62 protein-coding genes (1 of these 62 cut by a window edge) are annotated in these 55,786 nt (G+C 32.9%); 26 read left to right on the top strand and 36 right to left on the bottom strand.

Features of this window, described 5'->3' with window-relative positions; translation table 11 throughout:
- Positions 1 to 1,060: the 5' portion of a 23S rRNA (uracil(1939)-C(5))-methyltransferase RlmD gene (gene rlmD / locus AC3E9W_RS08980; protein ID WP_306159785.1), read on the bottom strand. It extends 353 nt beyond the left edge of the window; only the first 1,060 of its 1,413 coding nucleotides appear in the window; the start codon lies at positions 1,058 to 1,060; the stop codon falls past the left edge of the window.
- A gap of 157 nt (positions 1,061 to 1,217) precedes the next feature.
- On the opposite strand from rlmD, the gene AC3E9W_RS08975 reads away from it, so the two are divergent.
- Complete coding sequence (locus AC3E9W_RS08975; protein WP_488768107.1) at positions 1,218 to 2,267, top strand: sensor histidine kinase; 1,050 nt, start codon at positions 1,218 to 1,220, stop codon at positions 2,265 to 2,267.
- A 47-nt stretch (positions 2,268 to 2,314) separates the two neighbouring features.
- Here AC3E9W_RS08975 and AC3E9W_RS08970 read toward each other — a convergent pair whose 3' ends face one another.
- The 4 genes from AC3E9W_RS08970 to AC3E9W_RS08955 all read right to left on the bottom strand — a co-directional run bounded on the left by AC3E9W_RS08970 (position 2,315) and on the right by AC3E9W_RS08955 (position 5,669).
- Positions 2,315 to 2,731 (bottom strand): hypothetical protein, encoded by a 417-nt coding sequence (locus tag AC3E9W_RS08970; protein ID WP_306159788.1) that lies wholly within the window; start codon positions 2,729 to 2,731, stop codon positions 2,315 to 2,317.
- Between the two features lie 178 nt (positions 2,732 to 2,909).
- Positions 2,910 to 3,896: an aldo/keto reductase gene (locus AC3E9W_RS08965; protein ID WP_456897402.1), complete on the bottom strand. Its 987-nt coding sequence runs from the start codon at positions 3,894 to 3,896 to the stop codon at positions 2,910 to 2,912.
- Between the two features lie 92 nt (positions 3,897 to 3,988).
- Positions 3,989 to 4,876, bottom strand: coding sequence for a cysteine synthase CysM (gene cysM, locus AC3E9W_RS08960; protein WP_250835519.1), 888 nt, complete (start codon positions 4,874 to 4,876; stop codon positions 3,989 to 3,991).
- 1 nt (position 4,877) lies between these two features.
- Entirely contained in the window at positions 4,878 to 5,669 is a 792-nt protein-coding gene (locus tag AC3E9W_RS08955; protein ID WP_456897495.1) for a serine O-acetyltransferase, read from the bottom strand.
- 190 nt (positions 5,670 to 5,859) lie between these two features.
- Here AC3E9W_RS08955 and AC3E9W_RS08950 point away from each other — a divergent pair, with 190 nt between their 5' ends.
- Positions 5,860 to 6,561 (top strand): DUF1003 domain-containing protein, encoded by a 702-nt coding sequence (locus AC3E9W_RS08950; RefSeq protein WP_488768106.1) that lies wholly within the window; start codon positions 5,860 to 5,862, stop codon positions 6,559 to 6,561.
- Positions 6,562 to 6,776: 215 nt separating this feature from the next.
- Here the strand turns inward: AC3E9W_RS08950 and AC3E9W_RS08945 are convergent, their stop codons facing one another.
- Complete coding sequence (locus AC3E9W_RS08945; RefSeq protein ID WP_488768413.1) at positions 6,777 to 7,043, bottom strand: DUF2752 domain-containing protein; 267 nt, start codon at positions 7,041 to 7,043, stop codon at positions 6,777 to 6,779.
- A gap of 125 nt (positions 7,044 to 7,168) precedes the next feature.
- Here AC3E9W_RS08945 and AC3E9W_RS08940 point away from each other — a divergent pair, with 125 nt between their 5' ends.
- Together AC3E9W_RS08940 and AC3E9W_RS08935 are read left to right on the top strand one after the other, a co-directional pair.
- A complete protein-coding gene (locus AC3E9W_RS08940) occupies positions 7,169 to 7,342 on the top strand; it encodes a hypothetical protein (RefSeq protein ID WP_488768105.1) in 174 nt (57 codons plus the stop codon).
- 1 nt (position 7,343) lies between these two features.
- Positions 7,344 to 7,895 (top strand): DUF8465 domain-containing protein, encoded by a 552-nt coding sequence (locus tag AC3E9W_RS08935; RefSeq protein ID WP_488768104.1) that lies wholly within the window; start codon positions 7,344 to 7,346, stop codon positions 7,893 to 7,895.
- A gap of 147 nt (positions 7,896 to 8,042) precedes the next feature.
- Here the strand turns inward: AC3E9W_RS08935 and AC3E9W_RS08930 are convergent, their stop codons facing one another.
- Entirely contained in the window at positions 8,043 to 9,038 is a 996-nt protein-coding gene (locus tag AC3E9W_RS08930; RefSeq protein ID WP_488768103.1) for a hypothetical protein, read from the bottom strand.
- A gap of 87 nt (positions 9,039 to 9,125) precedes the next feature.
- Between AC3E9W_RS08930 and AC3E9W_RS08925 the strand changes: the two genes are divergently transcribed.
- Positions 9,126 to 10,250 carry a cysteine desulfurase family protein gene (locus tag AC3E9W_RS08925; protein ID WP_488768102.1) on the top strand — a complete coding sequence of 375 codons (1,125 nt, stop codon included), beginning with the start codon at positions 9,126 to 9,128 and terminating at the stop codon, positions 10,248 to 10,250.
- 93 nt (positions 10,251 to 10,343) lie between these two features.
- Here AC3E9W_RS08925 and AC3E9W_RS08920 read toward each other — a convergent pair whose 3' ends face one another.
- The 3 genes from AC3E9W_RS08920 to AC3E9W_RS08910 form a co-directional block, all read right to left on the bottom strand.
- Positions 10,344 to 10,913: an L-threonylcarbamoyladenylate synthase gene (locus tag AC3E9W_RS08920; protein WP_488768101.1), complete on the bottom strand. Its 570-nt coding sequence runs from the start codon at positions 10,911 to 10,913 to the stop codon at positions 10,344 to 10,346.
- Positions 10,914 to 11,014: 101 nt separating this feature from the next.
- The gene (locus AC3E9W_RS08915; protein WP_488768100.1) at positions 11,015 to 11,986 is read right to left on the bottom strand and encodes a WaaS/CpsH family glycosyltransferase; all 972 of its coding nucleotides are present in this window, start codon (positions 11,984 to 11,986) and stop codon (positions 11,015 to 11,017) included.
- Positions 11,987 to 12,043: 57 nt separating this feature from the next.
- Positions 12,044 to 13,120, bottom strand: a complete 1,077-nt coding sequence (locus AC3E9W_RS08910) for a glycosyltransferase family 4 protein (protein WP_488768099.1) — start codon at positions 13,118 to 13,120, stop codon at positions 12,044 to 12,046.
- Positions 13,121 to 13,203: 83 nt separating this feature from the next.
- Between AC3E9W_RS08910 and AC3E9W_RS08905 the strand changes: the two genes are divergently transcribed.
- Entirely contained in the window at positions 13,204 to 13,977 is a 774-nt protein-coding gene (locus AC3E9W_RS08905; RefSeq protein ID WP_488768098.1) for a Kdo domain containing protein, read from the top strand.
- Here the strand turns inward: AC3E9W_RS08905 and AC3E9W_RS08900 are convergent.
- From AC3E9W_RS08900 to AC3E9W_RS08890, 3 genes are all read right to left on the bottom strand, one after another.
- Complete coding sequence (locus AC3E9W_RS08900) at positions 13,974 to 14,738, bottom strand: glycosyltransferase family 2 protein (protein ID WP_488768097.1); 765 nt, start codon at positions 14,736 to 14,738, stop codon at positions 13,974 to 13,976. The two genes, AC3E9W_RS08905 and AC3E9W_RS08900, sit on opposite strands and share 4 nt — an antisense overlap.
- Positions 14,739 to 14,743: 5 nt before the next feature.
- Entirely contained in the window at positions 14,744 to 15,811 is a 1,068-nt protein-coding gene (locus AC3E9W_RS08895; protein ID WP_488768096.1) for a glycosyltransferase family 9 protein, read from the bottom strand.
- A 112-nt stretch (positions 15,812 to 15,923) separates the two neighbouring features.
- Positions 15,924 to 16,739: a 2,3,4,5-tetrahydropyridine-2,6-dicarboxylate N-succinyltransferase gene (locus AC3E9W_RS08890; protein ID WP_456897430.1), complete on the bottom strand. Its 816-nt coding sequence runs from the start codon at positions 16,737 to 16,739 to the stop codon at positions 15,924 to 15,926.
- 261 nt (positions 16,740 to 17,000) lie between these two features.
- Here AC3E9W_RS08890 and AC3E9W_RS08885 point away from each other — a divergent pair, with 261 nt between their 5' ends.
- The 3 genes from AC3E9W_RS08885 to AC3E9W_RS08875 all read left to right on the top strand — a co-directional run bounded on the left by AC3E9W_RS08885 (position 17,001) and on the right by AC3E9W_RS08875 (position 19,808).
- Positions 17,001 to 17,630 (top strand): PAS domain-containing protein, encoded by a 630-nt coding sequence (locus AC3E9W_RS08885; RefSeq protein ID WP_306159817.1) that lies wholly within the window; start codon positions 17,001 to 17,003, stop codon positions 17,628 to 17,630.
- Between the two features lie 144 nt (positions 17,631 to 17,774).
- Complete coding sequence (ruvX, locus tag AC3E9W_RS08880) at positions 17,775 to 18,188, top strand: Holliday junction resolvase RuvX (protein ID WP_488768095.1); 414 nt, start codon at positions 17,775 to 17,777, stop codon at positions 18,186 to 18,188.
- Between the two features lie 126 nt (positions 18,189 to 18,314).
- Positions 18,315 to 19,808, top strand: a complete 1,494-nt coding sequence (locus AC3E9W_RS08875; RefSeq protein ID WP_488768094.1) for a malate:quinone oxidoreductase — start codon at positions 18,315 to 18,317, stop codon at positions 19,806 to 19,808.
- Positions 19,809 to 19,848: 40 nt separating this feature from the next.
- Here AC3E9W_RS08875 and AC3E9W_RS08870 read toward each other — a convergent pair whose 3' ends face one another.
- Positions 19,849 to 22,071, bottom strand: a complete 2,223-nt coding sequence (locus tag AC3E9W_RS08870) for an FUSC family protein (protein ID WP_456897438.1) — start codon at positions 22,069 to 22,071, stop codon at positions 19,849 to 19,851.
- 201 nt (positions 22,072 to 22,272) lie between these two features.
- Here AC3E9W_RS08870 and def point away from each other — a divergent pair, with 201 nt between their 5' ends.
- From def to mazG, 3 genes are all read left to right on the top strand, one after another.
- Positions 22,273 to 22,863, top strand: coding sequence for a peptide deformylase (gene def, locus AC3E9W_RS08865; RefSeq protein WP_125719525.1), 591 nt, complete (start codon positions 22,273 to 22,275; stop codon positions 22,861 to 22,863).
- A 61-nt stretch (positions 22,864 to 22,924) separates the two neighbouring features.
- On the top strand, positions 22,925 to 23,425 hold the full coding sequence (locus tag AC3E9W_RS08860; RefSeq protein WP_488768093.1) for a DUF5606 family protein: 501 nt from the start codon (positions 22,925 to 22,927) through the stop codon (positions 23,423 to 23,425).
- A gap of 97 nt (positions 23,426 to 23,522) precedes the next feature.
- Positions 23,523 to 24,293: a nucleoside triphosphate pyrophosphohydrolase gene (mazG, locus tag AC3E9W_RS08855; protein ID WP_125719529.1), complete on the top strand. Its 771-nt coding sequence runs from the start codon at positions 23,523 to 23,525 to the stop codon at positions 24,291 to 24,293.
- Here mazG and AC3E9W_RS08850 read toward each other — a convergent pair.
- Positions 24,290 to 24,973, bottom strand: a complete 684-nt coding sequence (locus AC3E9W_RS08850; protein ID WP_456897441.1) for a Crp/Fnr family transcriptional regulator — start codon at positions 24,971 to 24,973, stop codon at positions 24,290 to 24,292. The genes mazG and AC3E9W_RS08850 overlap by 4 nt on opposite strands.
- Positions 24,974 to 25,175: 202 nt before the next feature.
- Here AC3E9W_RS08850 and AC3E9W_RS08845 point away from each other — a divergent pair, with 202 nt between their 5' ends.
- The 8 genes from AC3E9W_RS08845 (at position 25,176) to AC3E9W_RS08810 (ending at position 33,797) form a co-directional block, all read left to right on the top strand.
- Positions 25,176 to 27,560, top strand: coding sequence for a heavy metal translocating P-type ATPase (locus AC3E9W_RS08845; RefSeq protein WP_488768092.1), 2,385 nt, complete (start codon positions 25,176 to 25,178; stop codon positions 27,558 to 27,560).
- 118 nt (positions 27,561 to 27,678) lie between these two features.
- On the top strand, positions 27,679 to 27,870 hold the full coding sequence (gene ccoS / locus AC3E9W_RS08840) for a cbb3-type cytochrome oxidase assembly protein CcoS (RefSeq protein ID WP_095930917.1): 192 nt from the start codon (positions 27,679 to 27,681) through the stop codon (positions 27,868 to 27,870).
- 2 nt (positions 27,871 to 27,872) lie between these two features.
- The gene (gene ccoN, locus AC3E9W_RS08835) at positions 27,873 to 30,059 is read left to right on the top strand and encodes a cytochrome-c oxidase, cbb3-type subunit I (protein ID WP_456897445.1); all 2,187 of its coding nucleotides are present in this window, start codon (positions 27,873 to 27,875) and stop codon (positions 30,057 to 30,059) included.
- 7 nt (positions 30,060 to 30,066) lie between these two features.
- On the top strand, positions 30,067 to 30,261 hold the full coding sequence (locus AC3E9W_RS08830) for a cbb3-type cytochrome oxidase subunit 3 (RefSeq protein WP_306159836.1): 195 nt from the start codon (positions 30,067 to 30,069) through the stop codon (positions 30,259 to 30,261).
- A 2-nt stretch (positions 30,262 to 30,263) separates the two neighbouring features.
- Positions 30,264 to 31,199 carry a cbb3-type cytochrome c oxidase N-terminal domain-containing protein gene (locus AC3E9W_RS08825; RefSeq protein ID WP_488768091.1) on the top strand — a complete coding sequence of 312 codons (936 nt, stop codon included), beginning with the start codon at positions 30,264 to 30,266 and terminating at the stop codon, positions 31,197 to 31,199.
- 10 nt (positions 31,200 to 31,209) lie between these two features.
- Positions 31,210 to 32,628 carry a cytochrome c oxidase accessory protein CcoG gene (gene ccoG, locus AC3E9W_RS08820; protein ID WP_306159840.1) on the top strand — a complete coding sequence of 473 codons (1,419 nt, stop codon included), beginning with the start codon at positions 31,210 to 31,212 and terminating at the stop codon, positions 32,626 to 32,628.
- An 11-nt stretch (positions 32,629 to 32,639) separates the two neighbouring features.
- Entirely contained in the window at positions 32,640 to 33,089 is a 450-nt protein-coding gene (locus AC3E9W_RS08815; protein WP_488768090.1) for a FixH family protein, read from the top strand.
- Between the two features lie 6 nt (positions 33,090 to 33,095).
- Positions 33,096 to 33,797, top strand: coding sequence for a sulfite exporter TauE/SafE family protein (locus AC3E9W_RS08810; RefSeq protein WP_488768089.1), 702 nt, complete (start codon positions 33,096 to 33,098; stop codon positions 33,795 to 33,797).
- Positions 33,798 to 33,821: 24 nt separating this feature from the next.
- Here the strand turns inward: AC3E9W_RS08810 and hemN are convergent, their stop codons facing one another.
- The 8 genes from hemN to prfB form a co-directional block, all read right to left on the bottom strand.
- Positions 33,822 to 35,186 (bottom strand): oxygen-independent coproporphyrinogen III oxidase, encoded by a 1,365-nt coding sequence (gene hemN, locus AC3E9W_RS08805; protein ID WP_488768088.1) that lies wholly within the window; start codon positions 35,184 to 35,186, stop codon positions 33,822 to 33,824.
- A 119-nt stretch (positions 35,187 to 35,305) separates the two neighbouring features.
- Positions 35,306 to 35,782 (bottom strand): hypothetical protein, encoded by a 477-nt coding sequence (locus tag AC3E9W_RS08800; RefSeq protein WP_488768087.1) that lies wholly within the window; start codon positions 35,780 to 35,782, stop codon positions 35,306 to 35,308.
- Positions 35,783 to 35,888: 106 nt separating this feature from the next.
- A complete protein-coding gene (locus tag AC3E9W_RS08795; protein WP_488768086.1) occupies positions 35,889 to 36,239 on the bottom strand; it encodes a hypothetical protein in 351 nt (116 codons plus the stop codon).
- Between the two features lie 97 nt (positions 36,240 to 36,336).
- On the bottom strand, positions 36,337 to 36,759 hold the full coding sequence (locus AC3E9W_RS08790; protein WP_488768085.1) for a DoxX family protein: 423 nt from the start codon (positions 36,757 to 36,759) through the stop codon (positions 36,337 to 36,339).
- A gap of 122 nt (positions 36,760 to 36,881) precedes the next feature.
- A complete protein-coding gene (locus AC3E9W_RS08785; protein ID WP_488768084.1) occupies positions 36,882 to 38,510 on the bottom strand; it encodes an acyl-CoA carboxylase subunit beta in 1,629 nt (542 codons plus the stop codon).
- 125 nt (positions 38,511 to 38,635) lie between these two features.
- On the bottom strand, positions 38,636 to 39,634 hold the full coding sequence (lpxD, locus tag AC3E9W_RS08780; protein ID WP_306159853.1) for a UDP-3-O-(3-hydroxymyristoyl)glucosamine N-acyltransferase: 999 nt from the start codon (positions 39,632 to 39,634) through the stop codon (positions 38,636 to 38,638).
- Between the two features lie 289 nt (positions 39,635 to 39,923).
- Positions 39,924 to 40,370 (bottom strand): peptide-methionine (R)-S-oxide reductase MsrB, encoded by a 447-nt coding sequence (msrB, locus tag AC3E9W_RS08775; RefSeq protein ID WP_488768083.1) that lies wholly within the window; start codon positions 40,368 to 40,370, stop codon positions 39,924 to 39,926.
- A gap of 70 nt (positions 40,371 to 40,440) precedes the next feature.
- Positions 40,441 to 41,539, bottom strand: a protein-coding gene (gene prfB / locus AC3E9W_RS08770) for a peptide chain release factor 2 (RefSeq protein ID WP_306159858.1) whose coding sequence is annotated in 2 segments (ribosomal slippage) — positions 40,441 to 41,475 and positions 41,477 to 41,539 — 1,098 coding nt in all. Because the reading frame shifts where the segments join, the coding sequence is not laid out codon by codon here.
- A gap of 151 nt (positions 41,540 to 41,690) precedes the next feature.
- Here prfB and AC3E9W_RS08765 point away from each other — a divergent pair.
- Positions 41,691 to 42,710, top strand: a complete 1,020-nt coding sequence (locus tag AC3E9W_RS08765) for a threonine aldolase family protein (RefSeq protein WP_306159860.1) — start codon at positions 41,691 to 41,693, stop codon at positions 42,708 to 42,710.
- A 119-nt stretch (positions 42,711 to 42,829) separates the two neighbouring features.
- Here AC3E9W_RS08765 and AC3E9W_RS08760 read toward each other — a convergent pair whose 3' ends face one another.
- Positions 42,830 to 43,150: a YbaB/EbfC family nucleoid-associated protein gene (locus AC3E9W_RS08760; protein ID WP_135220238.1), complete on the bottom strand. Its 321-nt coding sequence runs from the start codon at positions 43,148 to 43,150 to the stop codon at positions 42,830 to 42,832.
- Positions 43,151 to 43,294: 144 nt separating this feature from the next.
- Here AC3E9W_RS08760 and AC3E9W_RS08755 point away from each other — a divergent pair, with 144 nt between their 5' ends.
- The 4 genes from AC3E9W_RS08755 (at position 43,295) to AC3E9W_RS08740 (ending at position 49,019) form a co-directional block, all read left to right on the top strand.
- On the top strand, positions 43,295 to 45,355 hold the full coding sequence (locus AC3E9W_RS08755) for a S9 family peptidase (RefSeq protein ID WP_488768082.1): 2,061 nt from the start codon (positions 43,295 to 43,297) through the stop codon (positions 45,353 to 45,355).
- Between the two features lie 71 nt (positions 45,356 to 45,426).
- Positions 45,427 to 46,467 (top strand): cysteate synthase, encoded by a 1,041-nt coding sequence (gene capA, locus AC3E9W_RS08750; protein ID WP_125719571.1) that lies wholly within the window; start codon positions 45,427 to 45,429, stop codon positions 46,465 to 46,467.
- Positions 46,468 to 46,810: 343 nt separating this feature from the next.
- Entirely contained in the window at positions 46,811 to 47,710 is a 900-nt protein-coding gene (locus AC3E9W_RS08745) for a LamG domain-containing protein (protein ID WP_488768081.1), read from the top strand.
- Positions 47,711 to 48,113: 403 nt separating this feature from the next.
- Positions 48,114 to 49,019 carry a LamG domain-containing protein gene (locus tag AC3E9W_RS08740; protein WP_488768080.1) on the top strand — a complete coding sequence of 302 codons (906 nt, stop codon included), beginning with the start codon at positions 48,114 to 48,116 and terminating at the stop codon, positions 49,017 to 49,019.
- An 83-nt stretch (positions 49,020 to 49,102) separates the two neighbouring features.
- On the opposite strand, the gene AC3E9W_RS08735 is transcribed toward AC3E9W_RS08740, so the two are convergent.
- The 7 genes from AC3E9W_RS08735 to AC3E9W_RS08705 form a co-directional block, all read right to left on the bottom strand.
- Positions 49,103 to 49,813 carry a hypothetical protein gene (locus tag AC3E9W_RS08735; RefSeq protein WP_488768079.1) on the bottom strand — a complete coding sequence of 237 codons (711 nt, stop codon included), beginning with the start codon at positions 49,811 to 49,813 and terminating at the stop codon, positions 49,103 to 49,105.
- A 16-nt stretch (positions 49,814 to 49,829) separates the two neighbouring features.
- On the bottom strand, positions 49,830 to 50,057 hold the full coding sequence (locus tag AC3E9W_RS08730) for a DNA/RNA non-specific endonuclease (protein ID WP_488768412.1): 228 nt from the start codon (positions 50,055 to 50,057) through the stop codon (positions 49,830 to 49,832).
- On the bottom strand, positions 50,057 to 50,374 hold the full coding sequence (locus AC3E9W_RS08725; protein ID WP_488768078.1) for a hypothetical protein: 318 nt from the start codon (positions 50,372 to 50,374) through the stop codon (positions 50,057 to 50,059). The genes AC3E9W_RS08730 and AC3E9W_RS08725 overlap by 1 nt, the downstream gene beginning before the upstream one ends.
- Before the next feature lie 157 nt (positions 50,375 to 50,531).
- Positions 50,532 to 51,242: a hypothetical protein gene (locus AC3E9W_RS08720; protein ID WP_488768077.1), complete on the bottom strand. Its 711-nt coding sequence runs from the start codon at positions 51,240 to 51,242 to the stop codon at positions 50,532 to 50,534.
- A gap of 108 nt (positions 51,243 to 51,350) precedes the next feature.
- The gene (locus tag AC3E9W_RS08715; protein ID WP_488768076.1) at positions 51,351 to 51,719 is read right to left on the bottom strand and encodes a hypothetical protein; all 369 of its coding nucleotides are present in this window, start codon (positions 51,717 to 51,719) and stop codon (positions 51,351 to 51,353) included.
- Positions 51,720 to 51,859: 140 nt separating this feature from the next.
- The gene (locus AC3E9W_RS08710; protein ID WP_488768075.1) at positions 51,860 to 52,342 is read right to left on the bottom strand and encodes a hypothetical protein; all 483 of its coding nucleotides are present in this window, start codon (positions 52,340 to 52,342) and stop codon (positions 51,860 to 51,862) included.
- Positions 52,343 to 52,498: 156 nt separating this feature from the next.
- Complete coding sequence (locus AC3E9W_RS08705; RefSeq protein ID WP_306159872.1) at positions 52,499 to 52,702, bottom strand: hypothetical protein; 204 nt, start codon at positions 52,700 to 52,702, stop codon at positions 52,499 to 52,501.
- 147 nt (positions 52,703 to 52,849) lie between these two features.
- On the opposite strand from AC3E9W_RS08705, the gene AC3E9W_RS08700 reads away from it, so the two are divergent.
- Positions 52,850 to 53,140: a hypothetical protein gene (locus AC3E9W_RS08700; RefSeq protein ID WP_488768074.1), complete on the top strand. Its 291-nt coding sequence runs from the start codon at positions 52,850 to 52,852 to the stop codon at positions 53,138 to 53,140.
- A 33-nt stretch (positions 53,141 to 53,173) separates the two neighbouring features.
- On the opposite strand, the gene AC3E9W_RS08695 is transcribed toward AC3E9W_RS08700, so the two are convergent.
- The 5 genes from AC3E9W_RS08695 to AC3E9W_RS08675 form a co-directional block, all read right to left on the bottom strand.
- Positions 53,174 to 53,545, bottom strand: coding sequence for a hypothetical protein (locus tag AC3E9W_RS08695; protein WP_488768073.1), 372 nt, complete (start codon positions 53,543 to 53,545; stop codon positions 53,174 to 53,176).
- A 26-nt stretch (positions 53,546 to 53,571) separates the two neighbouring features.
- The gene (locus AC3E9W_RS08690; protein ID WP_488768072.1) at positions 53,572 to 53,709 is read right to left on the bottom strand and encodes a hypothetical protein; all 138 of its coding nucleotides are present in this window, start codon (positions 53,707 to 53,709) and stop codon (positions 53,572 to 53,574) included.
- Between the two features lie 117 nt (positions 53,710 to 53,826).
- Entirely contained in the window at positions 53,827 to 54,099 is a 273-nt protein-coding gene (locus AC3E9W_RS08685) for a hypothetical protein (protein WP_488768071.1), read from the bottom strand.
- Between the two features lie 14 nt (positions 54,100 to 54,113).
- Positions 54,114 to 54,536 carry a hypothetical protein gene (locus tag AC3E9W_RS08680; protein WP_488768070.1) on the bottom strand — a complete coding sequence of 141 codons (423 nt, stop codon included), beginning with the start codon at positions 54,534 to 54,536 and terminating at the stop codon, positions 54,114 to 54,116.
- Positions 54,537 to 54,811: 275 nt separating this feature from the next.
- Complete coding sequence (locus AC3E9W_RS08675) at positions 54,812 to 55,525, bottom strand: YebC/PmpR family DNA-binding transcriptional regulator (RefSeq protein ID WP_125719582.1); 714 nt, start codon at positions 55,523 to 55,525, stop codon at positions 54,812 to 54,814.
- Between the last annotated feature and the right edge of the window lie 261 nt (positions 55,526 to 55,786).

The following is a 55,786-nucleotide window of genomic DNA, read 5'->3' as shown; positions in this document are numbered from 1 at the left end:
CACTTTCTACTCCAATTACTTTTTTCGCTTTTTTAGAAACGAACTGAGCAATAGTTCCAGTTCCTGTATATAAATCATAAACGACTTCATTTCCTGTAAGACCAGCAAAATCTCGAGTTATTTTGTACAATTCATAAGCTTGGTCAGAATTGGTTTGGTAGAAAGATTTTGCATTAATGCTAAATTTTAAACCTTCCATTTCTTCCAAAATGTAGTTTCTTCCTTTATAAAGCACAACATCCTGATCGTAAATCGTATCATTTGGCTTTCCGTTTACAACATATTGTAATGAAGTAATTTGAGGGAATTTCTCGTATAAATGGTCAAGAATTAATTCTCTGTTTTCTTTATCTTCTTCAAAAAACTGAATCAGAACCATAATTTCTCCAGTAGAAACAGTACGAATCATTACCGTTCTTAATAAACCAGAATGTTCTCTCGGATTAAAAAACGCTAAATTATGTTCGTTTGCAAAAGCTCTGATTTCGTTACGAATTGCATTTGAAGGATCTTCCTGTAAATGACATTTGTTGATGTCAAGAATTTTGTCCCACATTCTAGGTATATGAAAACCTAAAGCATTTCTATTGCCTAAATCTTCTGTGCTTCCAATTTCTTTTTCAGTAAGCCAACGGCTGTTAGAAAAAGAGAATTCCATTTTATTTCTATAGAAAAACTGTTTCTCAGAACCTAAAATATCTTCAAATTCTGGAAGTTCAATTTTTCCTATTCTTTGTAAGTGATTTTTAACTTCATTTTGTTTAAATGCAAGCTGCTGGCTGTATTTCATATTTTGCCATTTGCATCCTCCACACACTCCAAAATGTTCGCAGATTGGATCTACTCTATATTCAGATAATTCATGAAATTTTACAGCTTTACCTTCGTAATAAGCCTTTCTTTTTTTTAATGTCTGCACGTCTACAACATCTCCAGGTACCACATTCGGAATAAAGATTACTTTTCCGTCAGGTGCTTTGGCTACTGAAACTCCTTTAGCACCAGCATCAAGAACTTGAATTTGATGAAAGACAATTTTGTCTGTATTTTTTCTTCCCATAGCGCAAAAATAAGCCTTTGAAAACTTTTACAAATTTAATTTTAGAAAAAATTTAGAAATTCTTCAAAATATTAGTTTAATTGGGTATAAAACTTAATTTTGTTTTCGTAATAACCCCAATAAAATTGCATATTAACCTACACATCCATTTCTTTTTATGAAGTTGTATCATAAACTCTCACAAATCAGCTTTCTTAAAAAAAGTTATGCTTTTAAATTTTTATTTGTTGCTTTTATCGGTATCCATATTCCTTTAATCGGAATCTTGTTTTTTGTTTTATTTTTCGAACATAAGATATCATCGGCATCTATTCTTGTTTTTTCTTTAATTATGACATTGCTGGCAACGGCAATAACGCTTTTGGTTTTAAACAGGCTTATAAAACCAATTGCAACAGCCTCAAAAGCTTTAGATGACTACAGAAGTTCAAGAAAACTTTCTGCATTGCCTACGGGATACACAGACGAAGCTGGATTGCTTTTGTGCAACATACAGGAATCTATTAATGAAGCCGAGAATTTTATTAACGAAAAACAGGATCTTATCTATATGCTTTCGCATGATTTGAAGAATTTTGCAGGAAATCCGCAAGGTTTGGCCAAGCTGATTATAAGTGAAAATCCGTCTGAATCGGTTAAAAATCTAGCCGAATTAATTTGTGAATCGACAGATCTTCAATTTAGATACATCGAAAATTTTATTAAATTGCTAAAGGAACAAGACGAAATTGCAAAAGTAAATCATGAGGTTAAAAAAATCTCATTTTCTACTATTATTCCTTTTATAAATGAACAAGTAGAACAGCGTTTATTTGATAAAAATATAAAACTTGATTTGGCTGTAGAATGTGCCGAAGCAAAGCTGAAAATAGACGAGGGACTTTTGGTTCAGGTATTGGTAAATCTAATAAGCAATGCCGTTAAGTTTTCTTATTTTGATAGTGAAATCAAAGTCAGAATCTTTTCTCAAAATTCAAAATTGATTTTTACAGTTAAGGACAGCGGAATTGGATTTGATAAAAACCAGATTGAAGAACTGTTTAAAAAATTCACAAACATGAGCCGACTCGGAACCGCAAGTGAAGGTTCTACCGGAATCGGACTTTATTTGTGCAAGAAGATTATTGAAAGAAATAATGGACGATTGACTGCATCGAGTGAAGGAAAAAATAAGGGCGCTGAATTTAGAATTGAATTTGATGTCTAATTCTTATAAAAAAGCTGCTAAGATATTTTCTTAGCAGCTTTTTCATTTTAATATAAAACAAAACCGAAATATAATTGCGGTTTATTATCAATGCATTTTACACCTGTCGGAACCTTTGGGTCTGTGCAAGGAGGCATTACGTCTGCATAAAAGCCCCATTTCTTATTAATGTATGCTTTATATGCATTATACTCTTTAATTTTTTTCTCCAAAACAGCCAAATCTACTTTTTTGGAATATAAAATAAATCCTCCAGTTGGCGAACAAGGGGTGTCATACATTTTTACAAAACCCCATTCTTCAGGATTGGAGCAGGGTTCGGTGTCAACTTTTGAATAGGTAATAATGTCGTTGTACAAACTTTCAAGTTTTGCGTTGTCTTCTTCTTGTGTTGTACCGTCATCGTTGCTACAGGAAAAGCAGGCGAGCGCAGCAGCTAATAAAATAAAACTTAGTTTTTTCATGGTTAATGATTTATGATTAGTTTTATTATTAGATATGCTGATAAAGAAAAGGTTGCGTAGAAGTTGTAAGAAAAAAACGCCTAAGAGATGATAAGGTTCTGAGCTTCTAAGCTACTAAGAAGAAACTAAAGAGCTTAGAAGCTCAGCATCTTAGTAGCTTTGAATCTTTTAAAAAAAACTACCAAAGCTGATGAACAGAAGGTTTGATGAGATCAGTATAAATTTTGTTCATTGCACTAATCTGCTCCGAAGTTAATTTTGGAGTATCATAAACCGATAAATTAGACAGAACATGCTCAACTTTTGAAGCGCCTGGAATAATACAGCTTACTTCATCAAAACTTAAAATCCACTGAAGTGCAATTGCTGCCAGGTTTTTTGATTCTGGAAATAAAGCTTTTAATTCTTCAACAGCTTTTAAACCTAATTCGTAATCAATTCCAGAGAATGTTTCGCCTTTATCAAAAGCTTCTCCGTTGCGATTAAAATTACGGTGATCCTGAGAGTCAAAAGTGGTTTTCGAATCAAATTTACCAGTTAAAAGTCCGCTTGCTAAAGGAACTCTGGCGATAATACCAATATCTTTTTTCTTCGCTTCTGCGAAAAATAATTCAGAAGGACGCTGACGGAACAAATTGAAAATAATCTGAACCGTTGTTACATTTGAATACTCAATCGCTTTTAAAGCTTCTTCGACTTTTTCCACACTTACGCCAAGATTAAGGATTTTTCCCTGATCTTTTAATCGGTCAAAAAGTTCAAATATTTCCGGACGATAGTAAACTTCTGTCGGAGGACAATGCAATTGAATTAAATCAAGCGTTTCTAATCCAGTTCTTTTTAAACTGTCTTCAACAAATTTTTGAAGCACTTTTGGCGTATAGCCTTCATTAACATGCGGATTGATCTGGCGCCCGCATTTTGTAGCTACAAAAATTCGTTCAGAACGAGAGCGAACGACTCTTCCAACGGCTGTTTCGCTTAACCCGTTTTCATAAACATCGGCAGTATCAATAAAATTTACGCCATTATCTATAGCGGTATTCAAAAGTTCGTCGGCAGTTTTATCATCAAAACCCGATCCCCATTTCCCGCCAACCTGCCAAGTCCCAAGAGAAATTTCAGATATATTAAAGTTTGTTTTTCCTAGTTTTCTGTAGTGCATTTTTTTTCTTTTAAGGTTCAAAGTGACAAAGAGGCAAAGTGACAAAGATTAGCAACTTTGGATCTTTGTCACTTTGCACCTTTGTCTCTTTCTCAGTCAAATAAATCCGAAGACAAATATCTGTCGCCTCTATCGCAGATAACGGCAACTACAACTCCAGATTCTAATTGTTCGGCAATTTTTAGGGCAACGGCAACAGAGCCTCCGCTGCTCATTCCTGCAAAAACGCCTTCTTCAAGGGCTAATCTTTTGGTCATGGCACGCGCTTCTTCTTCGCTCACATCCACAACGGTATCCACTTTAGAAGCATCAAATATTTTAGGAAGATATTCTTGTGGCCATTTGCGAATTCCAGGAATCTGAGAACCATCGCTTGGCTGTGCGCCAACAATCTGTACATTTGGATTCTTTTCTTTTAAATAAGTAGAAGTTCCGATAATGGTTCCTGTTGTTCCCATAGCCGAAACAAAATGAGTTACCGTTCCGTCAGTGTCGTTCCATATTTCAGGGCCAGTTGTTTTGTAGTGTGCTTTCCAGTTGTCATCATTAGCAAACTGGTTCAACATCAAATAACCGCCTTGTGCTACTTTTTTATCTGCATAATCTCTAGACCCAATAATTCCTTCGCTTGCAGGCGTAAGAATAACGGTAGCGCCATAAGCACGCATAGTCTGAGTACGCTCTTTTGTAGAGTCTTCAGGTAAAACCAATTCGATTTCGATACCAAATAATTGGGCAATCATAGCAAGAGCAATTCCTGTGTTTCCGCTGGTTGCTTCAATTAATTTGTCTCCTTTTTTGATATCGCCTCTTTCCAATGCTGCGGCAATCATATTGTATGCGGCTCTATCTTTTACACTTCCTCCAGGATTATTTCCTTCCAGTTTCAGTAAAAGTTTTACATTTTTATTTTTAACTAGATTGACGGTTTCCATAAGCGGAGTATTGCCAATTAGGTTTAATAATTTATGTGAATTCATGTTATTTTTTTTCTTTTATTTTAACTTCAGTGGTAGTGGTGTTCATCACGATAGAATTTTCAGGAATCGATTTTGTAATCCAAGCATTTCCTCCAACAATACTGTTCTTGCCAATTACAGTTTCGCCGCCTAGAATTGTAGCATTGGCATAAATGCAGACATTGGCTTCAACAGTTGGGTGTCTTTTTGCATTTTTCATCTCTTTGCTTACACTTAAAGCTCCGAGCGTAACGCCCTGATAAATTTTTACGTGTTTTTTTATAACCGTAGTTTCACCAATTACAATTCCCGTTGCGTGATCGATAAAAAATGGCGATGCAATATCAGCACCTGCATGAATATCGGTACCCGTAATTCTATGCGCATATTCGCTCATTAATCGGGAAAAAAGCAATAAATCGAGATGATATAATTCGTGGCTCAATCTGTAAATTGCAATGGCATAAAATCCAGGATAACCCAGATATACTTCATCGATACTGTTTGAAGCGGGGTCATTTTCAAGAATATATTCGGCATCCTGATTTAATTTTTCTAAAACTCCAGGCAATTTTTCTAAAAAGCGGTCCCAAATAGATTCGCATAAATTTTGAGGCTTTTTGCAGGCCAAAACAGCGATTTCTTTAAAACGAAACTCTAGTTCATCGATACTTTCGTCTAGCGCCGCATTCGAGTCAAACAGCGTGTAAAAAAGCTTTTCTGTAAAGTCTTCTGTTTTGGTTTTAATGCCGTAATTTATGTGTGAATGGCTCTTTAAAGCTCTTATATTTTGTATGATAGTGTCTTTTGTCACAATGGTAAAAATGAATGAATAATTTTGGAACGTTAAAAGTAAGGCGTTTTTTGGAAATAAAATCACGATTTAACTAAAGAAATTTTCTTTGCAAAGTTAGATTTGTGATAAAAAATGAATTTCAAACCATTCTTTTTTATGTAATTCTTAAGAAGTTAATTGCGTAAATTAGCTTTCAAAACATTTTAAAATGGAAAAAAACGAAACATCCAAAAGTGCTATTTCTGGGCTTTCTTTAAGCGAAAATGAGAAAATTTACGGACGAGCAATACATGATCCTATTTTGGGATTAATAAAAAAAGAATACCCTGATTTTAGCCCAGAAGATTGCATTTCTATAAACGAGCTGAATGTGTATCGCCAAAAATACATTTCCAATTATCTTTCTACTGAAATAGGAGCGCTTTCTGCCATGGAGAAAAACGTTATTTCTTCATTAAAAGAAGATAAATCGATAGTAAGTATTGTTGAGGATGAGGAAGAAACTCGAAGCTTAGGTCAAAAAGTAGCTGATAAAGTGGCCGATTTTGGAGGAAGCTGGACTTTTATTATTTCTTTTGTCATTTTTATTTCGATTTGGATTGTCTCGAATGTTTATATTTTTCTAAACAAAGGTTTTGACCCGTATCCGTTTATTCTCTTAAACTTGATTCTGTCTTGCGTTGCCGCGTTGCAGGCGCCCGTTATTATGATGAGCCAAAACCGTCAGGAAGAAAAAGACCGCAATCGAGCTAAAAAAGATTATATGATCAATCTAAAATCGGAATTGGAGATTAGATTAATTCATGATAAAATCGATCATTTAATTATGCATCAGCAACAGGAATTGATCGAAATCCAGAAAGTTCAAATCGAGATGATGAATGATATTCTGGATCAGATTAAGAAATAAAAGGTTTTGAAATTCCAATTTTTGAAATTCCAAATTCCAATCCCGAAGCCATTCCAAAATTTTCTGTTTGTCAGGCTGAGCGAAGTCGAAGCCCGCAAAGTATTTACATAAGGTAAAGACACGAAGTGAAGCTTCTTAGTTTGGTCATTTTGACAAAAAATGAATATGAAAGATTGGAATTTGGAATTTAAAAAATTGGAATTTGTTTTTCTTAATCAAAAATAAAAGTGTTTGAAATAATAACCGCCAATCATGAAAATGAAATTTACGACTGCTATTCTCCAAATTAGTTTTTTGTAATTTCTGGATTTATCTAAGAAATGAAATGCTATAAAAACGAAGAGTAAAAGACAAGTAAAAATTGCAGGATACATTTTAAAAGCGGCTGAAAATTCGCCTTGAAAAAGTAAGAATAAAGACCGCTGGAATCCGCATCCTAAACAGTCAAAACCGAAGATGGTTTTGAACAGGCAGGGAATCATATATTTCTCTAAACTCATGGCAGATCTTTTTGCAATTTTACTAAAAAAATATGACAAAGCTTTGAGGCACTATAGAAGTAGTAGTTTAAAGTTTTATATTTTTGAAATCTTAAAATAGGGAAGAGATGAAGACTTTTAAAATTATAATAATGATTCTTGCGATTTCGGTTGCGTTATACGAACAGGTTTCGGAAGAAAAAAACATCTATATCATGATTGGTGCAATTGTGGTTTTTATGTTTGGAATGATGCAGCTGAGTGCAAAAACACCAAGTAAACATAACGATAAAGAAGAGTAGGATGCTGACAAAAGGAGATAAGGTTTCGGTACTCGACGAAGCCATAAACGGAACCGTTGTTTCAGTTAAAAATAATGAAGTTTTAATTGAAACAGAGGATGGATTCATGATGACATTTTTAGTCAATGAGTTGATTAAATTGCAAGAAACCAATGATTTAATGAATTCTATTAAAAGAATTGATTTAGATGAAGCTTCAAAAGATAAAATCGAGCCAAAACCGAGAAGTTTTGTAAAAGAAAAGAAAGAAAAACGCGATGTTGGTGTTCCAGAATTTGATTTGCATATCGAAAAATTGGTTCCTAATAAACGCGGAATGTCCAACTACGATATTTTGACACTGCAGACCGAAACAGCAAAAAGACATATCGAATTTGCGATAAGAAACCGCATTCCGAAAATCGTTTTTATTCATGGTGTTGGTGAAGGAATTTTAAAAGCGGAACTTGACTTTTTATTGGGCCGTTATGACGGAATTGATTTTCAAGATGCCAATTATCAAAAATATGGTCTTGGAGCGACCGAAGTTTATATAAGGCAAAACAATAAATAAAGAGGTATTTCTTAACTGCACAAGCTTCATTTTAGAGCATAAAAAAACGTCTGTTTTTTGTCTTGATTTCGTTGTAAAATCATTTCAAAAAACAGACGTTTTTTTTGTAAGAATTATTTCTGCCGATTTCTTATGGAAAAGATGCTTTTAGTTGGTTACAGTTCGAGTAATTTTTCCAAGAAGGAAACTAGTTCCAAGTTGAAAATTGCTCTTTCCTTTTTCTAAAATTACATTTCTAAGTACGATTGTGTGCGTGTATGTTTGTGCGGTAAGAGTCGTTGTCACTTCAATAATTCCGCTTTCATTTGGTTTGCCAAGCTGACCTGTCCAAGTCTCTTCAATTGCAGGAGCACTTGGCTGTGGTGTAGCACAAATAAAGGCTGGAGTAATAGTGCCTGTTTCATCTTTGGCAACTTTATAAAAAACTTTGTTTTGTGTAGCGGTTATTAAACTTGTACGTGGTTGGTTACTAGGGGTAACTTCATTGACAAGTAATGCTGGGTCAATATCATCAATAGATAAATAGAAATCAACATTATAATTGTAAACCCTTTTTATATCGGTACACTCATGAGCAGCGTTGTTCGGATCCGTTAAGAAATTTAAATTGGCTTGATCAATCTTAACAGTGTATTTTCCAAATTCAAACTTTGCCTCTGTTTGGTTTCCCGATGGTTTTGCAAATGTTATATTTTTAAAAATAATACTGTGCTCATAACCATCTATTCTCGTGCTTCCTTCTATTGGGCCAGGCACTGGAAGTTGACTCGTTACAATTTCAATTAAACCATCGATTCCATTCCATTCTTCTGTTACTCTTGGAGTAGTTGGCGGAATTGCACCGCAAATATTAGTTGTTGCAACGGTTCCGTCATAGGCTCTATAAACTACACGATAGGAGCCACTCCCTTTTGAGTCAATTGTATAAATGTTTGTTCCAGGCTCATTTTTAATTGCTCCTTCTGGCATTTGAAGCAATAATGCTTCTTGAGATTTTAATTTATAAATCAAAGTATTTGTTGTAGGATCGCAGGCTTGAGAATTTTCAACATCTGCAAAATCTATTTGGTCTACAGTTAAATCTCCATCATCGCATCCATTCAAGAAAAGAGCAAACAATAGGAGGGCAGCATATTTTTTCATCGTAAAAATTATTTGGGTCAAAAATAGTGAAAAAATTGCCAAATGATATTTAAGATTTGACAATTGATATTTCTTAACTTTGCAGCAATGAAAAAAGTATATCTAGATAATGCCTCAACGACTGCCATGCGTTCCGAAGTAATTCAGGAAATGACAAAAATAATGCTTGAGGATTACGGAAATCCATCGTCTACGCATAGTTTTGGACGAAATGGTAAGACAATATTAGAACTTTCAAGAAAGAGTATTGCAAAGCACTTAAATTGCACGGCTCAAGAAATTATTTTCACTTCTGGCGGAACAGAAGCCGATAACTGGATTCTGCGCTCTGCTGTTGAAGATTTAAAAGTAGAAAGAATTATTACTTCCAAAATTGAACATCATGCTGTTTTGCATACCGTTTGGGCGCTTCAGGAAGAATATAATATTCAAGTTGATTATGTTAAGGTAAATGCAGACGGAAGTCTAGATTTAACACATTTGTCTAATTTATTGGTTGACGAAAAAAAGACTTTGGTAAGCTTAATGCATGTAAATAACGAAACAGGAGCTATTTTAGATTTAGATCGTGTGGGAATGATTTGCAAGCAATACAACGCTTTATTTCATTCAGACACCGTTCAGTCTATCGGAAAAACGGAAATTGACCTGCAAAAAACTCCTGTTGATTTTATTTTAGCGAGCGCTCATAAATTTCATGGACCAAAAGGCATCGGATTTGCTTTTATTCGAAAAAATTCTGGTTTGCAGCCATTACTTTTTGGAGGCGAACAAGAAAAAGGTCTTCGTGCTGGAACCGAAGCCGTGCATCAGATTGCCGGAATGGCAAAGGCTTTGTCTATTTCGTATGAAAAACTAGAGGAAGAAAGAGCGTATATTTCAGAATTAAAAAACTATTTGATTGAACAATTAGAAATTCATTTTCCAGATTTTAGAATTAACGGAAAAAAAGAAGATTTCTATAATATCATCAATATCATATTGCCTTTTTCATCAGACAAAACATCGATGTTGCTTTTTAGTTTGGATATGAAAGGAATTGCGGTTTCTAGAGGAAGCGCGTGTCAGTCTGGAAGTATAAAACCTTCTCATGTTTTAAACGAAATGCTTTCGGAGACGGATTTAAAATTACCAAATCTCCGAATTTCATTTAGTCATTACAACACCAAAGAAGATATCGATTGGCTGATTGAGAGTTTGAGTTCTGTTTAAGATACTAAGCTACTAAGGTTCTAAGTTGCTAAGTTTCTAAGATCTTATTAAATATCAGCTACGTTTGTGTCAGACTGAGCGGAGTCGAAGTCATTATTTTCTAATGACTTTTACCTGCGAGTCGTTGGTTAATTTAATTATCGTAGAAGATTTTCCGTTTATTTTATCTTGGTTTAGTTTTACCACATAATCAACTCCATTGATGATTTCTGGACTAATATCTTTGAAAGCAATGGGTGTAGGCTGTCCTGAAATATTGGCTGAAGTCGAAACCAAAGGCTTTTTCATTCTTTCCATCAATTTGTAGCAGAAAGGTTCTTTTACTAGACGAACTCCCAGAGATTTATCTGCTGCAATAATATTTGGAGCAACATTTCTAGCATCATCCAGAATTAAAGTAGTAGGTTTATCAGATAGCTCCCAGATTTGCCAAGCCACTTCAGGAATGTTTTTAAATACGTTGTACATCATCTTTTCGCCATTCATCAAAACAATCATGCTTTGTGTTTCGGCGCGCTGTTTCAATTTGTAGATTTTAGCAACAGCTTCGGCATTGGTGGCATCACAGCCAATTCCCCAAACCGTATCTGTCGGGTATAAAATTATACCTCCATTTTTAATTACTTCGTATGCGTTGATGATTTCCTGATTGATATTTTCCATTGAAAAAAAACTTTAATTTTTGCAAAGATACTAATAAACTCTAGAAACAAACAAAGACAGGGATTCCTGTCTTTGTTGTTTAGTGTGAAAAAAGTAGATTTTTAAAGGTTCAGATTTTTGAAAATTACATTTTCAATCCAACCGTCTACTGTATATTTTTTATAAATTGATTCTGGAATTTTCTCATATTCATTTTCGAAAAAAGAAGCAGGAATCACAGGATTATTTCCGTCGATTATTAGAATATTATTTGGATTGTAAAAATCGTAGTTTTTAATATCGTAGTTTGTTGTGATAATCTTTTTTTCTAAACCTAAACTTTCAAGTATTCTAAAAGTTAAGCCAATCTGGCCATCTCTATGAATATCTAGTAATACTTTTGAACGATCTGCATATTTATTAACTTCAGTCAGAGGTACATGTTTGTCAATATAACTAATGCCGTCGCTTCCTATTTTGGGCTTGTTTTTTTTATCGTAAACTATAAACTTGAAGTTTATGTCTTTAAATTTTAATTCGTTAGCTATTCGAATTAAAGTCGAAAGCCTTTTGTCTATGGTGCAAATATTAAAAACGCCATATTCTGCGGTAATTTCTTTATTAGAATCCGCCTCTTTTGTATAAATCCAGTTAGGGGCAAAATTCATATTAAAGTTTGCACAATCTTCTTTTTCAAACGAAAAAGTCTCATCAAAACTTGGTATAACTCGTTTGATTTTCGGACAACGGTAAATATTGTCATTAAAGAAACCGATTGATTTTTTAGTAAACTTTTTAAATTGTAAAATGCTGTCTGGATCGATAAAATCACCTTTTATAGTTAGAATAACATCTTGAATCTGATCGTTTTTCTCTAATTCTTTTAGAATCTCTTTTCCGTGATGTAGCGTTTTTAGATTCTTTTTAAAAAATGCTTTAAGAATGAAATTATAAACCCTGTGAAATACAGAAGGATATTTGTACTTAAAGTCTCTAAAATTAATGTGACGTACGTTATGTCCTTGTTTTTCTAGTGCCAACGAAATGCATTCGTTCATGCTTAAATTGTCTAGGCTTATTAGGGTGATGTTCATTATTTATTTCTAGTGTGTGATTTGGGTTGAAAAGTTGGTGATTTGCTTTTTGTAAATTTACTTTAAAATCTCATTATAGAGTTTTAAGTACTCTGCTGCAGCTGTTTTCCAATTAAAACTTGCTGCTCTTTGTTTAAAAAGCAATTCATTTTCAGTTTTATTATTTTCAAAGCTATTTAGTCCATCAAATAATACTGTTTTCATATATTCAGGATCAAAATTTGACCAGTATTTTGCCGCACTTCCTCCAATTTCAGGTAACGAAGTTTTGTCAGACAAAAATGTTGGTTTTCCAAAACTCATTGCTTCAATAGGCGGCAAACCGAATCCTTCTCTAATTGAAGGAAACAGAAAAGCGGTACAGTTTTTCATGAAAAACTGTTTGCCTTCATCAGATACTTTTCCAGTTAGAAATACTTGATTGGTTAGGCCGTTGTCGCTTATTAGCTGTTTTATTTTTTCGCCATATTTTTTATCGTTATTGCCCGAAATAATCAAATTGTAATCTTTTATTAATTTCATCATGTTAATAATAGATTCAAAGTTTTTTCTTTCGATAAAATCACCAATTGTATAAAAGAAAGGCTTGTCTGTATGAACGTTTGCCGCGTATGAAGATGTATCTAGAAATTCAGTAATTGGATTTCCGTTATGGATTACATATTCAGGAATGTTCGGAACATTAAAATATTGATGCGTTTGTTTTTTTGCAAACTCAGATATATAGGTAACAGCAGTTGCTTTGTTTAATTTTTCTAAAAAAAGCTTGTTTCGTTTATGATTAAGATCAGAAGATATTTCCTCAGCAAAATTTACATCGTGAATTGTTAGTAAATATTTGGTTTTTGTATAAGGTTCAACTTTTATATTTTGATTTACAGAATGCCATAAGTCGTATTTTTTACGAATTCTAAAGAATTTCATTCTTGATAAATTACTGTATTTGTTGTAATTGAATTTGTTTCCAAATTCACTTTCAAGAAGTTTTGTATCTGTAGCGTTTAATGTTAGTTTTAAGTTTTCAAATTCTAACTCAGATAATCCTTTGATTAACTCGTAATTGAAAGTTCCTAAACCAGTAGCTCTATTATTTATATTGTGAGTCTCTAAAAAAACAGTCTTTTCTTGCGGCATCCTTTATTTTTTTTACGAAAATACAATATTAATTTGAAGTGTTAGATTGTATATGTATTTTTGTAGTTAATAAAAATATACTGATGAATTTTAAAGTAAATCCAATTTTCAAGAATAATACAGACGCTATACTCGACAGTATTAAAGGTTTTAATTATAATGGAATTCTTTTTGGAAATGGCGATAGAAATAAGATAAAATTGTTTGAGCTTGAAGGAAAGACAATTAATATAAAGTCTTTTAAGATTCCTAATATTGTAAACAAAATTGCCTATAAATATTTTAGAAAATCAAAAGCCAGACGCTCTTTTGATTATGCAACTATTTTGTTAGAAAAAGGAATTGGAACTCCAGAACCGATAGCTTTTCTTGAAAACTTTAATTTTCTTGGTTTAAAAGACAGTTATTATGTAAGTGAACATTTAGTAACAGAACTTACATATAGAGAACTTGTCGAAATTCCCGATTATCCAGATCACGATCAAATCTTGAGACAGTTTTCTAAATTTTGTTTTGATCTTCATCAAAAAGGAGTAGAGTTTTTAGATCATTCTCCAGGAAATACTTTGATAAAGAAAGTAGAAGAAAATAAATATGCGTTCTTTTTGGTTGATTTAAATAGAATGAACTTTCATGATCAGATGAGTTTTGAGCAGAGAATGAATAATTTCAGCCGATTAACTCCTAAAAAAGAAATGGTTGCTGTAATGAGCAATGAATATGCTAAATTCTATAAAGAAAAAAGCGAAGCTGAAATTTTTGAGAAAATGTGGAAAGCTACAGAGGATTTTCAAGAAAGTTTTGCCAAAAAGAAAAGATTGAAAAAGAAGCTTAAATTCTGGAAATCTCAATCTTAAGCTCTTATTTTTTTTAGTTCTTGAAAACGGACGCTAACACTTAAAGCGTTTAAATAACAGATGATTAATCCATATTTTCCGTCAAGAAAACCTAAACGGATAATATATTGATGTAAAAATTGATAAGCAGGACGAATATAAAAATGGAAAAAGTTTGGGTTGGTATTTTTACCCAACTCTTCTTGAGCTTTTAGTTTCCCATACAGTATCATTTTTTGCTTGTAATCTTCAAAAGTAGAGTAGGAGAAATGAATTAATTTGTTTTTTAATTTTCCTGCTTCGCCATTTATAATCAGTTTTTCATGAACGATTTTCGTTTCATTATAAAAAGCATTTTCTTTTTTAAATAGACGAATAATTTTATCAGTTTGCCAACCGCTGAATCGCAATCTCTTGTTTTTAAACATAAAAGTTCGATTCATAAAATAAGCAGCAATGTTATTCTTTTGATTAATGGCAAGTTTTATTTCTTTTTTTAAATCAGCAGTTAGTCTTTCATCGGCATCTATAAAAAGAATCCAAGGATTTGAAGCCAGACTTAGGGCAAAATTTCGTTGAGTAGCAAAATTTTGAAAAGCATGCTGAACAGCTTTTACATTTTTGAAAGAAGAAGCAATTTCAAAAGTCTTATCAGAACTAAAGGAATCTACAACAATAATTTCATCAGCAAATGAAATGTTTTCCAAAACAGAGCCAATGTTTTGTTCTTCATTATGCGTAATAATTAGTGCCGTCAGATACTGCTTTTCTGAAAGAATCATGTTGGTTAATTAAAGCCGTTCTGTTCTAAAAATAATTTAATCTTATCTTCGAAAAATTCAGGTAAAAACTTTTCATATAGAGGTAAAGCTTCTTTTTTAAGCATTTTTTCTGTTTTATTTTCAAATAGCGCAGGTCGATAATCTTTTAAATGGACAGAAAGATGATGAATTCCATCTTCAAAAGTTGCCCAGATTTTCTTTTCAATCCAAGGCGAAAATATAATAAAAGAAGGTTTGTCTAATGCTTTTGCCATATTTATGGCGCCGCCATCATTTCCAATAATAGCATCGCATTGATTTACTAGGCTTATAAACGATCTTAAATCACCTCCTAATAAATCAAAATAAATTTTGCTTTGCGTAGAAGATTTACAAGCGTTAAAAACGGTTTTGGCTTCTTCTGATTGTTTTGGAAAATAATTAAAAAGAATATTTACATCAGCATTGTCGGCAATATAATCCACTACTTTAGCCATAAACTCCAAAGGATAAGTTTTAAGTTTTTCGCTTCCTAAAAGACTAATCATAATTGTTTTTCTGTCTTTTTGAACCTTATGTTTTTCAAAAAGAGCAATTGCGTCTAGATTTTCTTTTTCAGAGACAAATAATTTCGGAATAGGATTAATTTCTGTCTTTAGATTAAGAGGTCCCAACAAAGAAAGCCTTCTTTCTATTGCCAAACCTAAATTAGTTTTAGGAAAGGGTTCAAAAGGAACATTGTCTGTATATAAAAAAGTTCTTCCAGGTTTTTGGTACGAAATTTTTCTTTTAGCACAGCTTAGCAAAACGATTATCCAGCTTTCTAATTTTGAATAAGCGTCAATTAATAAATCGTATTTTTCGTTTCGGATCTTTAATCCCAATTTTAAAAGCTCTTTTTTGCTTTTTCGGTGTTTTTCTTCAAACAAAATGATATTGTCAATACTTGAATTTCCTTCTAAAACTGGAGTTGTCGAAGCGTAAACCATATAGTCAATTTGCGCATCTGGATATTCGGTTCTAAGGTTGTTGCAAATAATGCTGCTGACTAAAACGTCTCCAATCATTTTTTGCTGGATTACAAGTATCTTCATGAAAAATAATGTTATGCTAAAATAGGACTACAAATTGAAGCAAAAAAAATCCAAATTCCAATATAAATAATCAATTGGAATTTGGATTTTTAATTTTGGATCTTTTTAAAATCTATACTGCAACATCGTATTCACGAAGCGCATTGTTTAAAGAAGTTTTTAAATCTGTAGATGGTTTACGAGTTCCAATGATTAAAGCGCAAGGAACTTGGTATTCTCCAGCTGCGAATTTTTTAGTGTAACTTCCTGGAATAACAACAGAACGAGCAGGTACATAACCTTTCATTTCAACTGGCTCATCGCCTGTAACATCAATAATTTTTGTAGAAGCTGTCAAACATACGTTAGCTCCAAGAACTGCTTCTTTTCCAACGTGAACACCTTCAACAACAATACAACGAGAACCGATAAAAGCACCATCTTCGATAATAACTGGTGCAGCTTGCAATGGCTCAAGAACACCACCAATACCAACACCACCGCTTAAGTGTACGTTTTTACCAATTTGAGCACAGCTTCCTACAGTTGCCCAAGTGTCAACCATTGTTCCTTCGTCAACATAAGCACCAATATTTACATAACTTGGCATTAAGATTACACCGCTAGAAATATAAGCACCGTAACGAGCAACAGCATTTGGCACCACACGGATTCCTTTTTCAGCATAATTTCTTTTTAGCAACATTTTATCGTGGTATTCAAAAATACCAGATTCCCATGTTTCCATTTTTTGAATTGGGAAATACATTACAACCGCTTTCTTAACCCATTCGTTTACCTGCCATTTGTCTCCAACTGGTTCAGCAGTACGCAGTTTTCCTGCGTCTACCAATTCGATAACTTCTCTAATGGCGTCAGTAGTTGTAGTTTCTTGCAATAAAGCTCTGTTTTCCCAAGCTTGTTCAATTATAGTCTGTAAAGAATTCATACGTTTAATTTTTTGGCAAAGATAACGTATTTGTAGAAATGCGGAAAAGCAAAACGGATTGAAAATGTTACAGATTTAACTTTTTGTTTCTTATTTGTAAAACAATTCAAATGCTTTAAATAGCGATTTAGAAAACGACCACTAAAAGTTTTTTTTATGTCAAAATATGACAAAAGTCAGGCTTTGTGTTTTTTCTTCGGTTTAATTTCGCAGTGTTGATCAACATTCCATTCCATAAATAAATCATATAAGCAGTAAAATATGAATCAAGAAAATCACCTTCAAAACAGAGTAATTATAGACAAAGAAGTAAGCTGGGATAAAACTCAGGTTATTATGAGTAAAACTAATGCTTACGGTATTATAGAATATGCCAACGAAGTGTTTGTAGATGTTTGTGGTTACGAAGATTATGAGTTAATGGGGCAGCCCCATAATATTATACGTCACCCAGATATGCCAAAAGTAATTTTTAAAGTGCTTTGGGAGAATCTTAAAAACGGGAAAAACTTTCACGCTATTGTAAAAAATCTTGCAAAGTCTGGAAGATACTATTGGGTAATTACAGATTTTGAAATCGCCCGTGACGAAAACGACGTTATTGTAAATTATTTCGGAAGAAGACAAGCTGTTCCGCAAGAAGTAATTGCGATGCACATTGAGCCTTTGTACAAGAAATTATTGCAGATTGAAGCAGCAAGCGGAGTTGAATTTAGCGAAAAGTACTTAATTGGATTCTTAGAAGAGAGAAAGAGAACGTATGTTGAATATATTAAAGAGCTGATTTTAGAACACGAAAAATCACAATCTAAGTTTGCTACTTACACAGAAGAAGAGGATGCAGGAGAAGAAGAACATAGAGGTTTTTTCGGCCGACTGTTCGGAAGATAAATTGAGTTATTTTTTAGGTTTGAATATTTGGATAAAGTCCGTCTTGAATTTTTCAAGGCGGATTTTTTATAAAGTTCAAATTGATTTTTTGATTGAAGTAAACTATTGAATAATATTTTGAAGTAAATTTGCTAAAAAATAAAAATGCCAAGAATCCTTTCAATAGATTACGGACAAAAACGTACAGGAATTGCAGTGACAGACGAAATGCAAATTATTGCTTCGGGTTTAACAACTATTCCAACTCATACTTTAATTGACTTTTTAAAAGATTATTTTGCTAAAGAAAAAGTCGAAGCGGTTTTGATTGGCGAACCAAAACAAATGAACGGCCAACCATCTGAAAGCGCTTCTGTAATTAATGGCTTTGCGACTCATTTTTCGAATATTTTTCCAGACATAAAAGTTATTCGTGTTGACGAGCGTTTTACTTCAAAAATGGCATTTCAAACTATGATCGACAGCGGTTTAAGTAAAAAACAGCGTCAGAACAAAAGTTTGATAGACGAAATTTCTGCTACAATTCTGCTTCAAGATTATCTTTCCGCAAAAAAATAACGCTGTTGGTCGTATTTTTTATTTATAATTTAATGGTTTTTAGAAAATCCTAACTTTTATCATGTAAAAATTAGTTTTTTTTTGCAATTAAAAAAGTACCTTTGCACTTTAAATAAAAATACTGTTATGCCTGACGAAACCATACGTTCAAATAGTGATGTAGTACTCATTGGCGCTGGAATAATGAGTGCCACTCTCGGAGTAATTTTGAAAGAATTACAACCAGATATAAAAATTGAAATTTACGAAAGATTAGATGTTGCAGCAGCTGAAAGTTCTGATGCTTGGAACAATGCAGGAACCGGACACTCTGCTTTTTGTGAATTGAATTATACTCCAGAAAAGGCAGACGGTAGCATAGATCCTAAAAAAGCAATAAGCATTGCCGAATCATTTGAGATTTCTCGTCAGTTTTGGTCTTACTTAGTGCAGCAAAATAAAGTGCCGTCTCCGGATAATTTTATTAAAAGCGTGCCTCATATGAGTTTTGTGTGGGGAGATAAAAACGTAAATTATTTAAAAAAGAGATTTGAAGCGTTGCAAAGCAACCCGATTTTCTCTGATATGACTTTCAGCACCGATTTTGAGCAGCTTCAAAAATGGATGCCATTGGTAATGGAAGGAAGAAATGCTGATGAAAAATTAGCTGCAACACATATGGAAATTGGTACCGATGTTAATTTTGGTGCTTTAACAAGAAGTATGTTCAATTACTTAGAAAAATTAGACGGTGTTTCTTTGTTTTTTAATCATGAAGTTAAAAAACTAAGACAGCGTGAGGATAAATCTTGGAGAATTAAAATCAAAGATCTATCAACAGGAAAAACTCGTAAAGCGTATACGAAATTTGTATTTATTGGTGCAGGAGGAGGTTCTCTTCCTTTATTAGAAAAAGCAAATGTACCAGAAGGTAATGGATACGGAGGTTTCCCAGTAAGTGGACAGTGGTTGAAATGTACAAATCCAGAAGTAATTGCTAAACATCAGGCAAAAGTTTACGGAAAAGCAAGTGTTGGTGCTCCACCAATGTCTGTTCCGCATATTGATACCCGTGTAATCGATGGCGAGAAAGCACTTCTTTTTGGTCCATTTGCAGGATTCTCAACTCGTTTCTTAAAAAATGGTTCTTACTTAGATTTGCCTTTGTCTATTAAACCTAACAATTTAATTCCGATGCTGGCTGCTGGATATCATAATATTCCATTAACGAAATATTTGATCGAGCAAGTTCGTCAGTCTCCAAAAGACAGAATGAAAGCTTTACGCGAATATCTTCCGACAGCGCGTTCAAAAGACTGGAAATTAGAAAAAGCAGGTCAGCGTGTTCAGGTTATTAAGAAAGATGAAAAAGAAGGTGGAGTTTTAGAGTTCGGTACAGAAGTAATCAATACTCATGACGGAACTTTAGCCGTTTTATTAGGTGCTTCTCCAGGTGCATCTACTGCCGTAGCAATTATGGTTGACTTGATCAGCAGATGTTTTACCAACCAAATTAAAACACCAGAATGGCAAGCAAAATTAAAAATGATGATTCCTTCGTACGGTCAGACTTTAAATGACAAGCCAGAACTTTTACAAGAGCTTAGAAAACAAACAGCAGAAGTTTTAAAATTAAAATAAGCTTCTCTTTATTTAAATAAAAAAAACAAATCCAGATGAATTAATCTGGATTTGTTGCTTTTAGGTCGGTTGTGTTTTTTAGGATTTTTTCTGCCAGATTGCTCATCCAAATCAATTGTTCAATTACCATTTGAGCTTCCTGCATTTTCGCTTGACGCGTTTCTTTATCAAGATCATCATCTTCTGCTAAACGTGTAAAATGTTTTCGTTTAAGTTCTTCAAATTGTAAAGTCACATCTTCTTTTTCAAAAAAAGTATCTTGTATAATAACTTCATTTCTTAAAATAGAAATAGAATGATCCAGATTGGCAAGAATGGTCTTGATGATATAATTGAAAGAATCTGATGCAGAAGTAGTCTGATGCGACTGAATATAAGTAGATAGCGATGCTAAAGCAGATAATAGCGAGTGATTTAAAACAACCAATTTGTTAACCAAAGGCATTGTTTTTTGTTTCGATTTTGGTTCTTGCATCATACGCTGAAAAGAGGTCATCAGATTTCCTATTTCAACAAAAGCATTTTTTCTTGCAAGGCGGTAAGAAGTTGGAACCTCTCCTTTTTTATTATAAAAATCAGCAATTTCTTTTAGATAATTTCTATTAGCGCGAATCGAATTTTCTATATGTATAGGTGTATTGATGAATTCCCAAGCAGGCCATAAGAACTGATTGGCAATAAAGGCTAAAACGGCTCCAGCAAGAGAATCTAATATTCTGTATTGAATTACCTCATTAATATCTGGTGTTAAAATTCCGTAAATAAACACCACGTACATGGTAACAAATGTTGCGCTTATTTTATAGTTAATTTGGGTAAATGAAATTCCTAGAAGCATACAGATAATAGAGAAGATACTCAGCGCAACGTGATTCTGAATAACAGAAACGATTCCGAAGGCTAAAATTCCTCCCAAAACAGTTCCGAACATTCTGTTATAAGATCGCTCTTTAGTTAAGCCATAACCAGGTCGCATGATTACGACAATTGTCAGCAAAATCCAATATACGTTTTGAAACGGCAATACCTGTCCGAGAAAAAAACCAATCAGAATTGTAATGGTTAATCGTATTGAATGCCTGAAAATAGAAGAAGAATAACTCAGATTCTCAATTAAAGTACGAATTGGATAATATTGCGGCGTAAGGAATTTTTCAAGCTCTTTGTCCTTATCTTTTAGTTTGTAAGACTGCATTGCCAAGGAAAGCGCACGTTGGATGGTTTTGATTTTTCCAACTTGATTTTTGGCATATTTCAGCATATTGGTTAGCATCAGAACACCTTCTGCCGCTTCTTCCTTTCCTAATGTTTTTTCGTAATCAAAAATGGCAAATTCAAGAGCATCCAATTCATTTTTCAAATCCTGTTTGTCCACGTAAACGCTAATATGGCTTACATTTTTTGAAAGTTTTTTTAAAGTTGAAGCCAGTTTATACGCAACATTCTGGTAGGTTCTTAAAACATCGGGATGTCCGGCAAATTTTTCATGAATTTTGCTATGGTCAAAAGACGTATAAAGCGCAAGTTCTTGAATTTCGACCAATGTAATAAAAACCAAAAGCATTTTTCGGTTCTGGCTCGTAATTCCAGACGAATTCTGATTCCCAATCAGCATTTTTCTTAAATCTTCATGAATCAGATTTAATTCAACCTGTAAGGCCAGCTGTTTTTCGATAATGGCTCTTCTGTTGGCTTCAGGACTCCATAAATCACCTCTTAATTTAAGGTATTTCGCAGTAAGTTTAATTCCTTCAGCAATTTGTAATTCTACATATTTATAAGGTTGTACAAAATGAAAAACAAGAGATACTATAAGGTATAAAATTCCTCCAATAAAAATAAAACCCGAATATTGAAAAGCTTCCCAACCTTCGTGCAAATGCCCAAAAGATAGAGATATTGATAATAATGCAGAGAAGGAGATTAAAGTTGCTCTTTGTCCGTAAACCGAAATCATAGAACATAAAAACAGCAGAAAACCTAAGAAAATATAAAACAGAAAGGGAAATGGATAAACGAGATTTACTAAAAGATTAACACCGGAAACAATAAAAGAAGCGGCAATTAAACCTTTTATTTTATGGCCCAGAGAACTCGGAATATCGCTGGGATAAGTATAAAAAGCACCAAGCGCAATGGTAAAACCAATTTCAAAATGACCTAGAAAATTTAAAACCAAAACAGGAACAACAGAAGCAATAGTTACTTTAGAGGCATTGAGAAATGAAGTGCTGTTTGTAAATTTTGAAATTTTGTCAATCATAAAGAGAGGTTTACTAACAAAGATAAGAATTGTAAGAGTGATTTTGGCATAATTATAGCTGAGATTTTTAGTAGCTTGTAAAAAATATGATATAATACCGTATAAGAATTATTCATTGACTATTTTTTACTATTTTTGCCAGCTGAAATATCAGAACTTTAATTCTGTTTTTGCAGCACATAAAAACATAAATAAAAACAAATGATTTTACCAATTGTAGGATACGGTGATCCTGTTTTAAGAAAAGTAGGGCAAGATATTACACCAGAATATCCAAACCTAAAAGAAACGATCGCAAATATGTACGAGACGATGTACAATGCGTATGGAGTTGGACTTGCAGCACCGCAGGTTGGACTGCCAATTCGTTTGTTTGTTATAGATACAACGCCTTTTAGTGATGATGAGGATCTTCCTTCAGAGGAACAAAAAGATTTGAAAGGTTTTAAAAAGACTTTTATCAATGCTAAAATCGTAAAAGAAGAAGGAGAAGAGTGGGGATTTAATGAAGGATGTTTGAGTATTCCTGATGTGCGTGAAGACGTTTACAGAAAGCCAACTGTTACAATCGAATATTGTGAAGAAGATTTCGTAATGAAAACGGAAGTATTTGACGGATTAATCGCAAGGGTTATCCAGCACGAATATGACCATATTGAAGGAATCTTGTTTACAGATAAAATCTCATCTCTAAAAAAGCGTTTAATCCAAAAGAAATTGAAAAATATTACTGAGGGAAAAACGTTTCAGGAATATAGAATGAAATTTTTCGCAGCTAAAAAAGCAAGATAAGTTTTCTAAATAGTTAGAAACAAAAAAATAAATCAAATTCTTAATACTAATTTTAATAAAAATGAATTTAACGAAAATTTTAGCCATTTCAGGAAAACCAGGTTTATACGAATTAAAAGTACAAACTCGTACAGGTTTTGTGGCGGAATCATTAATTGATGGGAAGAAGATTACTGTAAATCTAAAAAGCAATGTAAGTTTATTGTCTGAAATTTCGATTTATACTTATGAAGGTGAAAAACCGTTAACTGAAGTAATGCAGCAGATTGCCGTTAAAGAAAATAAAGGACAAGCTATCTCTCACAAAGAAGATAATGCTACTTTGTCTGCTTATTTCAAACAAATTCTTCCAGATTATGATGAAGAAAGAGTTTATCCATCAGATATCAAAAAAGTATTAAACTGGTACAACACGCTTCAAGCAAAAGGTTTGGTTACAGATTTAGCTCCTGCAGCTGAAGAACCAAAAGAAGACGCGCCAGCTGCTGCTGAAAAACCGAAAAAAGCGCCAGCAGCAAAAAAAGCTCCGGCAAAAAAAGCGGCAACTAAAAAAGAAGAATAATATTTTACATATTCAAAATTTAAAATCCTGTTGAGATGGTTTCTTGACAGGATTTTTTACTTTTACAGAATCGAGTTAAATCAAAAGAAACTTCAAAATGAGCAGAGAAAACCAGTTAAAAGCATTTGAAAGATTATTAAATATAATGGACGAACTTCGTGAGCAATGCCCGTGGGATAAAAAACAGACCCTGCAGACGTTGAGGCATCTAACAATCGAAGAAACCTACGAATTGGGTGATGCTATTTTGGATAATGATTTAAATGAAGTTAAAAAAGAACTGGGAGATTTACTGCTTCATATTGTTTTTTACGCTAAAATAGGAAGTGAAACCAATGATTTTGACATTGCTGATGTGTGCAATGAAATCTGCGAAAAGCTGATTCACCGTCATCCTCATATTTATGGAGATGTAAAAGTCGAAAATGAAGAAGAAGTCAAACAAAATTGGGAAAAACTAAAACTGAAAGAAGGGAAAAAATCAGTTTTAGAAGGCGTTCCAAGAAGTCTTCCAGCTTTGGTTAAAGCAAGCAGAATTCAAGACAAAGTAAAAGGTGTGGGCTTTGACTGGGAAGAACCTCATCAAGTTTGGGACAAAGTGCAAGAAGAATTACAAGAATTACAAGACGAAGTAAAAACAGGAAATCAAGATAAAATTGAAGACGAGTTTGGAGACGTGCTGTTCTCTATGATTAATTATGCAAGATTTTTAAATGTAAATCCAGAAGATGCTTTAGAAAGAACCAATAAAAAGTTTATTAAACGCTTTCAGTATTTAGAAAGTAAAGCAAATGAATTAGGAAAACCATTAATGGATATGACACTAACAGAAATGGATGTTTTCTGGAACGAAGCCAAAAAACTCTAGTTGTCGGCTAATTTCTTTAAAGCACGAACGTCTTTAAGCATAATTTTTTTACCGACTAATTCGATTAATCCCAATTTATTAAAATCAGATAACAGACGAATACAGCTTTCTGTAGCAGTACCAATAATGCCGGCAAGTTCTTCTCTTGTCAATTGTACTTTAAGCGTTTTATCCGTGTCTTCGCCAAATTCATCATGCAGGTGCAGTAGCGTTTCGGCAAGTCTTTGTTTTACAGTTTTTTGAACTAAAGCTATTTTTTCGTTTTCAGATTCTTTCAGATCTTCGCATACAGACTGCATCAGATTCAAAGAAAACTGATTGTTGTTGTTGAAGAAATTAATGATTTCTGTTTTAGGAATAAAACAAACCTCCATGTCGGCAATCGCTTTTGCAGTTAAGTTTGCCGGTTCGTTGCTAATCATAGAACGCTGTCCTAGAAGTTCACCAGATTTTACCAATTTTACAATTTGATCTTTTCCGTTTGCACTCAGTTTAGAAAGCTTACCAACACCATCTTTTATGCAGAAAACTCCATTAGTCACTTCGCCTTCTTCAAAAATGGCTTCACCCTTTTTAATTTTGTAAGAGGTTTTACTGCTGGCCAATTTAATAACTTCGTCTTTATTAAGTGCTTTTAAAGAACTTAGCTGGCGTACTATGCATTGATCACATTTGTTCATGACAATAGTTGTTTGCTGCAAAAATAAGCATATTTAAGGTTTTTAGCCATTATTATATCGTAAAATTATTATAAATTAGAATTGGCTTAAATTTCAGCTTTTTATTTTTAGTAAATTAGAATTCAATTTCAAAATTACATGACAATTATCATCTTAATAATTGTGCTTTAATTGGAAATTTGCGGCATATAAAAACAAGTTTATGAGGGAGCAAAGTTGTTTTCATTGTGGTTTATCTATTGAACAAAATGAAGAAATTGATTTTGACGATAAGAAGTTTTGTTGCACAGGATGTAAAACGGTTTACGAAATTTTCAGCAGCAACGATCTTACTTCTTATTATGATTTTGAAAAGTCTCCGGGAGCCACACCGCAAGACATTAAAGGAAAATATGACTTTTTAGAAAACGAAGCCATACTTTCAAAAATTTTAGAATTTCAGGAAGGAAATACTTCAATTGTTTCGCTGAATATTCCACACATCCATTGCAGTTCTTGTATCTGGATATTAGAAAACTTAAATCGACTTCAGCCCGGAATCAGTACTTCTCAAGTTAATTTCCACGATAAAAGAGTTAGAATTACCTTTAATTCGGATGTAGTTTCTTTAAAAGAAATCGCTTATCTCTTAAGTTCAATAGGCTATGAACCTTATATTAGTTTAGAAAATTACGGAACCGAAAAAGCAAAAATAGATAGAAGTCTAACCTATAAATTAGGTGTTGCATTTTTTTGTTTCGGAAATATTATGTTGCTTTCATTTCCAGAGTATTTTGAAATGAAAGAATTTTGGCTCGATAGCTACAAACCGTTTTTCAGGTTACTCATTTTTCTTTTAGCATTACCAAGTTTCTTATACTCAGCGAGTGGCTATTATATTTCTGCTTATCACAGCATTAGGACCAGAATGCTTAATATCGATGTTCCGATTGCTTTAGGAATAATTGTGATGTTTATCCGAAGCACTTATGATATGGTTATGGATCATGGTCCAGGGTTTTTTGACAGTTTGGCCAGTTTAGTGTTTTTTATGCTACTTGGTAAAATGTTTCAGATTAAAACCTATAGTTTTTTAAGTTTCGAAAGAGATTTTAAATCTTATTTCCCAATCGCCGTTACCAAAATAAATAAAGACGCTTCAGAAGAAAACGTTGCCATTTATGATGTTTTAAAAGGAGACCGATTGTTAATCAGAAATCAGGAACTGATACCTGTTGATGGAATTTTAATTAGCGAAAGCGCAGAAATAGATTATAGTTTTGTAACAGGAGAAGCAGTGCCGATTACCAAAAAATCTGGAGATAAAGTATTTGCAGGAGGAAAGCAGATTGGCAAAGTAATCGAAATGGAAGTTTTGCATTCGGTTTCGCAGAGTTATTTAACGCAGTTATGGAGTAACGAAATTTTTCAGAAAAAAGTAGATCAGAAACACAAAACCATAACAGACGCGATAAGCCGATATTTTACTCCGATTTTATTACTAATTGCATTTGCTGGTTTCGGTTATTGGATTTTTATTGATGCTAATACCGCTTTTAATGTTTTTACAGCGGTATTAATTGTGGCTTGTCCGTGTGCTTTGGCGCTTACTGCACCGTTTACTTTTGGAAACATATTGCGAATTTTGGGTAAAAAGAAATTTTATTTAAAAAACGCCATCGTAATAGAACAGCTTGCCAAAGTCGATACTATTGTTTTTGATAAAACAGGAACAATCACGACTAATAAAAAATCCAATATAATGTACGAAGGAATTCCTATTTCAGATAAAGATATTACATGGATTAAAAATGTATTGCGAGGATCAAACCATCCTTTAAGCCGAATGCTTTATGATTTTCTTCCAGAAGCTAAACGTATTGCTGTAGATAATTTTCAAGAAATTACTGGAAAAGGGATTTTAGCAACTGCTGAAGGCAAAGAAATTAAAATTGGTTCTGGACAGTTTGTCAATGATATAGTTCTAGATGGTTCGGAAATTGAAAAAACAGCGTTGCATATTAAAATAGGAGAAGTTTACTTCGGTAAATATACTTTTCAAAATCAATATAGAGAAGGTTTAGAAAAGCTTTTTGAAAATCTGAGTAAAGATTATAATATCAAAGTGCTTTCTGGTGATAATGATGGAGAAAGATCAAATCTAGAAGCGATTTTGCCAAAAGGAACCGAATTGATATTCAATCAAAAACCAGAGCAAAAATTGGAATACATCAAAAAACTTCAAGAAAAAGGCCAGAACGTAATGATGGTAGGTGATGGACTGAATGATGCGGGTGCTTTAGCGCAAAGTAATGTTGGTATTTCTATATCAGAAAATGTAAATGTCTTTTCGCCTGCCTGTGATGCAATTTTAGATGCTTCAGAGTTTTCACGCCTTAATTACTTTTTAAAACTTTCTCATAAAGCTATTTCGATTATAAAAATGAGCTTTGGATTGTCATTGCTGTACAACGTCGTTGGGCTTGCATTTGCAGTTACGGGAAATCTGCTTCCATTAGTCGCAGCTATCATCATGCCATTGAGTACAATTACAATTGTGAGCTTTGTTACTGTTATGTCTAACTATTTCAGCAACAGAAATTTATAATGAATTTAAATTGTATCATAAGATATTTTTTATAAATTTAACATATCTTTTTGTTTATGATAATTATCATATTTTATGCGCCCTTAACGAAGTAATTTTGTTAATATAAATCTAAGGTATGAGTGTTATTTATCTATTAATTTCAGTAAGTATTTTTGTGGCAATCTGTTTCTTTATTGCCTTTATCGCAGCTGTCAAATCTGGACAGTATGATGATGATTATACGCCTTCAGTCAGAATTCTTTTCGATGACGAAACCAAAATTAATTCCCAAAATAATAATTCACCAATCGAAGAAAAACAAGTATAATTATGGAAATGGAACAGTTTTATTACGACAACAAAATTGTAAAAAAATTCATTTACGCCACAATACTCTTTGGGGTTGTGGGTATGTTAGTGGGACTTACCTTAGCGGTAATGTACCTTTTTCCCAACATGACAGATGGGATTTCGTGGCTTAGTTATGGCCGTTTAAGACCTTTACACACCAATGCAGTTATTTTTGCCTTTGTGGGTAATGCCTTTTTTGCCGGCATGTACTACTCGCTGCAAAGATTGCTAAAAGCCAGAATGTTTAGTGATTTTCTTAGTAATCTTCATTTCTGGGGATGGCAGTTAATTATCGTAGCCGCCGCAATTACACTTCCGTTAGGTTATACTTCTTCTAAAGAATATGCAGAGCTAGAGTGGCCAATTGACATTGCAATCGCTTTAATTTGGGTTGTAATGGGAATTAATATGATTGGTACAATGTTGCGTCGTAGAGAACGTCACTTATATGTTGCAATCTGGTTTTATTTGGCAACATTTGTAACGGTAGCAGTACTGCATATCTTTAATAATATTGAAATTCCAGTTTCGGCTTTAAAAAGTTATTCTGTCTATGCGGGAGTTCAAGATGCACTTGTGCAATGGTGGTACGGGCATAATGCGGTGGCATTCTTCCTTACAACTCCTTTCTTGGGATTGATGTATTATTTCGTTCCAAAAATTGCAAACAGACCTGTATACTCTTATAGATTATCTATTATTCACTTTTGGTCTTTAATCTTTATTTATATCTGGGCAGGGCCACACCACTTATTATATTCTGCTCTACCAAACTGGGCACAGAACTTAGGAGTTGCATTCTCAGTTATGCTAATTGCTCCATCTTGGGGAGGTATGATCAATGGTCTTCTTACTTTAAGAGGTGCTTGGGATAAAGTTCGTGAAGAACCAGTTTTAAAATTCTTTGTAGTAGCTATTACAGGTTATGGTATGGCAACTTTTGAAGGTCCAATGTTGTCTTTAAAAAATGTAAATGCCATTGCGCACTATACGGACTGGATCGTAGCTCACGTACACGTAGGAGCTTTAGCTTGGAATGGTTTTATGTCATTTGGTATTATTTATTGGTTGATTCCAAGAATGACAAAATCGGAGCTATTCTCTAAAAAATTAGCAAACTTCCATTTCTGGATTGGTACTTTAGGTATTATTGTATATACAATCCCATTATATGTGGCTGGTTTCCAACAAGCTTCTATGTGGAAACAATTTAATCCAGATGGTACCTTAACTTATGGAAACTTCCTTGAAACGGTAACAGCTATTATGCCAATGTATTGGATGAGAGCTATTGGAGGTAGTTTATACCTAATAGGTATGCTAACATTAGTTTACAACATAATTAAGACTGTAAAAGCAGGGCAGACTATCGAAGATGAATTGGCTCAGGCTCCAGCTTTACAAACAATAAAAAGCAGTAGATTAAGTGGAGAGAAATTCCACTCATGGTTAGAAAGAAAACCAATTCAATTAACCATTTTAGCTACAATCGCAATTTTAATTGGAGGTATTATTCAGATTGTGCCAACAATTATGGTAAAATCAAATATTCCAACTATTTCAAGCGTAAAACCATATACACCGCTAGAACTTGAAGGACGTGATTTATATATTAGAGAAGGTTGCGTTGGATGTCACTCTCAGTCAGTTCGTCCATTTAGAAGTGAAGTGGAACGTTATGGAGTTCAGTCAAAAGCAGGAGAGTTTGTTTATGATCATCCATTCTTATGGGGATCAAAACGTACAGGTCCAGATTTATTAAGAGTAGGTGGTAAATATAATGACAACTGGCACTTTAACCACATGTGGAATCCGCAAAGTACATCTGCAGGATCGATTATGCCAGGTTATAAATGGTTATTTGACAACAAGCCAATGGATACTTCTTTGACACAGAAGAAAATGCAGGCAATGATTTCATTAGGTGTGCCATATTCTCCTGAAGATGTTGCAAATGCACAGAAAACTTTAAGAGAGCAGGCAGTTAAAATTGAAAAAAACTTAGAAAGCGATCCTGATTTTGTGAAGAGTTATGAAGACAGTCGTAAAAAAGCTACAGCAAAAGGCGAGAAATTCATTCCGATGAACGAAAGAGAAATCGTAGCGCTGATTGCTTATATTCAAAGACTTGGTACTGATATTAAAGTAAAAGAAACTTCAAAATAACAGCATTATGTTTGAACAAATAAAACACAATATGGAAACGATATCGGGTATAGAAATTTACCCGATAATTTCCCTCTTAATTTTCTTCTTATTCTTTGTAGGATTAGGAATTTGGGTATTCTCTTATAGAAAAGAAAAAATTCAAGAAATGAGTAATATACCTTTAGATGAAGGGCTTAGTATAATTACAAAAGATAGATAAAAATGAAAAAGTTTTTCCCAGTATATGTTAGAGTACCGTTGATTTTCTTCATCGTATTTGCTTTGATGGAATATTTTATAGATTCAGGCGACAAGCCAGCTTTTGTAAAATACCCAATGGTAGCACTGTTTTTATTTGTCTTTTTGTTTATTCTGATTGCTATCGAAATTACGCTTAGTGCTGTAAATAGAGTAATGTATCAGTTGCTGACACCTGAAGAAAAAGCACAAAAAGAACTTGAGGAAAGTTTAAGTTTCAAAGAAAGCACTTGGTTTAAAAACCTAATGCATAAATTGACAAAAACGGAACCAATTGAAAAAGAAGGCGATTTGTTGATGGATCATGATTATGACGGAATCAAAGAGTTAGATAATAATTTACCGCCTTGGTGGGTATATCTGTTCTACATCTGTATCATATTTGGAGTAATTTATGTTATTCGTTATGATGTTCTAGGTGCTGATGATCAGGAAATGGAGCTGAAAAAAGAATTGGCTCAAGCAAAAATTGATGTTGCTGAATACATGAAAACAGCACCAGATTTAATGGATGAAAAAACGGTTGTTTTACTAAAGGATACACCAAGTTTAGATGAAGGTAAAACAATCTTTACTACCAATTGTGCCGCTTGTCACCGTGCTGATGCGGGAGGTCAGATTGGACCAAATCTTACAGATGATAAATGGATTTTAGGAGGAGGAATTAAAAATCTTTTCCATACTATTACAAACGGTGGTAGAGATGGTAAAGGGATGATTGCTTGGAAAGGAACCCTAAAACCAAAAGAAATACAAAAAGTGGCTAGTTATATTCTGTCTTTACAAGGAAGTAACCCTAAAGATCCGAAGGAAGCAGAAGGAGACGTTTGGGTAGACGATAGTGCTACTAAAACCGATGCTGCCGCAACTGCAAAAGATACCACAGAAGTTAAAAAATAATTAGAATATCATGTCAAATTTACCAGACGAAGCTTTTAGAAATACCATTGGAACAATAGATGAAGGTGGTAAACGAAAATTTATATTTCCTAAAAAACCGTCTGGTAAATTTTATGATTACAGGAAAATTGTCAGCTATGTTTTATTGGCAATTTTATTCATAAATCCCTTTATCAAAATAAATGGAAACCAATTTATGATGTTCAATATTATGGAACGTCGTTTTAATATTTTTGGATTTCCTTTTTGGCCTCAGGATTTTTATCTCTTCGTAATTTCAATGCTTATCGGCGTTGTATTTATACTTTTATTTACTGTTGTTTTTGGAAGGATTTTTTGTGGCTGGATCTGTCCGCAGACTATTTTTCTCGAAATGGTTTTCCGTCGAATAGAATATTGGATTGATGGAGACCGCGGTTCTCAGACTCGTTTAGCAAGGCAGGAATGGAATGCCGAGAAAATTAGAAAGAGAGTAACCAAATGGATTATCTTCTTCTTAATCTCTTTCCTTATTGCGAATGTCTTTTTAGCTTATTTGGTAGGAAGCGATACATTATTCTTAATGATTGAGCAGGGACCTATAAAGCAGGCAAGCAACTTTATAGCATTGCTTATATTTACGGGTGTTTTCTATTTTGTTTTTGTATGGTTTCGCGAACAGGTTTGTATAATTGCTTGTCCGTACGGAAGATTGCAAGGAGTACTTTTAGATAATAAATCTATAAATGTTGCGTACGACTTTGTTCGCGGTGAAAAAGAGGAAGGCCGTGCAAAATTCAATAAAAAAGAAGATCGAGCATTAACAGGTAAAGGAGATTGTATTGATTGTCTTCAATGTGTTCACGTTTGCCCTATGGGAATTGATATTAGAAACGGAACACAATTAGAATGTACAAACTGTACAGCCTGTATAGATGAATGTGATCATATTATGGAATCTGTAGGATTGCCAAAAGGTCTTATTCGATACGCTTCTGAGGACGAAATTGCTAAAAAAGAGCCTTTTAAATTTACAGCAAGAATGAAAGGTTATACGGCAGTTCTCTTTATTTTATTGAGTGTTTTTGTTGGAATGCTTTTCTTGAGAACAAATGTTCAGGCAGTAGTTTTACGTTTGCCAGGTCAGTTGTTCCAGCATAATGGAGAAAAAATCAGCAATGTCTACACCTATAAAATTGTAAACAAAACAATGAAGGATTACAATGATATTCATTTCGAATTAATGGATCACAAAGGCGAAATTAAAAATGTTGGAAAGAAACATTTTAAAATTGCTAAAGAAGGAATTTCTCAAGGAACATTGTTTATTGAAATCGATGAGGTATTATTGGAAAGTGATAAAACAAAATTAAAAATAGGAGTTTATAACGGTTCTGAACTTCTGGAAACAACAACAACAAATTTCTTAGGACCACGAAGTTTTAATTAAAATATACTATCATGAAATTTAATTGGGGTACTGGTATTGTCATTGCATTCGGATTGTTTATGACATTTATTTTATATTTCGTTTTTGAAGTACAGTCAAATTCTAAATATGATAACGATTTGGTTGTCGAAGAATACTACAAACACGATACTCATTTTCAGGAAGAAATGGCGAGGATTCAAAATGCGCATGATTTACAGCATAAACCAACAATCAAATATACAGAAGACGGTGTTGCTGTAATTTTTCCAGCAGGATTTGAAAGCGATAAAGTGAAGGGCAATATTCAATTATATAGACCTTCCAATAAAAAGTTTGACTTTAATACTCAAATTGCATTAACCAATTCAGAAATAATTATTCCGCAAAAAAAATTATTAAAAGGACGATGGGATGTTAATATGGAATGGCAGTATGAAGGCAAAAAATATCTTACTAAAGAAGTTATATACGTAAACTAAAATAAAATGTTATTCTCAGCTTTCTTTTTAGGTTTAATTAGCAGTCTGCATTGCGTTGGAATGTGCGGGCCAATTGCTATGATGCTTCCTGTAGACAGACAAAATGAAGCTAAAAAAGTAACGCAGATTATGACGTATCATCTCGGCCGATTAACAGCTTATGCTACAATCGGACTGATTTTTGGTTTACTCGGAAGAGGTTTTTTTCTTGCAGGATTGCAGCAGAAAATGTCCATAATTATTGGTGTAATTATGATTATTGTGGTTTTGATTCCAGAAAAGAAATTTGCTCAGTATAATTTTTCTAAACCTGTTTATAAAATCATTTCTAAGATTAAAACCAATCTTGGAAGCCAGTTTAAGAATAAAAGTTACAAATCTCTTTTTACAATTGGTTTGTTAAACGGATTTTTGCCATGTGGAATGGTGTATGTTGCTTTGTTTGGAGCAATTGCGATGCAAAGTGCAGGTTACGGTATTCTGTATATGCTTTTATTCGGAATCGGAACTATTCCTTTGATGACTATAGTTGTTTATGTGAATACATTATTGCGATTGCCATTTCGAAATAAAATACAAAAAGCCATTCCGTATGTAGCGGTTATAATTGGAGTTTTATTTATCCTTCGCGGATTGGGATTGGGAATTCCTTATATTTCTCCTTCTAACATGAGTTTGTTTGTGCAGCAGACTCCAAACTGCCATTAAGAAATAATTCAAAACTAGCTAACCCTAGACAGTCATCGAAAACAGATTTGTTTCCGGTGACTTTCTTTTTAAATGCAAATCAAAAGCCATACAAATATTACGTACAAAAGGTCTTCCTTCTTCTGTAATTTTGATTTTATTACTTTCAATAATAATTAAATTATCGTTTTCGATTTCTTTTAAAGCAATTAAAACTTCAGGAAGTTCACTAAAATTTAGTGATTCTGCACTCCAGGATGTTTCTAATTCGCAAGTTAAATTAAGAATGTGTTTTCTAATGATAAGGTCTTCGTCATTTAAAATGTGGCCTTTTACAACAGGAAGTTGATCTGCTTCTAAAATATCATAATATTCCTCAAGACTTTTTGTATTTTGAGCAAAGCTGTACCAGCTGTCACTTATGGAGGAAACGCCAAGACCAATCATAACTTGTGTTTTAGAAGCACTATAGCCCATAAAATTTCGGTGTAAATTTCCGTTGTGAGCGGCTTTGTATAAGCTATCTTCAGTCAAGGCAAAATGATCCATACCAATTTCATGATAACCGTTTTGGATAAGCAGTTTTTTGCCAGTCTCGTATAGTTTTCTTTTTTCGGCATCTTTTGGAAGGTTTTCTTCATTAAAGCCGCGTTGTCCGTTTCCTTTTATCCAAGGAACGTGTGCATAGCTGTAAAAAGCTAATCGATCTGGTTTTAATGAATTTGTTTTCTCAACCGTATCAATTACATCTTCTATGGTTTGAAATGGAAGTCCAAAGATAATATCGTGTCCAATAGAAGTATAGCCAATTTCTTTTGCCCAAAATGTTACTTTAGCCACATTATGAAAAGGCTGTATTCTATTAATGGCCTTTTGAACCGTAGCAGAATAATCCTGAACACCAAAACTTACACGACGAAATCCTAAATCATATAATTTTTTAAGCTGTTCGTAAGTAGTATTATTTGGATGTCCTTCAAAACTAAATTCATGATTTTCTGCTTTTACGGCATGATCAAAAATTCCGTTAATAAGGTTTTCTAAGTTTTCTTTAGAAAAAAATGTAGGAGTTCCTCCGCCCAAATGTATTTCTTTAATTATTGGTTTTTCAGGCAGAACGTTACAATACATAGTCCATTCTTTCAGAACCGCCTGAATATATTTTTCTTCTACTGAATGATTTTTGGTTATACGCTTATTGCATCCGCAGAAAGTACACATGCTTTCGCAAAAAGGCAGGTGAATGTATAAACTGATTCCGTTTTTTGAATTGCTTTCAGAAAATGACTGTTGTAGAGTAGTAATCCATTTTTCTGCTGTAAAGTCAGCTTCATTCCAATATGGAACTGTCGGATAACTAGTATATCTTGGACCTGGGACGTTGTATTTTTGAGTCAAAGAAATTTTCATAACGACGGATTTAGTTTTCATCAAAATTAAAACTTCAGGCTAAGACATAAAATGACAAATGTCATATAACTTGTAAAAAAAAGAGACCCAAAATGAGCCTCTTTTATTGAATTAAATAACTAACGTGATATAGAATCTTGGATGATTTTAAGCCATTTTTTCGCAAACTGATGATCTTGATAAACGCTAATTTGCTTGATGCGATCGTCATCAAAATCATAGAATGGAATTATTATTTTTTTAGAAGTTCCTTTTTCTTGAAATTCAAAATCAATTTTAATAATTGTATCAGAACCAGCATCTGTTGTTGGAATTAATTTGCATGATGCAATTGTATTTAAATCCACATAATTTGATTCTTGTTGATTTGGATTGAAATTCATTAAAATGAACTTGTTATTTTTTTGATCAATCGTTAAGGTTTTATTATTGATCGATTCTGTCAAATCAAATTCTTCTGGATGATTTGGATTGAATCTTTTCTTGATGTTTAAAATTCTTGATTTGCTTGCTGCAGATGAACGTGCAGAAAAATATACTGGGATAGCGACTATAATTAGAATCACAATACCCATAATTGTGGTAGTAGTTTCCATAATGTTTTTAATGAAATAAATAAATGATATGCAAAACAGTTTTCTGAATGAAAACGGCTAAGTGATTACTGAAGAATGAATCTTCTAAATAAAATCAGGTATATATTTACCAGAAAAAATGGAAAGCATAGAGTATGACTGAAACCTTTTTACATTGAGTTGTAAAGAGTTTAGTATATGCTGTAACAGTTGTAATAGTTTGATGCTGTGGTATCAGCGGTAAAAGGGTGTCAAAACATTTTATTATTCCTCCAGTCGGATTTGTTTTGATGTTTGCGGCAAACTGATAATTTCCCTGTGGCTGGATAAATGCCGATGAATCGGGAATATCTTTACAGAAATTGGTGTCTGATTTTTCCGTCTCAATTAAGCGCACAGAAGCTTGGTCTGCTTGATAAGCAAACAAACCTGCAATTAAAAGCGCAATAAAAATAACGGTTTTACGAATCCAATTCATGTCGGCGAATTTAAGCCATAAAACGCAATTAAAGAAATTTTAAAGGATTAATTAACACTCAAAAAAAAGTCCTCAGTTAAACTGGGGACTTATGAGGCTATTGTTGCATTTTAAAATAATAGTCTGCAGAGTGTTTGCCGCTTCCATAAAACAGAAAGAATATGCAGACAAACAAAACGATTAATGCTAAAATTAAACTTTCGGAATGCATTTGTCCCATGAAATTTATAAGAACGGCACCGAATAAAATTGGTAATTGAACAGCTATTGCCCATCTTGTTAAGAGACCAAAAATAATCATTATACCACCAATCATGTGGGCTGGAGCAATGTAATGCAGCATAAACATACCTCCGCCAAACTTGTCAATCGGGGAAATCAAATCATGCAAGTATTGAATATTGGTGACGAAAGAGACACCTTTCATAAATAAAAATCCACCCAAAACAATACGTACTAAATCAACTGGTAAATAAGTGTGCGAATTTGCCCATTTATTCAAACTTTTTACATTTTCCATGATGTTGTGTGATTAAAAATTATGTACTAAGTTACTAATTTTTAATCAGATAATTATTTTTAACACCTTGAAAATAAGTTTTTTGCTTTTTATTTAACTTGTTTTTGAGAATTCTGAAATCACTAAACTTGAATAACTCCCAGGTTAAATGGTTTTTGAATAGGAGCGTGGTTGGCAGCTTCGATTCCCATAGAAATCCAATTACGGGTTTCTAACGGATCAATGATGGCGTCTGTCCAAAGTCTTGAAGCAGCGTAATACGGAGAAGTCTGCTCATCGTATCGTGCTTTTATTTTATTGAAAAGCTCAGTTTCTTTCTCTTCATCGACTTTTTCTCCTTTCGCTTTAAGCGAAGAAGCTTCAATTTGCGCTAAAACTTTTGCAGCTTGAGTTCCGCCCATTACGGCAAGTTCCGCGCTTGGCCAAGCAAAAATTAATCTAGGATCATACGCTTTTCCGCACATGGCGTAATTTCCAGCTCCGTATGAATTTCCAACAATAACGGTGAATTTCGGAACAACAGAATTGCTGACCGCATTTACCATTTTGGCACCATCTTTTATAATACCGCCATGTTCAGATTTTGAACCTACCATAAAACCTGTAACGTCTTGTAAAAAGACTAATGGAATCTTTTTCTGATTGCAATTGGCAATAAATCGAGTGGCTTTATCGGCGCTGTCAGAATAAATAACGCCACCGAATTGCATTTCGCCTTTTTTGGTTTTTACCACTTTTCTTTGGTTGGCAATAATTCCCACTGCCCAGCCATCAATTCTGGCGTAACCTGTAATTAAAGATTGTCCGTAACCTTCTTTATATGCTTCAAATTCTGAATTGTCGACCAAACGTTTGATGATTTCCATCATATCATATTGTTCGGTTCTGGCTTTTGGGAGTATTCCGTAAATATCATTTGGTTCTAAAGCTGGTTTTTCGGCTTTGATTCTGCTGTAACCTGCTTTATCAAAATCACCAATTTTATCTACAATATTTTTAATTTTATCTAAAGCATCTTTGTCATCTTTGGCTTTGTAGTCGGTAACTCCTGAAATTTCACAGTGGGTTGTCGCGCCGCCTAAAGTTTCATTGTCGATAGTTTCTCCAATTGCGGCTTTTACCAGATAACTTCCGGCAAGGAAAATACTTCCTGTTTTGTCAACAATAAGAACTTCATCGCTCATTATAGGAAGATAAGCACCTCCCGCAACGCAGCTACCCATAACGGCAGCGATTTGAGTAATTCCCATGCTGCTCATTTGAGCGTTGTTTCTAAAAATGCGTCCGAAATGTTCTTTATCTGGAAAAATTTCATCCTGCATTGGCAGATAAACTCCTGCACTGTCTACAAGATAAATAATAGGAAGTCGGTTTTCCATTGCGATTTCCTGAGCGCGAAGGTTTTTCTTTCCCGTTATAGGGAACCATGCTCCAGCTTTAACAGTTGCATCATTGGCCACAACAATGCATTGTTTGCCTTTAATGTAACCAATTTTTACAACGACACCTCCTGAAGGACAACCACCGTGTTCTGGATACATTCCTTCACCTGCGAAACCGCCAATTTCAATACTTTTAGAATTTTCATCCAATAAATAAGCAATTCTTTCGCGGGCGGTCATTTTGCCTTCGGCATGGAGTTTTTCGATTCGTTTTTCTCCTCCGCCCAATTTTACTTTAGCAAATTTTTGTTTTAATTCAGAAAGAAGTAATTTATTGTGATCTTCGTTTTTATTGAAGTTTAAATCCATAATAAAGTATTGATTTTATAAAATAGTGTTGGCTAATTTACAAAATCTGTTGAAATAAACTCTTAAGCTTCTAAGTTTCTTAGCTCCTAAATAACTTAGAAGCTCAGCAACTCAAAAGCTCATATTTATTTTTTAGAAAGACAAACCATTTGTTTTAACAGCGCCCATTGTTTTAAAGCATCACGGGCTTCTACAGCTGGATATCCGAGCATAGTTTTGCCTGAAGGAACATCTCCTACAACACCAGAACCAGCACCAATTGTTGCGCCATCGCCAATAGTGGTGTGATCTTTTATTGAGGCACTTCCGCCAATAATTACGCCGTTACCAAGGGTTACTGATCCGGCAAGACCACTGTTTCCAGCCATTATGCAAAATTTACCTAGTTTACTATTGTGGCCAATTTGAACTAGATTGTCTATTTTGCATCCATCGCCAAGAACTGTTGAACTAAATTTTCCTCGATCAATACAAGTATTGGCACCAATTTCAACACAATTGCCAATAATAACATTTCCTATTTGCGGAATTTTAACCAAACCTTTTTCTGAACAAGGTCGAAACCCAAAGCCATCTGCTCCAATAGTAGCATTAGGATGAATTATACAATCGTTCCCGATATGACAACGCTCGCGTATAACCGTACCAGACCAGATAGTTGTATTTCTCCCGATGGTGCATTCGTCTAAAATGGTCACATTAGGATAAAGTATTGCTCCAGCGCCAATTTCAACTTTTGGACCGATATAGCAGCCAGCGCCAATTTTAGCACCTTCGCCAATAATAGCAGTTTCGTCTACAGTAGCGGTTTTATGAATGTTTGAATGGAAGATAGGGGCTGGAGGAGCAAAAAGGGTTAAAATTTGTGACATGGCCAGATCGGCATTTTTTACTTTAATAAAAGCGCGATTTTCACCTGGTTCTATAGAAATGTCTTCGTTAACAACAGCTACTGAAGCATTTGAGGCCGACCAGTATTTTTCATATTTTTTGTTTCCTATAAACGAAATTTCTGAAATGCTAGCTTTTTCAAGTTGTTCTGTGGCTGTAATATATTGAGAAGTAGCGCCATAAATTACGCCATTGATTATTTCGTTAATCTCGTGAATTGAATAGGATTTCATTTAATGAATTAAGTAGATTTAAGGTTTAATTTTTGCCAAATAAAATGAATTTGATTTTAATAACCTAATGCTTTTTTGAGATATATTTAAAATAACGGCTGTAATATTGAAAAATTAACTTTTTGTATATTAAATTAATGAGTTTCTTTTAATTTTTGTGCGTTCTTTAATATTTATTTCCTGACAAATTAAAGCATAATTAGGAAGAGATATTGGTAAGTATTTGATTATTAGGAATAAAAAAAAGCGATTCACTTAAAAAGGAATCGCTTTTGAAATATTTGTTTTTTTACTGTTTGACCTTAGATAAAGACAATGCATTAATGCAATAACGCAAACCGCTTGGTGGAGGACCATCAGGAAAAATATGTCCCAAGTGAGAATCGCAAGTATTGCAAACCACCTCAACACGAATCATTCCGTGAGATTTATCGGCATAGTAGCCAATTGCATTTTCTTTTACAGGCTGTGTAAAAGAAGGCCATCCCGTACCAGATTCGAATTTTTCGTTGGCATCAAATAATAACGTTCCGCAGCATTTGCATTCGTAAATTCCTGGTTCAAATAAACTGCACATTTCAGAGCTGAAAGATCTTTCGGTGCCTTTTAAGCGAGTTACCTGAAATTCTTCTGGAGTCAATAACTGTTTCCATTCTTCCTCCGTTTTCTCCACTTTTTTGTCTGGAGTCGGATTTCCTTTATTTGTAAAATGAATTACATCTGCCCATTTTATCATAACTTTTGTTTTTTGTTTAAAAAAGTTTCAAGTTTCAGATTTCAAGTTGACTGCAAACTGCGACTGAACACTATTCCTCTTCCTTCTGTCCCATCATCATTAGATAGGCTTTTAGGAAAGCGTCAATATTTCCGTTCATTACGCCGTCAACATCGCTGGTTTCGTATCCTGTGCGAACATCCTTAACCAATTTATAAGGTTGCATCACATAATTACGAATTTGTGAACCCCATTCAATTTTCATTTTTCCAGCTTCGATATCGGCACGTTGCGCTTGCTGTTTCTTCAACTCAATTTCATACAATTGAGAACGAAGCATTTGCATAGCGCGCTGTCTGTTGTCTTGCTGAGAACGTGTCTCAGAACACTGAATCTGAATTCCAGTGGGTTTGTGAACTAACTGAACTTTAGTTTCTACCTTATTTACGTTCTGTCCTCCAGCACCGCTCGAACGAGAAGTTGTAATTTCGATATCGGCAGGGTTAATGTCGATTTCGATACTATCATCTACCAACGGATAAACGTAAACAGAAACGAAAGAAGTGTGGCGCTTAGCGTTACTGTCAAATGGTGAAATACGAACCAAACGGTGAACACCGTTTTCTCCTTTTAAGTATCCGAAAGAATAATCTCCTTCAAATTCTAAAGTTACGGTTTTAATTCCTGCAACGTCGCCTTCTTGAAAGTTAAGTTCTTTAATTTTATAACCATAACTTTCTCCCCACATCATGTACATACGCATCAGCATTCCTGCCCAGTCACAGCTTTCTGTTCCGCCGGCACCAGCAGTAATCTGAACGACAGCACTTAAACTGTCAGCTTCATCAGAAAGCATGTTTTTAAATTCGATGTTTTCTATATGAGTCTGAGCTAGGTCGTATTGCTCGTCTAACTCCTCTACAGTAAGTTCGCCTTCTTTATAAAAATCATAAGCAAGCTGTAATTCTTCTGTAAGAGTTGCAGCTTTGTCATAATCTTCAATCCATTTTTTCTTGTTTCGAAGATTTTTTACAATAAGCTCTGCTTCTTTTGGATTGTTCCAAAAATCAGGAGCAAACGTTTTTTCTTCTTCGTTTGCAATTTCGATTAGTTTAGCATCGACGTCAAAGATACCTCCTCAACGCACCAAGGCGCTCCACAATACCTTTTACTTGTTCGGCTGTTGTCATAAATTAATTAATAGGTTTTTATATGTTTTTTAGAATTATTACGTTAATTTGGTCTATAGAAACGAGCGAGTTAAATTTTATTAAACTTGCCAAGAATAACTATTTGTAATACGTAATTTTGCATACAAAAATAAGATATAGTTTTTAGAATATGGAAATAAATTTAATCAGCGATACCATAACAAAGCCTACTTATGAAATGCTGCAGTATATGTTTAACGCCCATGTCGGCGATGATGTATACAAACAGGACCCAACGGTGATTGAATTGGAAAACAGAACAGCAGAGTTTTTTGGTATGGAAGCTGGTCTTTTCTTTCCGTCTGGAACTATGGCAAACCAAACTGCAATTAAACTTCATACACAGCCTGGAGAACAATTAATAGCCGATAAATATGCGCATGTTTATCATTATGAAGGAGGAGGAGTTTCTTTTAACAGCGGTGTTTCCTGCTGTCTGATTGATGGGAATCGTGGAATGATAACAGCCGCACAAGTCAAAGCAGCGATAAATGATCCTGAATTTTATCATAGTCCGCTTACAAGTTTGGTTTGTGTAGAAAACACAACTAATAAAGGAGGCGGCGCATGCTACGAATTAGAAGATTTAAGAGAAATAAAAAAAGTTTGCGACGCCAATAATTTGAAGTTTCACTTAGATGGGGCTAGAATTTGGAATGCTTTAGTAGCTAAAAGACAGAATCCGAGGGAATTTGGAGCAATTTTCGATACTATTTCGGTTTGCTTGTCTAAAGGGTTAGGAGCTCCAATTGGTTCTGTGCTTCTTGGAAGTAAAGCTGATATTCACAGAGCGTTGAGAATCAGAAAGATATTAGGTGGAGGAATGCGTCAGGTTGGGTATTTAGCTGCTGCCGGATTATATGCTTTGGCTCATAATATCGAAAGATTGGCAGAAGATCATCGCAGAGCGAAAGAAATCGCCAAAATCTTAAGCACAAAACCTTGGATCGCATCAATAGAGCCTGTAGAAACTAATATTTTGATTTTTTCGCTTGCAGAAGGCTACAGTGACCAATTGTTAATCGAGAAATTAAAACAGAAAAATATACTGATAAGTTCTTTAGGGCACAATAAACTTCGTATCGTAACACATTTAGATTACAAAGAAGTAATGCATACTTATGTGTTGGAGACGCTTTCGAAGTTTTGATCAAAGTGACAAAGTAACAGAGGTTCAAAGAGACAAAGGAGAGTATATTAAAAAAGTAAGGGACAAAGGTTAATCATGTAGATAGCCTTTGTCCCTTTGTAACTTTGTCTCTTTGAACCTTATTTAAAAAGATTATCCATTCCAGGAATAGAAGGCATATCCATTCTTGCTACAGCATCTAATTCTCTTTCGTTTACATTTGTAGCTTTTTCTATGGCTTTGTTTAAAGTTACTATTAGGTAATCTTCTAACTGCTCTTTATCTTCTAATAAAGAATCGTCAACAGAAATTGATTTTATTTTTCGACTAGCTGTAATAGTAACTTTTAATAATCCGTCAGCGCTTTGTTCATCAATCAAAACAGTATCAAGACGCTTTTTTGTATCTTCAATTTTTTGCTGGGTCTCTTTAAGTTTACCCATCATTCCCATTAAATCCATTTTTGTTGATTTTTTAAATTATTTCACACAAAATTACTATATTGCTGTGTGAATTCAATAGAATAATTTAAGAAAAAATTAATTCTGTTCTGTTGGGTTTGTGCTATTTTTGCGTCTTCATATTTAAAAATTAATGCTTAATCAATGCAAAATGATATATCGGCCCCAAAGGCTAACATAATACCAAAAACATTAAAAAAACATAAAGAAACTAGGATTGACAACTACTTTTGGCTTAATGACCGCGAAAATTCTGAAGTAATTGATTACCTAAATCAAGAAAATGCTTATTATGAGAATATGACTTCTCATACTAAAGATTTACAAAATAGCCTATTTGAAGAAATGAAGGCAAGAATTAAAGAAGACGATTCTTCTGTTCCTTATTTCTACAATGGATATTTTTATATAACACGTTTCGAGACTGGTCAGGATTATCCAATTTTTGCTAGAAAAAAAGGAAGCCTTTCTGCAGAAGAAGAAATTCTTTTTAACTGTAACGAAATGGCAAAAGGACATGCTTATTTCAAATTAGGAGGTTTAAGTATTAGTCCGGACAACAAATTTGCCAGTTTTGGAGTAGATATTGTGGGAAGAAGAATTTATACGATTCAAATTAAAAACTTAGAAACGGGTGAAATTTTAGCAGATAAAATAGAAAATGTGACAGGAGCTTCGGTTTGGGCAAATGATAACGACACTATTTTTTATGTTAGACAAGATGAAACTACTTTAAGAGCTGATAAAGTTTTTAGACATAAATTAAATACCAGCTCAGAAAATGATGTTTTGGTTTATAATGAAGTTGACGATACTTTTAATGTGTCGATAAGCAAAGAAAAATCAAGAAAATATATAGTTATTGGTTCTGGAAGTACTTTGACAACCGAATATAGAATTTTGAATTCTAATAATCCAGAAGGAGAATTTACTGTTTTTCAGCCACGTGTTCGCGGATTAGAATATAGTATTTCTCACTACGAAGATTCTTTTTACATCTTAACAAATAAAGACAAGGCGACTAATTTTAAATTGATGAAAACGCCTGAAGATAAAACAGGAAATAAAAACTGGGTAGATCTTATTCCGCACAGAGAAGATGTTTTGTTGGAAGATATCGAGATTTTCAAAAATTATTTAGTTGTAGAAGAACGTTCGAATGGATTGAATCATATTAGAATCATGCCTTGGAACGATGAGCCAGATTATTATCTTCCTTTTGGCAGTGAGACTTATAATGCCTATACGACAACTAATGTTGATTTTGATACTGATATTCTGCGTTACAGCTATCAATCATTGGCAACGCCGTCTTCTGTAATTGATTTTAACATGAAGGATAAAACCAAAACGATCTTAAAAGAACAAGAGGTTTTGGGCGGAAAGTTTGATAAAAATAATTATATCGAAGAAAGAGTTTGGGCAACAGCTCGTGATGGAGTAAAAGTGCCGATTTCGATGGTTTATAAAAAAGGATTGGAGAAAAACGGTAAAAACCCATTGTTGCTTTATGCTTATGGTTCGTATGGAATCACCATGGATACTTATTTTTCATCCACAAGATTATCGCTTTTAGACCGCGGATTTGTTTATGCCATTGCGCATATTAGAGGAGGTGAGGACTTAGGAAGACAGTGGTATGAAGACGGAAAACTGTTAAAAAAGAAAAATACCTTTACAGATTTCATCGATTGCTCTAAATTTGTAATAGACCAAAAGTTTACTTCTCCAGAACATTTGTATGCAGAAGGAGGATCTGCTGGAGGACTTTTAATGGGAGTAATCGTAAATGAAGCTCCCGAATTGTATAACGGAGTCATCGCTCAGGTGCCTTTTGTAGACGTAATTACTACGATGCTGGATGATAGTATTCCGCTTACAACTGGAGAGTATGACGAATGGGGAAACCCAAACAACAAAAAATATTACGATTATATGTTGTCGTATTCACCTTACGATAACGTAAAAGCGCAGGAATATCCTAATATGTATGTTTCTACCGGATTGCATGATTCGCAGGTACAGTATTGGGAGCCAGCTAAATGGGTTGCGAAATTGCGAGATTTAAAAACAAATAATAAACTTTTGTTTTTAGATACAAACATGGATGCAGGTCATGGCGGGGCTTCGGGACGTTTTGAGGCTTTAAAAGACTTAGCAAAAGAATTTAGTTTTTTATTAGATTTAGAAAAAATTAAAAGCTAATTAGAAATTTTTTGTTAAATTTGCAACCTATCAAGGTTAATTTGAAAATGCCTTTGATTAACTATTTTTTTATGAAAGAAGAAATAACTGCTTATAATAATGTTTTAGAGTTAATAGGAAACACCCCCCTTATTAAGCTAAATAAAATTACCGAAGAGTTAGAAGGAAATTTCTACGCAAAGGTAGAAGCTTTCAACCCAGGTCATTCCTCAAAAGATAGAATAGCGTTATATATTATTGAAGAAGCCGAGAGAAAAGGAATTCTATCTCCGGGAGATACCATTATTGAAACCACATCTGGTAATACAGGTTTTAGTTTAGCAATGGTAAGCATTATTAAAGGTTACAATTGTATTTTAGCGGTAAGCTCAAAATCATCTAAGGACAAAATTGACATGTTGAGAAGTTTAGGCGCCAAAGTGTATGTCTGTCCGGCTCACGTTTCTGCAGATGATGAAAGATCTTACTATAATGTAGCAAAACGTTTGCACGAAGAGACAAAAGGTTCGGTCTACATTAATCAATATTTCAACCAATTAAATATTGATGCCCACTACAACACTACAGGTCCAGAAATTTGGGAACAGACAAAAGGACAAATTACGCATCTTATTGCATGCAGCGGAACAGGAGGAACTATCTCTGGAACTGCAAAATTCTTAAAAGAAAAAAATCCAAATATTAGAATTCTAGGAGTTGATGCTTTTGGATCTGTGTTGAAAAAATACCATGAAACAAAAGAATTTGATAGTAAAGAAATTTATCCTTACCGTATTGAAGGTTTAGGTAAAAACTTGATTCCGTCTGCTACAGATTTTGATATTATTGATAAATTCATGAAAGTAACCGACGAAGAAAGTGCTCACTCTGCAAGAGAGATTACTAGAAAAGAAGGTTTATTTGTTGGATATACTTCTGGAGCAGTAATGCAAGCTATTAAGCAATATGCTGAAGAAGGAGAATTTACAAAAGACAGCAACATTATTGCTATTTTCCCAGATCATGGTTCTCGTTACATGAGTAAAGTATTCAGCGATGACTGGATGAACGAGCAAGGTTTCTTTGACAGTGTTAATGAAGAAGAAGCTCAAAAAATTGAATTCGTAAAGTAATAAACTACTTTTCAAGATATAGAAACTCCATTCGTATTCCGAATGGAGTTTTTTTTATTTTCCACATTTTTCTCCTTTCGGTTTTCTTTAAAAGTTAAAATTTATTATTTTATTGAATATACCGTATTTATACGTAAGAAATTATTAGTTCGAATAATTTTAATTCAATTATTTAATAATAACATTGAAAAATATAAAAATTATTTAACCGGTAAAATGCATGAAAAACGTTCTTTTAACGAGTATTTAGGTAAGTTGTCGGAAATATTTTAGCTCCAAGTAGTAAAAATATAGTTTAGCGGTATTAAAATAACATAGTTATTAATCCCTAAAATCTACTATTATGAAAAAATTACTACTCACAGTATTGTTTGTAAGTTTTTTGAATGTGAACGCGCAAACACCGATTCAGGAATTTAACTTTAATGGCACTTTAAACAATACTGCAAATACAATATCATTTATTGGCACCAACAATTTTGTTGCAGATAGAGCAGGAGCTATTAAAGGAGCTCAGCGACTAAATAACAAAGCTCTAGAAGCTGTAATTGATAATCTGCCTCAAGGAAAAAGCTCAAGAACTGTTAGTATTTGGATTAAATTTAATGATATTGCTAATGCCAACTATATTTGGGGCTACGGAAATGCTTTAAATGCGCAATATTGCGGTTTATTACAGCAAGGAACAACTTCCTCAAACTCTGATTTAAGTTTAGCTGCCTGGGGTGCTTCTAATGATGTTATTGTGTCTACACCGCTTGAAAAGGGTGTTTGGTACAATTATACCATCACCTACGAAAGTAATATCTCTAAAATATATCGAGACGGTAAATTATTGAAGTTTCTGGAAGGAATGACAAGATCTACTAATGGAAATATTTTTAGACTGGGAGAAATTAATACTATGGTAGGAATAAATGCTGATATAGACGATTTAAAGATCTATAATCTAGCTTTGACTCCAGATCAGGTAAAAGAATTATATGAGGGCGAAAAAACAGCTAATTTGCTGGCTGCAACTCCTGCAGAACCGAAATCGATAAAAACTGCAGTTAAAACAAAAACTGCAAACGAAGCAATAATTACTTCAGGTGATGTTAGCGGGACAACAAAAAGCATTGAAGTGTATTCGCAAGGACAAAAAATAGCAGGAAGTAACGCTGCAAATATAAGTGATCTTCCTGAAGGGACTTATTTATTAAAAATTACCAGTGCTCCATCTAAAAAAATTACCTCAAAATAAATGGTTTTTTAGTTTGTTTTTAAATGTTAGTTAGTTTTTTTATTGCGCAAGCAATTGAGTTTTTGGAATAGTAGAAAAGCTTTCTGTGTTCAGAAGGCTTTTTTTATTCTAAAAATATTTTCAAAATAGCATTGCTTTTCATGCGATGCATTCTGTAAATAGGTTAGAGTGGCTTTGGAGTATTTCAAAGAGAATGCCACAGGAACTAATAAAGTATTTTTGTGAGAATTATGCATTTGTGTGTAAGAATTGCTTGTGCGTGATGAATTTAAATTATAGTTTTAACAAAATTTCTAAAAATAATAAACGAAATTTTAGAATTGAAAGAGCTTAAAAGTATTTCAATTTTGCATACAAAATTACTATTTGCCTTAAACTAAACATTCTGATAAAAGTTATAACTATGAAAAAAATATTACTCACTTTATTGTTTGTAAATTTTTTAACTGCCAATGCACAAAACCCAGTGCAGGAATTTAATTTCAACGGAAATCTAAATAGTGCCGACAATACTATTTCATTTTTAGGCACACCGCTTTTTGTAAACGATAGAATGGGAAGTCCTAAAAGTGCTTTACGACTTACAAATAAAGCTTATCAAGCAGTAGTAGGGGAGCTTCCGCAGGATAATAAGCCAAAAACAATATCAGTTTGGGTAAAATTTAATGCTGTGAATATTCCGAATTATATTTTTGGATATGGTGCTGCCGCAAACGGACAATATTTTGGATTAATACAGCAACCAGTAGCGGGAGGAAATTCAGATTTAAGTTTAGTAGGTTGGGGAGATACAAACAATGTAATAGTTTCTGTGCCATTAGTAAAGGAAACTTGGTACTTTTATAGTATTACTTACGATGGAAATATTTCTAAAATTTACCGAAATGGTGTACTACTAAAGTCTGTAGAAGGGATTCAGCGTTCGGCAAAAGGTTATATTTTAAATATAGGAAAACTAAATACCTCCACAAGCATTAATGCAGATATTGACGATTTACGATTATATAGTGTTGCCATGACAGACGAACAGGTTTTGGAAGCTTACAATAGCTCAAAACCAAATGTTGCTGCCGTAACGCAGACAATACCAGTTTCAACATCTAATGCTCCAAATACTCAGAAAAAAGCGGTTACAGCGCCTGTGAAAACTTCAGCGCCCGCTGCTCCAGTCGAAACTAGCAAAAGCGGTAAAACAATTGAGGTTTTCTCGCAAGGAAGACAAATAATGAGTGCCAATGCTTCTAATATTGGTGATTTACCGGAAGGAACTTATTTGATTAAGGTTATAAATACTTCTGCTAAGAAATAAGATTTTTAGGTTTTTTAAACAACAAAGCCTTCTGAAATTTCAGAAGGCTTTGTTTTGTAGTGTGAGCTTGATATATTTGAAAATTATTCAATAATATAGCTTACAAATTCATCTCTTTTATCGTGAGGAATATCATTATGATTAGATTTTAATATCATAGTATTCCAAGGTTTCCATTCATTAGAAAGTTCATTATTAGTTACTAAATAATGGTCTAATATTCCTTCTACAAAATAATCTTTTAAGGGAAGATCTAGAATTCTTTCTTTTCCACCTTGTGTTAGAACAACTTTATACTCTAAATTATTTTTTTCATTAATATGAAAAGTAAATACACCACTGTCCCAAGAACTTAAATATTCTAGATCGCCATCTGAATCATATTGAGTTGGTACAAGATTATTGTCTTTTTCATATTCAAATATCATTGACATCATTCTATCATTTACCCAGCGATAGAAAACTTCAGCATAATCTAATAAATCTTGTTTTTCTTTTTGATCATCCCACCAGTATAATTCGGAGTAGCTGCCATCTTTATTGATTTCTATTTTCACATGATTGAATTTTTTTGAAGAATCTTTCAATTGATTATATGTTTCTATCATTTGTCTAGCAGTATTTCTAACTCCTTTATCAGAAATTTCCGATTCTTTAGTGTTGTTTCCTTCCATATAGGTTACGATAAAATTATAACTACCCTCAAGAGTAAAAATATACTCAACAATTAATTTATCGTATTTAAATTCTGTGTAATTTTTTATAACTTCTTCAACTAAATAATTTATTTCCATTTTTTTTAATTTTTAATTACGGATTAGTAATACCAACTTTACTCAAGTTACTATATTTTCCATCAACATATATAGTAACATCTACTGCATGTGGTCTTTTGGAATCTCCAGTAAAATGAAATTCCATTTCTACTTTTATTTTACTATTTGGATTTGCTCTTTTAAAATCAGATACCGCTGTCTCCATTTTATACCACTCTCCACCAGCTCTATTTTGTACAGCGTTTTGAGAAAAATAATTTATTATGGAGTAAGGCCATTAAATTTGACTTGTAAATTTGCTCTTAAATAAATGTGAAATTTCTCGAAAAACAATTTGATATCAGCCTCAGAATAACGCTCTTTAAATGGTGAATCAACTATTGATAAACAGTAATCATCTTGAGTTAAAGCAAAGTCAAGACATTTATATAACATTTCCCAATATTCCAAGGTTCCTATTTCTAATAAATGCTCCCAATAATAATCTTCAAACACTTTTTCATTATTCAATCTATGATGATGATAATAAATAAAATGAACCGCCATCCCTAAATATTTTTGAAGAGTTTTTACTTCCATTTTATTAAATTCTATTTATTTTAAAATTATTTAGAAATTAATTCTTCAATCAATTCTGTTAATTATTCTGCTGTAGGCGTATAAGATAAAAAATACTAAATAATATTATAATGTATTTCGCTAATCTTGAAGTTTTAATCTATAAAGTGATAAAATGTTATACAAGAAGATAGCTTACAAATTCTTCTCTTTTATCATAAGGAATATCATAGTGGAGCGATTTTAATATCATAGTATTCCAAGGTTTCCATTCATTAGAAAGTTCATTATTAGTCACTAAATAATGGTCTAATATTCCTTCTACAAAATAATCTTTTAAGGGAAGATCTAGAATTCTTTCTTTTCCATCTTGTGTGAGAACCACTTTGTATTCTAAATTATTTTTTTCATTAATGTAAAAAGTAAATATACCACTATCCCATGAACTTAAATATTCTAAATCACCGTCTGAGTCATATCCAGTTGGTATAAGATCATTATCTTTTTCATATTCAAATATCATAGACATCATACGCTCATTTACCCATTGGTAGAAAACTTCTGCTCCGTCTAGTAGATCTTTTTTTTCTTTTTCAGAATCCCACCATTCTTGCTCTATAACTTCACCATTAGAATAAATTTCAATTTGATATTTATTAAATCTTTTATTTAGGTCATCTATATTGCTATTGTATTTATTACGTATTGATTTAACTAAATCATTGATTGCACTAAATTCTATCCAAATAAAAGAGACGACATCATTTTCATCTATATATTCAACTTTATTATATCCGATAGATCCTTTACTAATATTAAAAATTGCATTAAATTTTTTCCAATTTGTGTCTTTTAATTTTTCGAGTATATCATTATAATTTTCTATCATATTAATTGTTAGTATTATTAGATTATGAGACAAATACAGATGTTAAAATATAACTAAACCTCTTTCTCATGCACGTTTTATTAAGAGTTTTATTGATAAGAAATTCATTTAATTTTGAAGTCCCAAGTTTTTTAGAGGTGTATTAAAATGTGGGTCATCGATATCGGGATTTAAACACATTTCGATTGCAATACTCAAATTATAAATTAATTCATCATATTCATCATATTTTTCTTCATCATTTTTGTATAATTCTAAATCGTGATATAATCCAGGAACTATTGTCATCAAATAATATAATATATCTTTAGGAACATTTTCTTTATATTTCCATTCTGTTTTTAATTCTTCTAAAATCTCATATAATTTATCTAATAGAATACGGTCAATTCCATCCCTGATATGATATTTTATCAAAAAACCATTATCTTTATTAAAAAGAAATTGTTCAATGTCTTTAGCGGTTATCTGTTCCATCAATTTATATGTTTAAAAGCTTTTGTATGAAAGTCATCTTGAAGTGTCATGTTTGAATAATGATCTATGCAATTCAAAACACGCAAAGTTTTCGTTTAATTATTTTAGTTCAAAATTAAAATTGTTGATCTGGATAGATTTTATTTTGATAAATTTTGATAAAATTTTTTGTAGTTATTAATGGAGTATTTTCCATTAAAAAGATCGTAATAATACTTTAACAAAATTTCATTTATTGAATATAGGCTATAATAAATATCTCCTTTATCATTATCCTTAAAATCATCAGAATAGAGAAATCGTTTTCTATAATTTTCTAAGCAGTATGCTTCAAACTCTTTTTCGTCAATTCTTAAAAATGGTCTTAAATAAACATGATCTACTTCTAAATACTCATCTGAATTTTTTAAATAAAATGTAGGTATTACGTCTAGATAAGGAAAGCTATCAATAAAGTTTAAAGAAATTATGCAATATTCATTTTCATAAAATAAATAATAATCAATTGACAAGTTTTCTTTTTTATTTAGATCTACATTTAATTTTAATTTGAAAGTATCAATACTTTCTTCAAGGTATTTCTCCACGTCATTCTTAAAAGTTTTATAATCTAATAAATTCATAATTTAAGGTTTAATCATTAAGCCACTTTCTTGTAGAAAGTATCCTATCAGTTAAAGACGCTTTTTCTTTCGGCAGATATAAATAACCAAATGCTAAGTTAAAATTATATTCATATATAAATAAAAAAGCCTTCTGAAATTCAGAAGGCTCTTAAATTATCTTTTTTTCTGCTGTCCAGGAGCATAAGCTTTTGCACTTTTGTCTCCGTTCATTTTTTTGGCTTGTCCAGGCGGTATTTTTTTACCAGATGGAGCAGGTGTATGAGTGTGAGTGTGTGTACTGCAGCTAATTACGCTTAATACTAAGAACAAAAGAACTAGTACGATTACAGCAATTCGGGTGATTTTTGATGTTTGCATTTTTAGTTTAAATTTTATTTGAGGTGTTGCAAATATAATCGAAATGTCATTTCTTAAGTTATTTAAACTTAGTTTAAAATGAATTCAAATAATCATCGGAGCATTTTTTATTTTTGCTTTGAACTCTTTAACATTCAAAAAAATAACATGACAATAAAAGAAAAATTTTTAATGATTGGATTTACAGGTTTTATTCATATGGATAAGAAAAAGAGAGACGGAAAGGAGAGAATAACTTTTTGTTCTAAATATCACAACGAATCGATCTTTCTACTATTAGTTAATGAAAATAGCGTTTGGGAAATTGAAAAAATTGAAGATAACGATATTGTTAGCAACACATTAAACAAAAATAAATCTTCACTTAATGCAGAAGACTTGCTTCTGTTTTTTAAAAACTTTTATTACGCTAACAATGATTTTTCGAATATTCTTTAAATAAAAATCTTTTGTTTCTCCTTAAATGATATTTTATATCTCTAAAACCCCATGTATAAAACAACCATAATAACCTCTATTTTCATAAATATCAAAAATTAAAAGATAAGTATTCTGGCAATCTTTAAAATTACAAATTTGATATCGATATAAAAGTGCTTCGTTTGGATCTTCTAAATTTTCTAGTTTTACAATATTATTTTGTGCCAAATCATCATTTGTTAACTGACCAGTTTTGATTAATGAGCTTAAAAAGTTAGAGTTTTTAAAAGAAATAATAGCTTTATGTTTTATTCCTCCATTTCCGCAATAAAAACTGAAAGGTAATTCAAAATCAGGAGTTTTAATAGGGAACGATCTTTCATCACCTAATTGGATTTTTTTTATGATTGAAATTTTGGACATGGTGATCTTAAGGATTTGTAAAATAATTATCTATCATTCTTTATTTTAGCCACTATTTCATCGGTCAATAATGGAGATTCCCAAATCCCAAGAACGTACATAATGTCTTCTCCTAACATATCTTCTCCAGCTCCTCTAGGTTGATAATCGAATTGCCACCTCATAAATTCAATCATTAGATATTCTTTATTATTTTCTTCGATTAAAATTATATCTCCAGAACTTTTATATTGAACATTATTTTTTAAGATTGAAGAATAGTATCCTTTATATTTAATGTCTTATTCTATGTGAAAATCATATGTTTTTGAAAGAAAAAATAATTCATCCTTAGAAAAATATTCATTTCTTTCTGTATACGGATTAGCTATTAATCTTTTCCTATATGTTTTTCTATCTTGTGAAGCTTGAATTGTTCCATTTTCATTGATGAATTTTATTATAGGTCTTATTAATTCTTGTTTAATGCTAACAATTCCTTCTGCCAAGACCTTTTGAGAGTCATTTCCAAAAAATTCAGATTGTATGCAGTAAAAGTTTTCTATTAGTTTCATTTGGGGTTTTTGGTTTAAGTTTTCAATAACTTAGGAATATAAATATAGCCAAGAATTATAAGTATTACAGAAATGACACTGGCATAATCTACAAAACCGTAATAATTCCTTACTTGCTCTCCATTTCGTTTTATCATACGCACGGCTTTCGAATCTCCATTATGAAGTATTCTAAATACAACTTTGTCTCCTATTGAAAAGCCATATTGATTGGTATCGCTATCGCCACTGTCATGATATTTTACGCCATTTTTATCTATAATTGAGAAAGAATATGTTGTGGCAGAATTACTGCTTCTTTTATAAGAGCTGCTATCATAAATTTTTCCTTCACCAAGATTGTTTTTATTGGTGTAAATTATATTGACAGCAATTCGTTGGAGAAATACCAAAAAGAGTATTAATATAAAACCATGAAAAACAATTTTCCCTGCCATTTCGTAAAGATTTAAATAGATGAAATAAAAAAAGTCTTTTGAAATCAAAAGACTTATATTTTTTTAGCTAATAACACTAATCACAATGAACAAGATTACAAGTGCTATTACAGCAAATTTCATAAATTTTGATGATTGCATAGATGAAAGATTTAAATTAGTTTATTTCTGATGTAAGCAAATATAATTTTTAATTTCAATTAAGCAAAAGTTACTTAAAACAAAAAAAGCTCCAGAAAAATCCAGAGCTTTTTAAAATATATTTTATAGAAAGACTATTCTTCTTTCATAGTGTGATAAACGTTCATTACGTCATCATCCTCTTCAATTTTTTCGATTAGTTTCTCAACGTCTGCGATTTGTGCTTCAGTTAATTCTTTAGTGATTTGTGGAATACGCTCAAAACCAGAAGATAAAATTTCAAGACCTCTGTTTTCTAATTCTTTTTGGATAGCACCAAAACTTCCAAACGGAGCATAGATCAAGATTCCGTCTTCGTCTTCAAAAACTTCCTCGGCACCAAAATCAATAAGTTCCAATTCTAATTCTTCAGGATCAATACCGTCTTTAGCAATTCTGAAGTTGCAAGTATGATCAAACATAAACTCAACAGAACCTTGAGTTCCCATTGTTCCGTTACATTTGTTGAAATAACTACGAATATTAGCTACCGTTCTGTTGTTGTTATCAGAAGCAGTTTCAATCAAGATTGCAATTCCGTGAGGTGCATAACCTTCAAACAAAATCTCTTTATAGTTGGCAGTATCTTTATTACTTGCATTTTTAATCGCGCGCTCCACATTGTCCTTAGGCATGTTAGCCGCTTTTGCATTCTGTATAACAGCTCTTAATCTAGAATTGGCATCTGGGTTTGGTCCGCCTTCTTTAACAGCCATTACGATATCTTTACCAATTCTGGTAAATGTTTTGGCCATTGCAGACCAACGTTTCATTTTTCTTCCTTTTCTAAATTCGAACGCTCTTCCCATTTCTAATTTTTAGTTTTGTGATGCAAAAATACGGTTTTCCTAATTTTTACAAAAACAAAATAAATTTTTTTATTGTAGATAAAGTTTAAAAAAAATCAATTGTTAAATCCCAAATTCCAAAAAGAGCGCAGCGATTTTTATAAAATCTAAAATCTAAAATCTAAAATCTAAAATCTAAAATCTAAAATCTAAAATCTAAAATCTAAAATCTAAAATCTAAAATCTAAAATCTAAAATCTAAAATCTAAAATCTAAAATCTA

The organism is Flavobacterium sp. 38 (assembly GCF_057799715.1).
The sequence above is the reverse complement of the archived record's forward strand: the minus strand, read 5'-3'. Positions and strand labels throughout refer to the sequence as shown.

What these genes read in the sequence shown, in the direction of transcription:
- AC3E9W_RS08915 (WP_488768100.1), bottom strand. Translation starts at nt 11,986, where the DNA reads ATGAACATCACCCTAATAAGCCTAGACAATTTAAGCATGAACGAATGC.
- AC3E9W_RS08945 (WP_488768413.1), bottom strand. Translation starts at nt 7,043, where the DNA reads ATGATTCCCTGCCTGTTCAAAACCATCTTCGGTTTTGACTGTTTAGGA.
- AC3E9W_RS08725 (WP_488768078.1), bottom strand. Translation starts at nt 50,374, where the DNA reads ATGGAAGTAAAAACTCTTCAAAAATATTTAGGGATGGCGGTTCATTTT.
- AC3E9W_RS08690 (WP_488768072.1), bottom strand. Translation starts at nt 53,709, where the DNA reads ATGAGGTGGCAATTCGATTATCAACCTAGAGGAGCTGGAGAAGATATG.
- def (WP_125719525.1), top strand. Translation starts at nt 22,273, where the DNA reads ATGATTTTACCAATTGTAGGATACGGTGATCCTGTTTTAAGAAAAGTA.
- AC3E9W_RS08705 (WP_306159872.1), bottom strand. Translation starts at nt 52,702, where the DNA reads ATGCAAACATCAAAAATCACCCGAATTGCTGTAATCGTACTAGTTCTT.
- AC3E9W_RS08910 (WP_488768099.1), bottom strand. Translation starts at nt 13,120, where the DNA reads ATGCCGCAAGAAAAGACTGTTTTTTTAGAGACTCACAATATAAATAAT.
- ccoN (WP_456897445.1), top strand. Translation starts at nt 27,873, where the DNA reads ATGGAAATGGAACAGTTTTATTACGACAACAAAATTGTAAAAAAATTC.
- cysM (WP_250835519.1), bottom strand. Translation starts at nt 4,876, where the DNA reads ATGAATTCACATAAATTATTAAACCTAATTGGCAATACTCCGCTTATG.
- lpxD (WP_306159853.1), bottom strand. Translation starts at nt 39,634, where the DNA reads ATGAAATCCTATTCAATTCACGAGATTAACGAAATAATCAATGGCGTA.
- AC3E9W_RS08675 (WP_125719582.1), bottom strand. Translation starts at nt 55,525, where the DNA reads ATGGGAAGAGCGTTCGAATTTAGAAAAGGAAGAAAAATGAAACGTTGG.
- AC3E9W_RS08755 (WP_488768082.1), top strand. Translation starts at nt 43,295, where the DNA reads ATGCAAAATGATATATCGGCCCCAAAGGCTAACATAATACCAAAAACA.
- AC3E9W_RS08790 (WP_488768085.1), bottom strand. Translation starts at nt 36,759, where the DNA reads ATGGAAAATGTAAAAAGTTTGAATAAATGGGCAAATTCGCACACTTAT.
- AC3E9W_RS08680 (WP_488768070.1), bottom strand. Translation starts at nt 54,536, where the DNA reads ATGGCAGGGAAAATTGTTTTTCATGGTTTTATATTAATACTCTTTTTG.
- AC3E9W_RS08890 (WP_456897430.1), bottom strand. Translation starts at nt 16,739, where the DNA reads ATGAATTCTTTACAGACTATAATTGAACAAGCTTGGGAAAACAGAGCT.
- AC3E9W_RS08765 (WP_306159860.1), top strand. Translation starts at nt 41,691, where the DNA reads ATGGAAATAAATTTAATCAGCGATACCATAACAAAGCCTACTTATGAA.
- AC3E9W_RS08700 (WP_488768074.1), top strand. Translation starts at nt 52,850, where the DNA reads ATGACAATAAAAGAAAAATTTTTAATGATTGGATTTACAGGTTTTATT.
- AC3E9W_RS08735 (WP_488768079.1), bottom strand. Translation starts at nt 49,813, where the DNA reads ATGGAAATAAATTATTTAGTTGAAGAAGTTATAAAAAATTACACAGAA.
- AC3E9W_RS08720 (WP_488768077.1), bottom strand. Translation starts at nt 51,242, where the DNA reads ATGATAGAAAATTATAATGATATACTCGAAAAATTAAAAGACACAAAT.
- msrB (WP_488768083.1), bottom strand. Translation starts at nt 40,370, where the DNA reads ATGATAAAATGGGCAGATGTAATTCATTTTACAAATAAAGGAAATCCG.
- AC3E9W_RS08860 (WP_488768093.1), top strand. Translation starts at nt 22,925, where the DNA reads ATGAATTTAACGAAAATTTTAGCCATTTCAGGAAAACCAGGTTTATAC.
- AC3E9W_RS08810 (WP_488768089.1), top strand. Translation starts at nt 33,096, where the DNA reads ATGTTATTCTCAGCTTTCTTTTTAGGTTTAATTAGCAGTCTGCATTGC.
- AC3E9W_RS08905 (WP_488768098.1), top strand. Translation starts at nt 13,204, where the DNA reads ATGAATTTTAAAGTAAATCCAATTTTCAAGAATAATACAGACGCTATA.
- AC3E9W_RS08845 (WP_488768092.1), top strand. Translation starts at nt 25,176, where the DNA reads ATGAGGGAGCAAAGTTGTTTTCATTGTGGTTTATCTATTGAACAAAAT.
- AC3E9W_RS08695 (WP_488768073.1), bottom strand. Translation starts at nt 53,545, where the DNA reads ATGTCCAAAATTTCAATCATAAAAAAAATCCAATTAGGTGATGAAAGA.
- AC3E9W_RS08830 (WP_306159836.1), top strand. Translation starts at nt 30,067, where the DNA reads ATGTTTGAACAAATAAAACACAATATGGAAACGATATCGGGTATAGAA.
- AC3E9W_RS08940 (WP_488768105.1), top strand. Translation starts at nt 7,169, where the DNA reads ATGAAGACTTTTAAAATTATAATAATGATTCTTGCGATTTCGGTTGCG.
- AC3E9W_RS08975 (WP_488768107.1), top strand. Translation starts at nt 1,218, where the DNA reads ATGAAGTTGTATCATAAACTCTCACAAATCAGCTTTCTTAAAAAAAGT.
- AC3E9W_RS08740 (WP_488768080.1), top strand. Translation starts at nt 48,114, where the DNA reads ATGAAAAAAATATTACTCACTTTATTGTTTGTAAATTTTTTAACTGCC.
- AC3E9W_RS08900 (WP_488768097.1), bottom strand. Translation starts at nt 14,738, where the DNA reads ATGATTCTTTCAGAAAAGCAGTATCTGACGGCACTAATTATTACGCAT.
- AC3E9W_RS08760 (WP_135220238.1), bottom strand. Translation starts at nt 43,150, where the DNA reads ATGGATTTAATGGGAATGATGGGTAAACTTAAAGAGACCCAGCAAAAA.
- AC3E9W_RS08970 (WP_306159788.1), bottom strand. Translation starts at nt 2,731, where the DNA reads ATGAAAAAACTAAGTTTTATTTTATTAGCTGCTGCGCTCGCCTGCTTT.
- hemN (WP_488768088.1), bottom strand. Translation starts at nt 35,186, where the DNA reads ATGAAAATTTCTTTGACTCAAAAATACAACGTCCCAGGTCCAAGATAT.
- AC3E9W_RS08965 (WP_456897402.1), bottom strand. Translation starts at nt 3,896, where the DNA reads ATGCACTACAGAAAACTAGGAAAAACAAACTTTAATATATCTGAAATT.
- AC3E9W_RS08870 (WP_456897438.1), bottom strand. Translation starts at nt 22,071, where the DNA reads ATGATTGACAAAATTTCAAAATTTACAAACAGCACTTCATTTCTCAAT.
- AC3E9W_RS08785 (WP_488768084.1), bottom strand. Translation starts at nt 38,510, where the DNA reads ATGGATTTAAACTTCAATAAAAACGAAGATCACAATAAATTACTTCTT.
- AC3E9W_RS08815 (WP_488768090.1), top strand. Translation starts at nt 32,640, where the DNA reads ATGAAATTTAATTGGGGTACTGGTATTGTCATTGCATTCGGATTGTTT.
- AC3E9W_RS08850 (WP_456897441.1), bottom strand. Translation starts at nt 24,973, where the DNA reads ATGAACAAATGTGATCAATGCATAGTACGCCAGCTAAGTTCTTTAAAA.
- ruvX (WP_488768095.1), top strand. Translation starts at nt 17,775, where the DNA reads ATGCCAAGAATCCTTTCAATAGATTACGGACAAAAACGTACAGGAATT.
- mazG (WP_125719529.1), top strand. Translation starts at nt 23,523, where the DNA reads ATGAGCAGAGAAAACCAGTTAAAAGCATTTGAAAGATTATTAAATATA.
- ccoS (WP_095930917.1), top strand. Translation starts at nt 27,679, where the DNA reads ATGAGTGTTATTTATCTATTAATTTCAGTAAGTATTTTTGTGGCAATC.
- AC3E9W_RS08795 (WP_488768086.1), bottom strand. Translation starts at nt 36,239, where the DNA reads ATGAATTGGATTCGTAAAACCGTTATTTTTATTGCGCTTTTAATTGCA.
- AC3E9W_RS08875 (WP_488768094.1), top strand. Translation starts at nt 18,315, where the DNA reads ATGCCTGACGAAACCATACGTTCAAATAGTGATGTAGTACTCATTGGC.
- AC3E9W_RS08745 (WP_488768081.1), top strand. Translation starts at nt 46,811, where the DNA reads ATGAAAAAATTACTACTCACAGTATTGTTTGTAAGTTTTTTGAATGTG.
- AC3E9W_RS08895 (WP_488768096.1), bottom strand. Translation starts at nt 15,811, where the DNA reads ATGAAGATACTTGTAATCCAGCAAAAAATGATTGGAGACGTTTTAGTC.
- ccoG (WP_306159840.1), top strand. Translation starts at nt 31,210, where the DNA reads ATGTCAAATTTACCAGACGAAGCTTTTAGAAATACCATTGGAACAATA.
- AC3E9W_RS08825 (WP_488768091.1), top strand. Translation starts at nt 30,264, where the DNA reads ATGAAAAAGTTTTTCCCAGTATATGTTAGAGTACCGTTGATTTTCTTC.
- AC3E9W_RS08800 (WP_488768087.1), bottom strand. Translation starts at nt 35,782, where the DNA reads ATGGAAACTACTACCACAATTATGGGTATTGTGATTCTAATTATAGTC.
- AC3E9W_RS08710 (WP_488768075.1), bottom strand. Translation starts at nt 52,342, where the DNA reads ATGAATTTATTAGATTATAAAACTTTTAAGAATGACGTGGAGAAATAC.
- AC3E9W_RS08885 (WP_306159817.1), top strand. Translation starts at nt 17,001, where the DNA reads ATGAATCAAGAAAATCACCTTCAAAACAGAGTAATTATAGACAAAGAA.
- AC3E9W_RS08920 (WP_488768101.1), bottom strand. Translation starts at nt 10,913, where the DNA reads ATGGAAAATATCAATCAGGAAATCATCAACGCATACGAAGTAATTAAA.
- capA (WP_125719571.1), top strand. Translation starts at nt 45,427, where the DNA reads ATGAAAGAAGAAATAACTGCTTATAATAATGTTTTAGAGTTAATAGGA.
- AC3E9W_RS08685 (WP_488768071.1), bottom strand. Translation starts at nt 54,099, where the DNA reads ATGAAACTAATAGAAAACTTTTACTGCATACAATCTGAATTTTTTGGA.
- AC3E9W_RS08950 (WP_488768106.1), top strand. Translation starts at nt 5,860, where the DNA reads ATGGAAAAAAACGAAACATCCAAAAGTGCTATTTCTGGGCTTTCTTTA.
- AC3E9W_RS08935 (WP_488768104.1), top strand. Translation starts at nt 7,344, where the DNA reads ATGCTGACAAAAGGAGATAAGGTTTCGGTACTCGACGAAGCCATAAAC.
- AC3E9W_RS08930 (WP_488768103.1), bottom strand. Translation starts at nt 9,038, where the DNA reads ATGAAAAAATATGCTGCCCTCCTATTGTTTGCTCTTTTCTTGAATGGA.
- AC3E9W_RS08715 (WP_488768076.1), bottom strand. Translation starts at nt 51,719, where the DNA reads ATGGAACAGATAACCGCTAAAGACATTGAACAATTTCTTTTTAATAAA.
- AC3E9W_RS08925 (WP_488768102.1), top strand. Translation starts at nt 9,126, where the DNA reads ATGAAAAAAGTATATCTAGATAATGCCTCAACGACTGCCATGCGTTCC.